Source organism: Streptomyces sp. NPDC059989 (genome assembly GCF_042736975.1).
Lineage (GTDB): Bacteria > Actinomycetota > Actinomycetes > Streptomycetales > Streptomycetaceae > Streptomyces.
On sequence record NZ_JBHWUO010000003.1, the window covers coordinates 1 to 52063 of the forward strand.

The following is a 52063-nucleotide window of genomic DNA, read 5'->3' on the forward strand; positions in this document are numbered from 1 at the left end:
GGGGTACGGGGCGGAGCCCCGAATCCTTGAGCCGCACCTGAGCGGCAGCGCCGGGCACATCCAGCCTCGCCGGCGTTTGAGGCGCGGGGTCTGGGGCGGAGCCCCGGGGCTGTGGGCCGCACCCGCATATCAGGGTGGGCTGGGGTGGGTGAGGGATTGGGCGGCGGTGATTTCCTGGCGGAGGGGGGTGAGGACGCCGGTGTCGGCGGGGGGCGGGGGCGCCGGGGCGTGGGCCGGCGGGTTGGTGGTGCGGACCGCCTCCGCAAGGGCGCGGAGTTGCGCCGTGAGCTCGGCGACCTCCGCCGCCGACGGCGGCTCCGCGCCGTGGTTGACGCGGACCCGCGCCGCCGTGGTCGCGTCCACGATCCGCTCGACGGCGACCACCAGCGGCCACCACGCCGCCGCCCGCGCCCCCGTCGGCGGCGGCTCGGTCAGCGCCCGCTGGAACTCGCTGCGTACGCCCGACAGGTCCCGGTAGATCCGCCGCCGCGCGGCCAGGCGGGCCGTGCGGGCCGCCCGCAGCCCCGCCTCCGTCGGCGGGTGGGTGCCGAACGCCCGCTCCACGTACCGCGCGGCATCGTCCACGGTGTTGGCGAGCCGGTCCCCGATCCGCGTGTGCCAGCTCTCGGGCCACAGCAGGTAGCCCGCGACGAGGGTGATGGCGCAGCCGATCAGGCTGTCCAGCAGCCGGGGGCGGATCAGGTCGAAGCCCTGGTGGTTGAGCAGGTCCGAGAGGAGCAGGATCACCGGGGTGATCGCCGCGGTCTGGAAGGCGTACCCCTTGGCGGAGAAGGCGGGGATCAGGGCGGCCAGGACCATCATCACCGGCACGTCCCACCAGCCGCGCGGCACCTCGGCCAGCACGGCGGCCGCGATGACCAGCCCGGCCGCGGTGCCCAGGGCGCGCAGCACGGCCCGGGAGAACACCGAGCCGAAGTCGGGCTTGAGGACGAAGGTGACGGTGAGCGCGACCCAGTAGGACCGCTCGACCTCGATGAGGGAGACGAGGGACTGCGCGAGGCCGATGCACAGGGCGAGCCGCAGGCCGTACCGCCAGGAGGCGCCGGACAGCATCATGTCGCGCACCGCGCGGCGGGCCCGGACCCCCAGGGCGGCGGGCCTGCCGAGGCGGTCGTCGACGTTGTGCAGGTCCGGTTCGGCGAGGTGGACGACGGTCGCCGCGTGCCGCAGGGCCGAGTCGACGGCCCGTTCGGCCGGGGTGTGCGGCGGGGGCAGGTCCAGGACGGGGATGCCGGTGCGACCCTCCTCGACGGCGGCCGCCAGGTCCCGTACGGCCGCCGGGATCTCCGGCGGCAGCGGGCGGCCGCGCAGGTGCGCGGCGGGCGCGGCCTCCACCAGCGGGATCACCACGTTGAGCTGGGCCAGCATCCGCACCAGGGAGGGGCTGCGGCCGTGTACGCGGGCCCGGCGGCCGAGCACCAGGTCGTAGGCGTGGTTCAGGGCCTGGGTGACCTGGTGGCGGCGTTCCTCGTAGGCGGGGCCGCCCGCGGCCTCCAGGGTGTCGGCCAGGGCCCGGTAGGTGGCGGCGACGGCGGCGCGCTCGGGTTGCCGGCCGCGCAGCGGCCAGCCGAGCAGGGTGAGGACGAGGACGAACAGCCCGCCCGCGGTCAGCAGCAGGGGGGCCGTCCACCAGGGGCGGGGCAGCGGGAGGCCGGCGCCGACGACGGCGTTGAGGAGGAGCAGCAGTCCGGACACGGAGGCGACCGTGCCGATGGAGGAGATCATCCCGGAGATCAGGGCGATGAGGGTGAGGGCGCCGACGGCGAGCCAGCCGTGCCCGAAGACCAGGGTGCCCAGCGCGACGCCGACGGCGCCGAAGAGCTGCGGGACGGCGATGTTCAGGACGCGCATCCGGTAGGCGTCGGCGGTGTCGCCGATGACCCCGGAGAGGGCGCCCATGGAGACGAGTGCGCCGTACTCGGGCTCGTCCAGGGCGAATCCGACGGCGAGGGGCGTGGCCAGCGCCACCGCGGCGCGCAGCGCGGCGGCCCAGGGGATCGGCGCGGTGCTCGGCCGCAGTCCCTTGAGCAGCCAGGCGGGCGGGGACAGCGGATGCTGCCCCGTGCGCCCGGACGGTATCTGTTCGGTGCTCATTCCCAGCTTCCGTGCGGCCGCTTGCGAATCGGTTCTTCTGGGCTCTTCTGCGTCGTTCTGCGTGCGTTGGTACCTTCCGAGCTTATGGGGTGCGGCGCAGTCGGCCCATCAGCCATGCGGCGAGTGCGGCGGCGAGTCCGACGGCCAGCACCACCCAGGCGGTCGTGCGCAGGAACGCGGTGAGGGCGTCGTAGACCGCCCCGGCGGCCGACCGGTCGATGTCGGCGGGCAGATCGTCGAGGGCGAGCCTGCGGCACACGTCCACGGCGATCCACAGCAGTCCGGCCCCGACCGCGAGCCCCAGCCCGGTGGCCATGACGGCGCGTCGCCGGTGGACGGCGACCGCGATGGCCGCCGCGGCCAGGACGAGGGTCAGGACGGGGAGCCAGATGCCGGCGACCTGGAGCATGCGGAACCCCTTCCGGAGCGCGGCGAGGTTGTCGTACTCCATGACCTTCACGGAGAGGTGGGTCACCGGGATGCGGTCGGCGAAGGGCACGCCGTCGGCGACGAGTTCCCCCTTGACGCGGTCGATGACGGGGGCGAGGTCGATGGTGAGGGCGTCGCCGTGGCCGGTGGTGAGCGCGTCGAGGAAGGCGGCGTGGGCGGCGTGGTTGGCCGCGTCCCAGGCGGTGCGGTAGGCGGGGGTGCCGGCGAAGGAGCGCAGGGCCTCGCCGAGCAGGGCGTCCACCCCGCCCTGGAAGGGGCCCGCGTCGATCTGGCCGGAGAGGGCGTGGCCGACCTGGGTGACGACGACCTCCTGGACGGCCGGGTTCCGGGCGAGGGGGGACATGGCGGCGGTGTAGCGGTCGGCGTCGCCCAGCTCGCGGTCGGCCCAGTACGCGACGGCGCTCGCGGGCACCAGCAGGGCCACGAGCGCGATGAGTACCGCCGACAGGATGGTGCGCACGTCACCAGGGAATGTCGGGACGGGCCCCCGCGCCAGCAGTGTTGCTGCGGGTGGGTGGCCTGGTGGCCCGGCCGGGTGCCGGGTGGCGTGTTGCCTTGCGGAAAGGATTCTGGACATTTAATATCCAGGTTATGAAGATGAGCGAAGGCGTCGAGTGGGCGCTGCACAGCTGCGTCAACCTGGCCTGGATCGGTCCGGAGCGGGCCGTGTCCGCGGCCCGGCTGGCCGCGTGGCACGAACTGCCCCCGGCCTACCTCAACAAGCAGCTCCAGGCGCTGGCCCGGGAGGGCATCGTCACCTCCACCCCCGGCCCCCGCGGCGGCTTCCGGCTGGCCCGCCCGCTCGCCGACATCTCGCTCATGGACGTGGTCGCCGCCGTCGAGGGGCCGGAGGAGGCCTTCCGGTGCGCGGAGATCCGGCAGCAGGGCCCGGGCGCCGGGCCGAAGACCGCCGGGGGCCCGGAGTGCGCCATCGCGCACGCCATGGGCCGGGCCGAACTGGCCTGGCGCAAGGCCCTCGCGGAACAGAACCTCGACGAGATCCGGCAGCAGGCCGAACGGCAGGCCCCCGAGGCCCCGGAGCGGCTCCGCGCCTGGCTTGCCACCCGGTAGCCCCCGGTGGCCGCCCGGTGGCCACCCACCCCACGTACGGAAACGGAATCAGGGAGCTCGGCATGACGCGCAGCATCATCAACCCGGCAGGACTCCACACCCCGACCGACTACGGCTACAGCCACATCGTCTCCGCCCCCGGCGAGCAGGTCTTCATAGCCGGCCAGTACGGCTCCGACGAGAGCGGACATGTCGTCTCCGGGGACTTCGCCGCGCAGGTCGAGCAGGCCTTCGCCAACCTCCGCACCGCCCTCGCGGCCGTCGGCCTCGGCCCCTCCGACGTCGTCCGCATCGGCACCTACATCGTCGGCCACGACCAGCAGAAGCTGGAGGTGCTCCTCAAGCAGCTGCACGCCACCTGGGGCACCGAGCTGCCCGCGCAGACCCTGATCGGCGTGGCCGCCCTGGCGCTGCCCGACATGCTCTTCGAGATCGACGCGGTCGCCGTGCGCGGGTGATCCACTTGCCGCCCGGCGGCGGCGGGTGTGCCCTGGAGGATGGGAGAGAGGAGCCCGTCATGGCACATGCGGCACCCACCGCCCCCGGGCGGCAGATGACGGCCACGACCCACCCGAGCAAGAACGCCGTCGCCAGGCGGCTGCTCGCCGGACTCGTCTACGGAGTCTGGGCCGCCTTCATCCAGCGTCAGATGGGCCCGGTCGACGCGGGCAACGTCTTCTACGGGATCCTGTGCGGTGCGATCTTCGCCGGCGGCCTGTTCGCCCTCGCCCAGGTCGGCCCGCGCCTGCCGCGGGAGCTGCACGCCGCGTCGTACGGCGTCTTCCTGGGCATCGCGACCGGGTACCTGCACAGCCTCACCAACTGCTCCGTGCTCCGAGCCACCATGACCGGTCTCTTCGTCGGCATCGGGGTCGGCATGGCGGCCTTCTACCGCTACTACAACCGCGAACCCTGAGCGGACCCCGGATCGCGGGCCCGAAGCGCCCGAAGGGCCTGACGGACCGGGCCCGGCCGTACTGTCGGCCGGGCCCGGTCCGCGGACTGCTCCGGAGCGCTCCGGCTACGCGGCCGAGTCCGCGGGTGCGGGGGCCGCGGTCTGCTGTGGTTCGCGCTCGGGCTCGGCGGCCTCGGCCGGATCGGCCTGGCGGACCGGCGGCGTGAAGCGGGCGACCTCGGCGCGGAGCATGGCGTTCAGGGCGGCGTACGGGTCGATGGGCATGGCGGAACCTCACGGTGCTCAAGGGGGTGTGGGGGTCTGTGCTGCTCGGCCTTCTCAGCAGCGCAGGACCACACTCCGCACCGCCCGCAGGGGCAGCGCAGGTTCGGCCGCCTCCGACGGGCGTGCGCACTTCGCCGGTTCCGCCTGTTTCACGTGAAACACCGGAAGCGGTGTCCGCCGTACGCCGGGCACCCCGCGCAGGACCGCCCGTACGGCGGCCCGTACCTCGGGATCGGCGGGGCCCGGGTCGTTCTGGCCCTCGGTGGGCTCGGCGGGCGCGGTGGAGGCCGGTCGGGACTCGGCGGCCATCGCGGCCGCCGGACCGGCACCGAACACGCACAGCAGCACGACACAGGCCACCGTCAGGGCCCTGGTCAGTACCGTTCGTGCGTGCTGCCTCCCGCTCATGCGAGGGGTGTGCCCCGACACGCCCGGGGACTCCCGGACTGATCACGAGAAGCCCCCGACCGGGGGACGAAGACACCCCCCAAGGCTGACGGTCAGCGCCCGCGCCGCTGTCCCGTCAGCCGGGCGAGCACGGCGGTCTCGCCACCGATCAGCCGCAGTTGGGCCCGGCCGGCCCGGTCCTCGCGGCCGCCGGCCTCGCCGGGTGAGATCCGTACGACGGTGAACACGGCGGTACGCCGGTCCGCGCGCGGGACCTCGATGGTCCGGCCCCGCTGGAGCCCGGTCAGGCGCAGCCCGGACCCGCTGATCACGGCGGTGCCCGCCGCCCCCGGCGTCGGGCTGTCGGCGTCCCAGGAGACCTCCTCGTGCCCGTCGGCCCCCAGCGGTACGTCGATGCCCAGGCTCGGGATGCGCAACCGCAGCGGCGGCGCGGCCCGGAGCGGCTGCGCGACCCCCCGCAGCGGGCCGGCGGCCGTCCTCGGCGAGCGGGCGCCCTGGCCCGGCCGGTGCTCGCCGGACTCCTCCAGCTGCCGCACGAGACGGCGGTGGTCGGACAGTCCCAGGGCCCGGGAGGGCAGCGCGTCGTCCGTGGTCGCGGCCACCGGCTTGGCACCCTCGGTGCGCAGCAACGCACCGGTGCCGATGGCCAGCAGAACGGCCGTCAGCACGGCGGCCACCTTTCCCCAGCCACCGCTGGGCGCTTCCCCCGAGGCGCGAGGCATGGAATTCCCTCCTGTCCGGCTCGTGCGGCCGGGTCATGTGAGCAGTGGACACCTCCTCTGCCCGTCCGCACTCCGTGAAACACGCACGGCTGACGGAGCGTCACTGGCGTGTCGTGCCGCGATCCGGACGTCTTCGCAGCTGGCAGCGGTTCGGCCGGTGCGGACCGGGGACGGGGGAGCCTACGCCCGAACGGGTGAGACGCGGAGGGCCTTCTTCGGGCGTGTCGGGCGTATCGGGCCGGCGGTGCACATGCGGAGGTGGTCACACCCGCGGACGCACCGTCACACCGCGATCAGCGTCGCCGCCGTCGCGCCCATCAGGGCGGCGGCGAGGTGGACGGCCGGATGCCCGTAGTCGCCGAACCAGAGGTGCCGCGCCAGGCCGCCCAATGCGGCGAAGGCCGCGATCACGCCGATCTGACCGAACAGCGTGACCGCGGTGAAGGGGGCCAGGAGCAGCAGGACCGAGCTCAGCCAGAACGGGGCCGCGCCCGTCCAGCCGCGCCACTCCCGTATCGCCGTCGGCATGTACCACCGGCCCCCTCTTCATCAACTGGTCGGCTGCACAGCCTCCTTGGGTGCGGCGGCCGGCACAAGGGCGCGTTCGGCTAGATAACCGAAGGCGAGGCCGAAAGTCGTCCACAGCGCGGCCTGGATGGCCAGGGACGCGAGGCGGAACTGCCAGATGAGCGCGGCCGGGAAGTCCTCCGGCACCTCGTTGATGCCGGGCAGTACCGCGTACGAGATCCCGACGGCCAGGACGAAGGCCGCACCGGCGGCGATCGACGCGTTCCAGTTGCCGAGCTTCGGGGCCAGACGGCGGCCCAGGATCAGCGTGATCGCCGCGAGCAGCGCGCTCAGGGCGATCATCAGGAGGTAGAGGGCGGTCCGTCGGGCGGCGGTCTCGGGGTCTCCGACGGCCGGCGGGTTGGCGGGGTACTTGAGGAACGGGACCAGGGTGACGGTGACGAACAGACCGCCGGTGACCAGGGCCGCCGTGGCCCGCGGGCCGAAGCGGCCGATGCGGCCCAGGGCGTAGCAGAAGACGAGCGCGGCGATTCCGCCGAGCGCGACCCCGTACAGCAGGACGCCGGTGCCGAGGCCGGCCGTGGCCTGGAGGGCCCGGCTGACGGGGGCCGCCTCGCCGTGGTCGTGGACGCCGGCCGCGTGCTGGCCGGCCTCCTCGATGGCGATCGCCGCGTCCACCTTGGACTCACCGAGGAGGTACGCGACGAGGAAGGCGGCCACGCCGGCCAGCAGGCCGGCGAGCATGCCTCTGACGAGCAGGGCGCGGGGGGAGGGATTGTTCACGGTTCGGTTCCCTTGCGGAGGCAGATGCGAGATCAGTGGCAGGGGAAGCCGAGCAGGTGGCGGCCGTCGTGCAGCCACTCGTGGATGGTCTCGCCCTCGAAGACCGCGGTGGCACCCTGTTCGATGCCGATGAAGTACAGCAGGACGAGCGTGAGGACGGCGACGAAGGCCGCCCAGGGGGCGAGCGCGGAGAGCGAAATCGGTGCGACGGCGGGAGCCGAAGCGGGCACGGCGGAGTGGGCCATGGCAGGAACCTCCAGAGGGAACACGCGTCCCGGTCAGTGGTGCTCGCGACGACGGTGGCGGGTCTGACTCGCCTCCCCCTTCCGGGAGGTCTCACAGTGGCGCGACCGTGCCGGATTCTCACCGGTTCTTCCGTCGTACCGTCGTCATGTAGTTATGTCGTCCGAGACCGTACCGCGCTTACGCTCCCCTTATGAAGACCCTCTTGGTACGAGTCCGACTCGTGAGACTCCCGCAGGACGCAGAGGCGCACGCCCGTCGCTTCGGCCACGGTGAGCCCTGCCCGGGATTCGAGGGCTTCCGCGGGCTGGACGCGGGGGAGTGGGCGGGCCGGACCCTGGACGAGGTCGCCGGGGCGGACCCGGCCGCCGTGCACGCGTGGCTGACGGACCCCCGCTACGCGCCGCCGGGCGGCGAGTCGGTGGAGGCGCTGATCGCCCGCGTCGGGGCGGAACTGGACGGGCTGGACGCGGCCACCCACCGGGCCGAGGTCGAGCAGGCCGTCGTACGGGCGGCCGTGGTGCACGCGCTGGAGCTGCCCGCGGCGGCCTTCTGGAGGCTGGACGTCCGGCCGGAGTCGGTCACCACGCTCACCGGGCGCTCGGGCCGCTGGAACCTCCTCGTGGGGCAGCCGGAGTAGGCGGCACGCCAGGGACGGAAGAACGGCCCGGACCCCGCGACGCGGTCCGGGCCGAGCTGAACAGCGGCAGGCGTTACGCGACGATCCAGTCGGAGGTCGCGATCACCGGCTGCACGCCGTCACGGTGGATGGTGCCCTCGATCAGGCCGTACATGCGGTCCGCCGCGAAGTACACCTCGTTGTCGTTCTTGAGGCCGAAGGGCTCCAGGTCGACGAGGAAGTGGTGCTTGTTGGGGAGGTTGAGGCGTACCTCGTTGACCTTGGGGCAGTTGTCGAGCACCCGCTCGGCCATCTGGTTCAGGGTCTGCTGCAGCGAGTACGAGTAGGTCTCCGCGAAGGCTTCCAGCATGTTCTTGCGGACCTTCTTGTACGCCTGGTCCCAGTCGTACGAGGAGTCGTCGGCGGCCAGCGCCGAGTGCGCCCAGCGCGCGGTGACCTTGGTCGCCAGGATGCGGTCGTACGCCTCCTGGAGGGTCGTGTACTTGTCCTTGATGTAGCCGTGGAACTCGGAGTTCGTCGAGTTCATCACCGTCAGGTCCTTCAGACCCGAGATGACCTGCAGGCCGGTCGTCTCGCTGTAGGTGATCTGCGCGGTGCGCACCTCCTGGCCCTTGCGGACGAAGGAGTGCTGCTCCTTGCGCGTCGGGACCGGGATGCGGTCCCACACGTACTCCTCGATGCGGATCTGCGCTTCGCGGATCGGCTGCTGCGAGGAGACGAAGTGCTTGGCGAGCAGGATGCCGAAGGCCTCGGGGGAGTCGATGCCGTGCTCCTTGCCGAAGGCGTACACCGTGTTCTTGGTGGTGTCGGTCGGCAGGCAGTTGGCGTTGTCTCCGGTGAGGTGGACGTCGCGGAACTCACCGCGGAGCGCGACCGAGACGTTGAGGTCGCGGATCTCGTGCCAGGAACCGTCGTTGCCCTTGCGGGTGACCTTGACGATGCGGTTCTCGGCCTTGCCGTACTGGTTCTGCGCCAGGACGTGCTTGCTCATGGCTGTCTTCCTTCGGGTACACGGAGTCCGGCTGACTGGATCCCGTACGCCCGGCGTCCAGCGGTCGGCCCGCTCCCCGCCGTTCGGTCACTGAGGACCGCCCCGGGCCTGACGTGCATCCCGGTCCGTAGGTGCTCTGTGTCGGATTTCAGCACGTTCACGTGCTGTTCGTAATGGCGCGGAACATCCAAGACAGGCACCCACGGATTGGGCAACCGCACATCTCCCCAGGTCAGACCATGTGCGCATCGGCGACCGAGAGGGCCTCGTCGAGGATCTCCAGCCCCTTGGCGACGTCGTCGGCCGCGATGTTGCAGGGCGGCGCGATGTGGATGCGGTTCCCGGCGAGGAGCGGCCAGAGCCCGCCCTTCTTCAGGGCGGCGCCGAAGGCGGCCATCGGCGCGTTGTCCGCCCCGGCCGCGTTGTACGGGACCAGCGGCTCGCGGGTCGCGCGGTCCCGTACGAGTTCCAGGGCCCAGAAGGTGCCCAGACCCCGGACCTCCCCGACCGAGGGGTGCCGCTCGGCGAGTGCGCGCAGCCCGGGGCCGAGCAGCTCGGCGCCGGTGCGGGCGGACTGCTCGACGATGCCCTCCTCCTCCATGACGTTGATCGTGGCGACGGCGGCCGCGCAGGCCAGCACGTGCCCGGAGTACGTCAGACCGCCCGGGTAGGGCCGGCGGGCGAAGGTCTCGGCGATGGCGGCCGAGATGGCGACCCCGCCGAGCGGGACGTATCCGCTGGTCACGCCCTTGGCGAAGCAGAGCAGGTCGGGGGTGACGTCCCAGTGCTCGGAGGCGAACCACTTACCGGTGCGCCCGAAGCCGACCATGATCTCGTCGAGGATGAGGACGATGCCGAAGCGGTCGCAGAGCGCGCGCACGCCGGCGAGGTAGCCGTCCGGGTGCACGAGCACGCCCGGGGCGCCGCCGACGGTCTCCAGGATGATCGCGGCGATGGACTGCGGGCCCTCGAAGACGATCGTGTCTTCCAGGTGCCGCAGCGCGCGCTCGCACTCCTCGGCCTCGGTCGTCGCGTAGAAGGGCGAGCGGTAGGCGAAGGGCCCCCAGAAGTGCACGACGCCGGCGGTCGCCGTGTCGTTGCCGAAGCGGCGGGCGTCGCCGGTCAGGTTGATCGCGGTGGAGGTGGCGCCGTGGTACGAGCGGTACGCGGACAGCACCTTGGGGCGGCCGGTGTGCAGCCGGGCCATCCGTACGGCGTTCTCGACGGCCTCGGCCCCGGCGTTGGTGAAGAAGATCTTGTCCAGGTCGCCGGGGGTGCGCTCGGCGATCAGCCGGGCCGCCTCCGAGCGCACGTCGACGGCGAAGCCGGGCGCGACCGTGCACAGCTTGGCGGCCTGCTCCTGGATGGCCGCGGTGACCTTGGGGTGCTGGTAGCCGATGTTGGTGTAGACGAGGGCGCTGGAGAAGTCGAGGTAGCGGTTGCCCTCGTAGTCCCAGAAGTACGAGCCCTCGGCCCCGGCCACGGCGAGCGGGTCGATGAGCTCCTGCGCCGACCAGGAGTGGAAGACGTGCTTCCGGTCGGCATCTTTCACAGTGGCGAGGGCGTCGGACTCTGCATTCATGAAACGAGGGTAGTAGTCCAGCATGTGGATCAGGGGGCGCCTTCGGGGCACGTCCCGCATGCCGGACTCAGACGATGTGGCGGCCGCCGTCGACGGTCAGCACGTCACCCGTGGTGTATGCGGCGTTGACCAGGTAAAGGGTGGCTTCGGCGACGTCCTCGGGGGTGCCGACGCGGCGCAGCGGGGTGTTCTCGGTGATCCAGTCGCGGGAGCTCTCCCAGACCTGCTCGGCGTCCTCGTACCAGGGGGTGTCGATGAGTCCGGGTGCCACCGCGTTGACGCGGACGGCGGGGCCGAGCTGGGAGGCGAGCAGGCGGGTCATGTGGTTGACCGCGGCCTTGCTGACGGCGTAGGGGATGGAGCTGCCCAGGGCGCGGGTGGCGGACACCGAGGAGATGTTGACGATCGAGGCATCGCCGGACTTCCGCAGGTGGGGCGTGGCGGCGGTGATCATCTGCCAGGCGCCGACGACGTTGACGTCGAAGATCTCGCGCCAGGCGTCGGCGTCCGCGGCCTCCAGGTCGTCCAGCGGGATGAACCGGGTGACGCCCGCGTTGTTGACCAGGATGTCCAGCCGGCCGTGGGTGTCGACGGCGCTCTGCACGATCCGCCGCGCGTCCGCCGCGTCGGCGACGTCGCCCCGGACGTACGCCGCGCCCGGCAGCTCGGCGGCCAGTGCCTTGCCGGCGCTCTCGCTGCGGGCCGAGTTGATCACGACGCGGATGCCCTCGGCGCTCAGTCTGCGGGCGATGGCCGCACCGATTCCGGAAGAGGAACCGGTGATCAGGGCGACGCGGCTCTCGGCCATTGCTTTCCTCCTGGGGTCCGGGGAATGCGGGGAGTGCGGGGGAGTCTGGGCGGATTGGATCTTAACTTGTCGCATGGCGGAATTTGGTTTCCGAGATGTGAAATTTCAGGAAGGGTCGAGGAACGGGTGGCGCCCTAGGATGGGCCTCTTCGGCGGTAGAAGGCGGGAGGCCCTGTGACCGAGCAGACGCGGCGGCTGGTCCTCGGAGGTGCCACGGCGGGGGTCGTGAGCCGGTGCCGGGACTTCACCCGTCTCGCGCTCGCGGACTGGCAGTGGGCGGGACGGGCCGGGTGGCCGGAGGCCGTGGACGACGTGCTGCTGCTGGTCTCCGAGGTGGTGACCAACGCCTGCCTGCACGCGGGCGGCCCCCGCGAACTGGTCCTGCGGCACACCCCCGAGCGGCTGCGCGTCGAGGTCAGCGACTACAGTCCCGAGCCCCCGCGACGACGGCTGCCCGGCGACCGCGCGCTGCCGGGAGGGCACGGGCTGATCGTGCTGGAACGGCTCGCGCGGAGCTGGGGGTCGACGCCTTCCGGGGACGGCCGGCCCGGCAAAACGGTCTGGCTGGAGGTACCGGCCCGGGGCCCGCAGCCGCCTGCGGACCGGCGGCCGCCGGGTTCGTAGGGGCCGTAGGGGCCGTAGGGGCCGCCCCGTCCGTTCCTGCAGACCCCTCCGCCCCGTCGTCGGTGAGCAGCCCGGTGCGCAGCCGCGTCAGGGTCCGGGCCAGCAGCCGGGACACGTGCATCTGGGACAGGCCCAGCCGGTCGCCGATCTCGGTCTGCGTCAGCTCCTGCCCGAACCGCAGCGAGAGCAGCGTGCGCTCCCGCTCGCTGAGCCCGGCCAGCATCGGCTTGAGCGACTCCAGGCACTCGATGCGGTCGTACGCCTCTTCCTCCTCGCCGAGCGAGGGCCGCTCGGCATAGGCGTCCCGCTCGCCGGCGTCCTCCTGCGGCGGTGCGTCCAGGGAGCGCGCTGAGTACGCGGACGCCGCCTTCCGGCCCTCCGACAGCTCCTCGGGAGTGACCTCGAGACGGCAGGAGAGCTCGGCGTCCGTGGGCTCGCGGCCCAGTTCCTGCTCCAGGACGTCGTGCGCCTTCGCCGTGTCGATCCGCAGCTCCTGGAGCCGCCGCGGGACCTTGACGGCCCAGCTGGTGTCCCGGAAGAAGCGCTTGATCTCGCCGGTGATCGTCGGGATCGCGAACGAGGTGAATTCCACCCCGCGCTCCGGATCGAAGCGGTTGATGGCCTTGATCAGGCCGATCGTGCCGACCTGGACGATGTCCTCCATCGGCTCGCTGCGGCCGCGGAACCGGCGGGCGGCGTACTTCACGAGGCTGAGGTTGAGCTCGACGAGGGTGTTGCGGACGTACGAGTACTCCGCACTGCCCTCCTCCACTTCGGCCAGCCTCCGGAACAGGGACACGGACAGGGCCCTGGCTTCGTGGGTTGCGACGTCGGTGAGGTCTGTACGGTGCATGGCCTGCGCTCCTCCGACGGTGTGACCCCGGGCAGCGGGGGCGCTGACCCGGGCGTGCGTCGTAGCGCCGTCCAAGGGGATATACCCGGGCGAACCACCCCGTACCCCCACCCCAGGTCAGACCGCGGCCTCGCGCTGTCACGGCTGCTACTTCGGGTCGCTGTTGAACTTCGAGGCCGACCAGAAGTAGCCGAGCACCGCCAGCCCCAGGCACCAGGCGACCGCGAGCCAGCCGTTGTGGCCGATCTCGCTGCCGAGCAGCAGCCCGCGCAGGGTCTCGATGGCCGGGGTGAAGGGCTGGTACTCGGCGATCGGCTGGAACCAGCCCGGCATCGCGTCGACCGGGACGAAGGCGCTGGAGAGGAGCGGCAGCAGGATCATCGGCATCGCGTTGTTGCTGGCGGCCTCGGCGTTCGGGCTGATCAGCCCCATGCCGACGGCGATCCAGGTGAGCGCCAGGGCGAAGAGCACGAGCAGGCCGAACGCGGCCAGCCACTCCAGGGGCGTGGCGTCCGTGGACCGGAAGCCGATGGCCACGGCGACGGCACCGACGAGGACCACGCTGGCGACGCACTGCAGCACGCTGCCGATGACGTGCCCGATGAGCACCGACCCGCGGTGGATCGCCATGGTGCGGAAGCGGGCGATGATGCCCTCGGTCATGTCGGTGGAGACGGACACCGCGGTGCCGATCGTGGTGCTGCCGATGGTCATCAGCAGGAGGCCCGGCACGAGGTAGGCGATGTACGCGGAGCGGTCGCCGCCGCCGATGCCCGCGCTCATCACGTCTCCGAAGATGTAGACGAAGAGCAGCAGCAGCATGATCGGCGTGAGCAGCAGGTTCAGGGTGAGGGACGGGTAGCGCCGGGCGTGCAGCAGGTTGCGGCGCAGCATCGTGGACGAGTCGCGCAGGGCGAGGGAGAGGGAACTCATCGGAGGGACTCCTTGGTCTGGCTGGGCACGCCGGGCTGGCCGGGCTGCGGGTCGGTGCCGGTCAGGGCGAAGAACACGTCGTCGAGGTCGGGGGTGTGCACGGTCAGCTCGTCGGCCTCGATGCCGGCGGAGTCCAGCCGGTCGAGGATGGAGCGCAGCTCGCGCTGGCTGCCGTCGCTGAGGATCTGCAGTGCCAGCGCCTCGTCGTCCCGGGTGACCTCGCGCAGTGCGGAGGCGGCGCTCTGGTAGGCGGCCGGGTCGGAGAAGCGGAGCCGGACGTGCCCGCCGGGGATCAGCCGCTTGAGTTCTTCGGCGGTGCCCTGGGCGGCGATCTTGCCATCGTTGAGTACGGCGATGCGGTCGGCGAGCTGGTCGGCCTCTTCGAGGTATTGGGTGGTGAGGAAGACGGTGACGCCGTCGGAGACCAGCTCGCGGATGATCTGCCACATGTTGTGGCGGGAGCGCGGGTCCAGGCCGGTGGTGGGCTCGTCGAGGAAGATGATCCGCGGGTTGCCCACCAGGGTCATCGCGATGTCCAGGCGGCGCTTCATGCCGCCGGAGTAGGTGGAGGCGGGCTTCTTCGCGGCGTCGACCAGGTCGAACCGTTCCAGCAGCTCGGCTGCGACCCGCCGCCCCTCGGGCTTGGACAGGTGGTGCAGGTCGGCCATCAGGAGCATGTTCTCCTCGCCGGTGATCAGGCCGTCCACGGCGGAGAACTGCCCGGTGACGCCGATCGCGGCGCGGACCGCCTGCGGGTCGGTGGCGAGGTCGTGGCCGCCGACGCGGATCGCGCCGGAGGCGGGGTCGGGGGAGACGAGGGTGGAGAGGATCTTGACGGCGGTGGTCTTGCCGGCGCCGTTCGGGCCGAGCAGGGAGAAGACCGTTCCTTCGGGGACGGTCAGGTCGACGCCGTCGAGGACGGTCTTGTCGCCGTAGGACTTGCGCAGCCCGTTCGCCGCGATGGCCAGGTTGGTCACGAGGGGTTCTCCTTCGGGGTCTGCGGGTCAGAGGCTGCGGGCGGTGACGTTGCCGTAGGCGGTGGTGGCGTGGATGTTCAGGCCGGCGCCGGCACCGTCGGTGTTGGTGAGCGCGTTGAGGATCCGGCCGTAGGCGGTGCCGGCGTCCAGGGAGGCGGAGACGCCGCGGGCGGCGCCGACCGCGATCTCGCCGTACTCGGTGCGCAGCGTGACCGTGCCGCCCATCGCCTCGGTGACGTTCAGGTCGCCCTTCTGGGTGCTGATCTCCGCCGAGCCGCCCAGGCGGCCGACCGCAACGTCGCCGGCCTGGAGGGTGAGGCGGGCACCCGCCGTCTCGTCGAGCTTGACCGTGCCCTGCGCGGCCTCGAAGGTGACATCGCCGAGGCGCCCGACACCCCGAAGCTCGGCGCTCGCGGCCTTCGCCTCGACGCGGGAGCCGGCCGGCAGCTGGACCGTCACCTCCACGAAGCCGGAGTTGCCCAGGATCCGGTTCTTGGCCGGAGCGGCCGCGATCCGCAGCACCCCGTCGGCGTACTCGACCGTGGTCTGCTCGGCCGCCTTCACGTCACTGCCGCTCGAAGCGTTCGCGGGCCGGACCTCGACCGTGGTGTCGGCCCGGTCGGCGGCGATGAACCGGATGAGTCCGGCGGGGATGTCCAGGACGGCGGAGATCGGGGCGATGGTGTCGAACTTCTGCATGGTCTTTTCCTTCGGCTCACTGTTTCTGATGAGAGAAACGCTACGTTGCATTCGAAGATCTGACAACGGAATCGTTGCGGTAGATCATCATCAATGCAGGTCAGAGCTAGGAAATCATTGCAGTGGTCCTCCAGGTTAATGCAACGGAGGCCATTCGTCCGTTGCAATGCAATGAAAGTGAACGCTATAGGGGAGGGCCTGACACCCCGCTGTCAGCGATCTGTCAGCGGTCTCTCCAGGGGCTGTCAGCGCCCGCGGTCAAGGTGACGTCGTCACAAGGGAGCGACCACGAAACGAGCGATCACCATGACCGAAGTCCCGAACCACCCCACGAGGCCCGCGGCCATCGAGGTCACCGGACTCCGCAAGTCCTACGGGGCCAAGACCGTCCTCGACGGCATCGACCTGCACGTCCCGGCGGGCACGATCTTCTCGCTGCTCGGCCCGAACGGCGCCGGCAAGACCACCACCGTGCAGATCCTGTCCACCCTCATCGGAGCGGACGCGGGCCGGGTGCGGGTCGCCGGGCACGACCTGGCCGCCGCGCCCGACTCCGTACGGTCGGCCATCGGCGTCGGTCGGCCTCTTCCAGGTACCGGGTGGTCAGGAAGACGGTGACCCCGTCGGCGACGAGCTCGCGGATGATCTGCCACATCGCGCGGCGGCTGCGCGGGTCCAGACCGGTGGTCGGCTCGTCGAGGAAGATGACCTGCGGGCCGCCCATCAGGGTCATCGCCAGGTCGAGGCGGCGCAGCATGCCGCCGGAGAAGGTCATGGCCACCTTGCGGGCCACGTCGGCCAGGTCGAAGCCTCCAGCAGCTCGCCGGACCGGCGCCGGCCGGCCGCCTTGGGCAGGTGGCGCAGGTCCGCCATCAGGAGGAGGTTCTCCTCGGCGGTGAGCAGCTTGTCCACCGCAGAGAACTGGCCCTGCCGTAGGCGGTGAGGGCCTCGGCGGGCCGCCCGGCGGCGACGAGCGCCCGCATCAGCGCCCCGACGAGCCTTTCCCGCAAGGGGTGTTCGGCGACGAGGGAGGTCAGCTCGCCGGTCAGCTCCCGGCCGCGCCCCACCCGCAGATCGGCCTCGATCCGGTCTTCGAGGACGGCCATCCGCAGCTCGGACAGCCGGGTCACGGGCGCCCGGAAGAAGTCGGAGGCCGCCACGTCGAGCAGCGCCGGTCCGCGCCACAGCGCCAGGGCCCGGCGCAGTACGCGCGCGGCGTCGCCGGGGTCGGCGGCCAGCACTCCGCGCCCGGCCGAGGCCAGCCGCTCGAACCGGACCACGTCCACGTCGTCCGGTTCGACGACGAGCCGGTACCCGGCGGGATGCGATGCGGCCGCCCGGGGGCTATCGGTCGGAGTAGCTGAAGTCCCCTACGGTCCAGGCGCTGACGTCGTTGATCGCGATCCGGTACATCCCGCCGGTCTCGGGGATGCCCAGGGTGCCCTGGAGGATGCGCGCCACGTGGAAGTGCAGGTGCGAGGGGGCCCCGCCTTCCGGTCCGGGGGCGCGGAAGACCTCCGCGAACGGAGCCAGCTGGTCGGAGTCCTGCAGCACCTCGGCCACGCGCTGACGCCAGACGCTCTCGGGGGCGAGGCGGCCGGTGATGACGGCGCCGTGGACCACGACCGTGAGGGACATCTGATTGGTTTGCTCCGACTCGACCATGGCAGCGAGATCGATGAGCAGGTCATCAGGGATCGACATGGGTCGGGACTCTAGCAAGCGCGTCAGGACCCGGAGGGGCTGCCGAGGAGTGCCGAGGCCGCCTCCACCGGGCTGAGGACGGGCGCGGGGGCGGGCACGGTGAGGTCGCGGCAGGTGAAGCCCAGGCGGGCCAGCGCCCGGGTGACCTCGGCGGCCGTGAAGTCGCGGCGGTCCTGCCGGGTGATGACCTCCCCGACCTGCTTGACGGGGTACGTGCGGCGGCTGATGATCACGGACGCTCCCGTGACGGCCTCGGGCTTGACGCCCTTCATCTTCTCCTCGACCTCGAGCTTCGTGAGGTCGAAGGGGTAGCGGGCGATGACGAAGCGCATGATGCCTCACAGACGGGGGAGGGGTTCGAGGACCAGGAGATCAAGGGGCTGCGTGCCAAGAGGCTACGGGCTGCCGGCCAACGGCGGGCGCCCCGTGCGGGGCGCCCGGCGGTCGGTCAGGCGGCCATGCCCATGGAACGGCGCCGCTCCTGGGCCGGACGGCTGCGCCGGCCGCGCGAGGAGGCGGGGCTGCGCCGGGGCCGGTCCGACTTCGGCGCGGTGATGACGACCGGGATGCCGGAGGGGGTCTGGGCGCCGGTGATCCGGCTCAGCGCCTCCTCGCCCGAGCGGACCTGGGTGGTCTGCGGGACGATGCCCGCGGCGGCCATCAGGCGCACCATGTCGCGGCGCTGGTTCGGGGTGACCAGGGTGACGACGCTGCCGGACTCGCCCGCGCGGGCGGTGCGGCCGCCGCGGTGCAGGTAGTCCTTGGGGTCGGTGGGCGGGTCGACGTTCACGACGAGGTCGAGGTTGTCGACGTGGATCCCGCGCGCCGCGACGTTGGTCGCCACGAGCACGGTGACGTGCCCGGTCTTGAACTGCGTCAGGGTCCGCGTGCGCTGCGGCTGCGACTTCCCGCCGTGCAGCGCCGCGGCCCGTACGCCGCTGTTCAGCAGGTGGGTGGTGAGCTGGTCCACGGCGTGCTTGGTGTCCAGGAACATGATCACCCGGCCCTCGCGGGCGGCGATCTCGGTGGTGGCCGCGTGCTTGTCGGTGCCGTGCACGTGGAGCACGTGGTGCTCCATCGTGGTGACCGCGCCGGCCGAGGGGTCGACGGAGTGCACGACCGGGTCGCTCAGGTAGCGGCGCACGAGCCGGTCGACGTTGCGGTCGAGGGTGGCGGAGAAGAGCATCCGCTGGCCCTCGGGGCGCACCTGGTCGAGCAGGGCGGTGACCTGCGGCATGAAGCCCATGTCCGCCATCTGGTCGGCTTCGTCCAGGACGGTGATGGCGACCTGGTTCAGCCGGCAGTCGCCGCGATCGATGAGGTCCTTGAGCCGTCCGGGCGTCGCGACGACGACCTCGGCGCCGCCGCGCAGCGCGCCGGCCTGCTTGCCGATGGGCATTCCGCCCACGACGGTGGCCGTACGGAGCTTCAGGGCGCGGGCGTAGGGGGTGAGGGCGTCCGTGACCTGCTGGGCCAGCTCGCGGGTGGGTACGAGGACCAGGGCCAGCGGCTGCTTGGGCTCGGCGCGCTGTCCGGCCGTACGGGCCAGCAGGGCGAGGCCGAAGGCGAGGGTCTTGCCGGAGCCGGTGCGCCCGCGGCCGAGCACGTCACGGCCCGCGAGGGAGTTCGGCAGGGTCGCGCCCTGGATCGGGAACGGCACGGTCACGCCCTCGGTGCCGAGCGCGCTCAGCAGCTGCACGGGCATGTCGAGGTCGGCGAAGGACTCGACGGCCGGGAGCGCGGGGGTGACGGTCACGGGAAGGGCGAATTCCCGCTGCGCGACGGGGCGCCGGCTGCCGCCGCCGCCATAGCCGGAACGGCCGGGGGCGGAGCCGCCGGACGTACGGGGCGAGGAGTAGCGGTCGCGGTCGTTGGTACGGGACGTGGAGCGGGTCGTGCGAGTAGTGCGGTTCATGCAGAACCTTCCTCGATGCGGCGCGTATCGAGGAATTCCCGGCATGGGGGATTCGCGAGAACGAGCCGAAGAAAAGACGAGGCAGTGCCGTGCCGGAAAGAAAGGGCCGGACTGCTGTGGAGAGGGTGCCGCGCTGCGCGCCGGAGAGCCGGGGAGACGGCGGTCATCCGCGGGCCGTCGGCAGCGACGGGGCGCGGGCAGGGGAAAAACAGCGAGCTGGGGCCCGCACCCCAAGGTGCGGGCCCCAGCTGCGTGTACGCGTCAGCGATTAGGCGGGAACGATGTTCTCGGCCTGCGGGCCCTTCTGGCCCTGCGTGACGTCGAAGGTAACCTTCTGGCCTTCCTGAAGCTCACGGAAGCCAGAGGAGGCGATGTTCGAGTAGTGGGCGAAGACGTCAGCGCCGCCGCCCTCCTGCTCGATGAAGCCGAAGCCCTTTTCCGCGTTGAACCACTTCACGGTGCCAGATGCCATATGAATTCTCCTTTGGGGCAGTGCCCGGATGCGCACTGTGCGAGTCCGGAGTCGCCGCGATGATTGCCCCGACCGGAAAATGCATCCGGTTTAAATAAAAAGAGCGCCCATCGAAAATCCGATGAGAGCACTTGTAAGTTTTTGGGAACCACAACTGCAACTAACACCACCGTAGCACAGGGGGAGCCGGCAGGCGGGGGAATTTTCCCCGTCTTCCGTAATTCTGCAGCGGCAGTAACAGATATTCGCGCGCGGAAGTCGTATAAACGGTGGCCGCCGCTTCGGGCCGCTCTTCAGGAATTTTCCCGCCCGCGGCGCATCTCCTCGTTCAGCCTGAGGGCTTCTTCGAGCTGGTCCTCGAGTGCGATGATCCGGCAGGCCGCCTCCACGGGCGTGCCGCCGTCGACGAGCTCCCGGGCCCGTGCCGCGATGCGCAGCTGGTAGCGGGAGTAGCGGCGGTGGCCGCCTGACGAGCGGAGCGGGGTGATGAGGCGTGCCTCTCCGATGGCGCGCAGGAAGGCGGGCGTGGTGCCGAGCATTTCTGCGGCCCGGCCCATCGTGTAGGCGGGGTAGTCGTCGTCGTCGAGGCTGTCGGCGAGCGGGGACTTCTCAGAGGTCACGCCTGAGACGCTAACCCTCATGCGAGACCATGTCTACTCTGACCAGGACAGATTTCCTTCAGGATAAGCCGTCGAAGTTCTGCACTGCCCGCGGGAAATTTTCGATCCGGCCCGGGGAAAGCGGTCGCTCACCGGTTGTGGGCCGTCGGTGGTAAAGGCGCCGGCGCCCGTGTGCGCCTGTCCCGGAAACGGCCGCGCCGCGCTGAATAGTCGCCCTTGCCACGACGTGCGCGACGTGCGTACGGACGTGCCGGCAGCGGCATCGAGGGGAACGGCCCATGGGCAGCACAGGATTTCCGCATCGCAGGGCCCTGCTCTCCGGCGGCCTGGGCGCCGCGGTGGTGGCGCTCGCCGGCTGTTCGGCGAGCACCGCCCCGAAGTCGCCGAACCGCGCGCCCGAACCGCGCCCGGCCACCCCGAAGGCGGCCTTCGCACGGCTGATGGAGGGGAACGAGCGCTGGGTGAGCGGGAAGCTCGAACACCCCGACCGGGATCCCGACCGGCGCAAGCTGGTGGCCGAGGCGCAGGACCCGTACGGGGTGGTCCTCTCGTGCATCGACTCCCGGGTGGCCCCGGAGCTCCTCTTCGACACCGGACTCGGCGACCTCTACGTGCTGCGCACGGGCGGCCAGGCGGTCGGCCCGGTCGTCGTCGGTTCCGTGGAGTACGGGCCGGTGACGGGCGGCACCCCGCTGATCCTCGTCCTCGGCCACCAGCGCTGCGGGGCCATCGAGGCGGCGTACGACGCGGCGCGCGCCGGCAAGGCGCTGCCGGGCAACCTGGAGGCGATCGGCAAGGCGCTGCGGCCGGCGTACGAGCAGACGGTCAAGGCCCCCGGTGCCGACCCGGTCGACACGATGATCCGCAACCAGGTCAAGCTGACCGCGGACGACCTGCGGGCGAACGCGGACCTCGCCCCGCTGGTGAAGAAGGGCGGGCTCGGGGTGGTCGGCGCCTACTACTCGCTCGACACCGGCGAGGTGGAGGTCCTGAGCGGGGCGCCGGTGTGACCTGGCTCACGGGAATGTCCGGCCGGTCCCCGCACTCTTCCTCCCCGAGACGTCCTCAAGGAGGAAGCGGGGGGAAGCGATGGGAATCCCGTGGGCCGGTTCGGCCGGTTCGGCCGGTTCGGCCGGGTCGCCCGGTTCGGTCGGGGGCCTGGGCCGCGCGGAAGCGGATCCGCCGGATCCGGCGGCGCCTGCGGACCTCGTGCGCGCCGCCCAGCGCGGCGACCGGATGGCCGCATCCGAGCTCCTCGACCTCCTCACCCCGTACGTGGGGCGGCTGTGCGGTCCGATCGCGCTCCAGGACGGGCCGGACGCCACCCAGGAGGCGCTGATCGCCGTCTTCCGCCGCATCGGCCAACTGCGGGAGCCCGCCGCGCTGTTCGGCTGGGTGCGGGTGATCGCCGTACGGGAGGCCGTGCGGGTCGCCCGTACGGCCTCCAGGACCGTCCCGGATCCGCTCGACGAGGTGCCGGCGCGGGACGATCCCCAACTCGCCGCGGACGTACGGGACGTGCTGGCGCGGCTCTCCCCGGCGCACCGGGCCGTGCTGGTCCTGCGCGACCTCGAAGGGCTCGACGAGCACGCCGTCAGCGCCCTGCTCGGCGTGCCCGAACCCACCGTACGGACCCGGCTCTTCCGGGCCCGCCGCAACTTCCGGAAGGTGTGGGAACGTTGAGCGACTCCTGGCCGATCGCCGAACTCGACGCAGTACGCAGGCTGCGGGTGATCGCCCGCACCACCCCGGGTGCGAGCTTCGCGGACCATCTGCTCGACGCACCCTTCGACCGGGTCTGGGCGCTCGCCTCCGACCTGGAGAGCCAGATGCCGAGACTGATCACCGACATCAGCGCCTTCACCGTGACCTCGGCCGCCGGCGAACGCCTCGAAGCCCGGGCCCGCAGCCCGCTGGGGATGCGGGCGCGCTTCGACATCGTGCTGCGGCCCGGCTGGTGCCTCATGCAGAGCCGGTTCGTACTCGGCGGCATGGCCGCCGTACCGGAGGGCGACGGCACCCGCTTCGCCTTCTTCGGCGCCCTGCGCGTCCCGGGGCTCCGGCTGGTCGACCGGGCCCTGCACCCGCTGGTGGACCCGCTCGGCGCCAAGGCGCTCAAGCGGTTCACCGACCAGCTGGAGTGACGGGGCCGCGGGCCGCCCGGATCAGGCGGCGGCCGGGCGGTAGGTGCACACGTGGACGCCCGTGCCGCTGACGACGGTCGAGACGAGTTCGAGCGTGCGCAGCCCGCCGTCCTCGGGGAAGATCCTCTTCCCGCCGCCGAGGAGCACCGGCATGATCATCAGCCGGAGCTCGTCGACCAGGCCCTCGGTCAGGAGCGTGCGCACGAGGGTGGGGCTGCCCATGACGGCCAGGTCGCCGCCCTCGGTCGCGCGCAGCTCCTTGATCCGGGCGACGGCCTTGTCGCCGGGGAGGAGCGTGGTGTTGTTCCAGGCCAGGTCGGCCTCGCCGAGCGTCCCGGAGACGACGTACTTCGGGATGGCGTTCATCTGATCGGCGAACGGGTCGCCGGCCCGCTCCGGCCAGGCCGCGGCCATCGTCTGCCACGTACGGCGCCCGAACAGCAGCGCCTCGGTGGTGGCCATGGCCTCGCCGATGGCGCCGCCCATCACCTCCGGGTCGAAGAACGGGTGCGACCAACCGCCGTGCGCGAAGCCGCCGTCGGTGTCCTCCTGGGGACCGCCCGGGGCCTGCACGACGCCGTCGAGGCTGATGAACTCACTGATGACGATGCGCATGGGACCGGCTCCTCTTTTTCGCCCACTCGGTGTGTACGCCCATGTAGACCGCCGCGCCGGTCAGAACTCATCGCTCCGGACCGGAACTTCTCGTGTGAGCCGGGTCACACCGGCGAGGGGCTCGGTCGAACGCCCGTCAGGACTGCTCGCGGAGGACGTCGGCGACCTGCGGAGGGCGGTACGACGGGCCCTTGAGCACCTTCCCGTCCTCGCGGTACGAAGGGCGGCCGTCCGGGCCGAGCTTGGACATGTTGGCGCGGTGGACCTCGGCCAGGACCGCGTCGAGGTCGATCCCGTGCACGGCGGCGGTCCCGTACGCGATGTAGACCACGTCGGCCAGCTCGTGCGCGATGTCCGCCAGGCGGCCGGACTCCGTCGCCTCGGCGAGCTCGGCCACCTCCTCCTCCAGGAGGACCTGGCGGTGCCGGGCCAGTTCCGGCGCGACGTTGGCCGGGGCGGATCCGACGCCGAGGCCGAAGGCGCGGTGGAACGCGCGGACCAGGTCCTGGGACGTGGGGGCGGGAGCGGGGGCGGGGGTGCTGTCGGTCATGCGGCTTCGTCTTCCTTCGTGCGGTCCGTGCGGTCCGTGCGGTCCTCGGGGTCGGTGCGGTCACTGCGGCCCGAGCCGTCCCGGCGGAGGGCGAGGACCGCGTTGTGGCCGCCGAAGCCGAAGGAGTTGCTCAGGACGACGTCGCCGGCGGCCGGCAGGGGGCGCGGCACGAACGTGACCACGTCCAGGTCGCAGGCGTCGTCGCGATCGTCGCATCCGATGGTGGGCGGGATGCGCCCGTGGTCGAGGGTGAGGGCGGCGACCACGGCCGCCACCGCGCCCGCGGCTCCCTGGAGATGGCCCAGGTTGCCCTTCACCGCCGTCACGGGGACCACGGGCGCGTGCGCGCCGCGCTCGTCCAGGAGCCGGCGCAGGGCGGTGGCCTCGGCGAGGTCCCCGTCCACGGTGGCGGTGGCGTGCGCGTTGATGTGAACGACGTCGCGCGGTGCGGCTCCGGCGTCGGCGAGCGCGCGGCGCAGGGCGAGGACGATGCCGTCGCCCGAGGGGTCGGGTGCGACGAGGTGGTGGGCGTCCGCGGACAGGCCCCAGCCGGCCGCCTCGCAGTAGATGCGGGCGCCGCGGGCCAGGGCGTGCTCCTCCGCCTCCAGGACGAGCAGCCCGGCGCCCTCCCCGTGGACGAAGCCGTCGCGGTCCTTGGCGAAGGGGCGGGAGGCCCGCTCGGGCTCGTCGTTGCGGGTGGACAGGGCGCGCATGGCGGCGAAGGCGGCCATCACCGACGGGGTGACGGCGGCTTCCGTTCCGCCGGCCAGGACCATGTCGAGGTGCCCGTACCGGATGCGGTCGATGGCCTGCCCGATGGCTTCGGTACCCGAGGCGCAGGCGCTGACGACGGTGCGCGCCTCGCCGGTGATCCGCAGGTCGAGGGATACCTGGGCGGCCGGCTGGGACGGCACGGTCATCGGGGCGGTGAGCGGGGAGACGCCCCGCGGCCCCTTGTCGCGCAGCCGTCGGTCACCGTCGACCAGGACGGGGGCGCCGCCGATGATGGTGCCGATGGACACGCCGACCCGGCTCGGGTCGATGCCGCTCTCGACCGTGCCGGACGCGGCGAAACCCGCGTCGCGCCATGCCTCGCGTGCGGCGATCACCGCGAACTGGGAGGCGCGGCTCATCCGCCGCGCCTGGGGCCTGGGGAGCAGTTCGGCGGGGTCCTGCGGCACGGTTCCGGCGATGCGCACGGGCTGGCCGGCGTACTCCTCGCCCTCCAGGCGCCGTACGCCGCTGCGTCCTTCGAGGAGTCCGTGCCACAGCTCCGGAACACCGGCACCGAGGGGTGTGATCGCACCCAGACCGGTAATAACGACCCGACGCTTTGTTGCTTGGGTCACTTCGACTGGCCGGCCGTGGTGTGGGGTCGGCTGGTGCATAGGGATCTGCTTTCCTGTTCCAGGCTCTCAACCGCCAGTGGGTGATAGGCAGTTGGTTGCATGAAAGCGGCCGCTCGGGTGTTCGCGCAAGGCCCTGAGACGCGCGTCACGCTGTACACTTCTACTCCACACCAGGAGTCGATAACGCACCATCCGGGGGAGATTTAACGATGGGGACAGGTGGCGTTAACAATCACGCTCTCGCGCCCGACTCCACCCTCCAGGCGATGGAGTTGCCGCAGCTCCTCCGTGTCTGGCGATTTGACGCGGGCATAAAGCTGCGACGAGAAAAGGCAATTCCGCAAAAGGAAGTCGCCGAACTCATGGGCGTGAGCGAGCGCTGGTATCGCAGCCTGGAATCGGGGGATTCCGTATCGCTCTCCAGTGACATATTGGGCAGGCTTTCCGAGGCGTTGGTGCTGGGTCCCGACGAGCGCATGGTCCTGTACAGCCGCGCGCTCGACGGCGCCGGCGTTGCCCTCGCGGACGACGAGGGTGCGGCCGAGGACCAGCTCGCGCTGCTCCGGCTGGTCACGGGGCAGACCCAGTTCCCCGCCTATCTCACGGACGGCAGCTGGAACATCCTGGGCTACAACACCCTGATGGCCACCTGGTTTCCGTGGGTGCGCGAACCGGGTGCCAATCTCATGCACTGGGCGCTGACCGGGCAAGAGGCCCGCGAACAGATGCTGGACTGGCGCCGGCACGCGGAGGTCTATCTGGCGATGCTCCGGTTCGCCCTGGCCACGGGCTCGGAGAAGGCGTCGTTCGACCGTCTGCTCCAGCGGATCCTGCGGGATCCCGTGTGCCGTGAGCTCTGGGCGCAGGGGCCGAAGGTCATCGCCTTCCGCCAGGGTCACCGGTACCGGCTGAGCCTTCCGCACGTCTCACCCGAACAGATCACCGTCACCTCGCAGGTGCTCCTCCCCGCCTACCAGCACGGAATGCGCTGCGTCATGCTGCTGCCGCAGACCCCCGTACTGCCCCCGCAGCTCCGCATCCCGGCGCAACAGGACGCCAGTTCTGCGGAATAACGATCACTCTACACACTCCCGTGCGACCGTGAGCGGCAAACTTTTGCCGCTACGCGTTCTCTACGGAAGGCGACCGGCAATCATTTGCCGGTCGTTTTTGGTTTGTCCGATTCGACGTTTTCCCAATGCTGACGAACCGGACAACTCCGTACAGCGGCAAACTTCTGCCGCTTGACGGCCAGTTGTGTCGATGGACATCCTCCAAGCCAACGACACACATGAAGGTCTAAAAGAATGGCACTGCAATTCGCGAGAACGGCGAACCGTACCGTTCTCGCCCGCCGGCACCAGAATCGCCTCGACCAGGCTTTCGTAGAAGCCGACTACCGCAGCCGCTTCCGTACCTGGGAACGCGTCGCCACCGTCCGAAACAGCCCGATGCGGGTCCTGGAAGGCGATGGCGAACTCTTTTTCAGCCCGGAACTCGTCCCCGCCCTCTCACACCCGATCCTGGAGCAGGCCGAGCCCCGCATCCGTGAGACCGTCCTGGTCCACCGCCTCTACGAGTACCTCAAGTTCACGATCGACCTGGAGCAGAGCGCGGTCATCCCGGTCACCGGGCACATCAGCCGCGGCATGTCCGGACTGGACCTGCCCGAGCACATGCTGCTGGACGCCTTCAAGATCGTGACCGACGAGGCCTGGCACGCGCAGTTCACGTACGAGATCCTGCGCGAGGTCCGCGACCGTACGCGGATCGCCCCGGCCCTCCCGGACACACCGACCTTCACCTCCGAGCTCGCGCGCATCCACGAGGAGCTGCCGAGCCAGATCCGCGGCCTGGACGAGCTGCTGTTCGCCATCGTCAGCGAGACGCTCATCTCCTCGATCCTCGACGAACTGCCCCAGGACAAGCGGCTTCCCGAGGGCGTCCGCGAGATGGTGGCCGACCACGCCGTCGACGAGGCCAAGCACCACTCCTACTTCTCGACGCTGCTCCGGTTCCTGTGGCCCGCGATGACGAAGAAGGAGCGCGAGCTGGCGGGCCCGTACATCCCGCGGCTGATCTTCGCCTTCCTGGAGCCGGACTACGCGAGCGCGGCCCTGGGGCTGAGCGCGGCCGGTCTGGCAGGCCACGAGGTGGAACAGATCATGAGCGACTGCTACACGCGCGACAAGGTGGTGGACGACGTGCGCCGCGGCGCCGGGCCCACCCTCCAGTACTTCGTCGAGGCCGGGGCCCTGGAGCACACCGCCACGCTCGAGGCCTTCCAGGAATCGGGGTTGATGGCATGAGGACCGAGACCGTTCGCCCCGCGACCGTCCGGGCCGCGCGCGCCCTGACGCCGAGCGTCACCCAGTACTGGCTCACCGGCGCGCCCGGCGGCGAGCCGCTGCCGGCCGCCGTGCCCGGCCAGCACCTCACCCTGCGCGTGGGACCGCGCTACAAGACCTACACGATCCTGGCGTCCGGCGAAGAGGGCTACGAGCTGGCCGTCCGCAACCGCGACCGGGGCGGCCGGCGCGACCACCTCTCGCCCCGGCTGCACGTCGGAGCACCCGTCAGGGTCTCGGCTCCCGGCGGGAACTTCACCGCCGAGGACGCCACCGCCTTCACCCACTTCGTGGCCGGCGGCGTGGGCGTCAACCCGATCCTCGCGGTCCTGTCCGGCGGCCGGCTGCGTGACTGGCGGCTCGTGTACGTGGACCGGGGCGCCGAGGAGTTCCCCTTCCTCGAACGCGTCCGGGAGCTGGCGCGGGAGCAGAACGGCAGTGTCGTCACCTTCGACACCGGCGCCCAGGGCCGCCCGGACTGGGACGGCGTCGTCGCCGGCATCCCCGTCGGCAGCACCGTCGGCGTGTGCGGGCCGGCCGGGATGGTCGCGGCGGTGCGCGACGCCGTCGAGCGCGCTCCGGGCCCAAGGCAGCTGATCACCGACGGCTCGTCGGCGGGAACCGCGGGCGACATGCCCGCCTCCGTCGAAGTGGAATGCGTCAAGACCGGCATCACCTTCGAGGCCGCCCAGCACCAGCCGCTGCTCGACGCGCTCAACCGGAACGGCGTGGGCGTCCCGTCCTCGTGCCGCCAGGGCATCTGCGGGACCTGCGAGGTCGAGGTCCACACCGGCCGGATCGACCACCGCGACGAGGTGCTCACCGACCAGGAGAAGGCCGAATCCAGCTACATGCTCCCGTGCGTGAGCAAGTCGATCGGCAAGCGGCTCGTGCTCAACGTCTGACGTCGGCGACCGTCCCCCACGACCACGACCACGACCAGACCGGAAAGACCCCTGTGAACCAGCTCATCGCCGACTACGCCGACCGGATCGGACTCCGCGCCCCCCTGGAGCCGACCCTCGACTGTCTTCGGCACATCCACCATGCCCACCTGTACAACGTCCCGTTCGAGAACTTCAGCATGCACGGCAACGCCGAGCGGGGCCTCAGCGAGGAGGTGCTCCACGAGACGATCGTGGACCGCCGCCGCGGCGGCATCTGCTTCGAGACGGGGCGGATGATGCAGTGGCTGCTCGACGAGTGCGGATTCGACTACGAGCTCCGGCTGGGCGGCAGCGTCAGCCCCAAGGGCCCGGCGACCCACCAGATCTTCGTCGTGACGCTCGACGGCGAGCGCTGGCTCTTCGACATCGGCTACGGGGCCCGGGGCCCCAGAGGACCGATCCGGCTGGCGGACGGCGAGCAGCTGATCCACCCCGCCCTCTCCACCCGGGTCGGCCTCGACCCGGCCCCCGGCGCCCTGGTCTGGACGGTGTCGATCCACGAGCACGCCGTCGGCGCCGCCGAGTGGCAGGACATCTACCGCTTCGTCGACGCCCCGGTCGAGGCGGCCGATGTGGACATGGCGCACTTCTACACGACGGCGTCGCCCAACAGCCTGCTGAACCGGCACAAGGTGGCGAGCATCCCCACCCCCGACGGCCGGATCAGCGTCCGGGACGGCAACCTCATCGTCGTCGCGGCCGGCACCAGCACCACCACCCCCGTCGACGACGGCGCACAGCTCCAAGAACTGCTCGGGCTCCATTTCGGCCTCAGCGTTCCCCTCCAGGACCTCGGGCTCGAAAGGTAATTCCATGCACTATCTGACCGTACCGGGGTATACCGGTTCCGGCCCGGACCACTGGCAGACGCACCTGGAGAACACCTACGCGGGGTTCTCCCGCGTCATCCAGGACGACTGGGAGACCGTCGACCGCGACCGCTGGGTCGCCAGGCTCGACGAGACCGTGCGCGGCATCGACGGTGAGGTCTTCCTCATCGGCCACAGCTGCGGAGCGGTGACCGTCGCGCAGTGGGCGGCGACGCACCGGGACAGCCGGGTCGTCGGGGCCCTCCTGGTCGCCCCCGCCGATGTCGACGCGGCCGACACGCTGCCGGCCATCAGCCCGCAGGCGCCGCTGCCCACCGTCGGGCTGCCGTTGAAGACGCACCTCGTGCTCTCCGACAACGACCCCTACCTGTCGCTCGAACGGGGTCTGGCGCTCGCGGAGACCTGGGGAAGCACCGTCGAGATCGTCCCCGGCGGCGGGCACCTGGCCACCGCGGACGGCTACGGCCCGTGGAGCCACGGCGCGGCGCTGATCGAGCGCCACTCAGGACACGTACTTGAACCGACCCAGGGACGTGCTCCCCTTGTTTAGCAAACTGTCTTCGGTCCCGCGGCCCATCTACTTCTACCTGGCCGCGTCCTTCTTCATGGGGCTCGCCAACACCATCTTCGACGTGGTGTTCAACTTCTACCTCGCCGAGCGCGGCATCAGCGAGGGCGACGCGGGCGTGATCTACGCCATCGCCACCGGAGCCATGGCGGTCGCGGTCATCCCGCTCCTCTTCCTCGGCCGGTTCATGTCGCAGCGGACGCTGCTCATCGGGGCCTCGGTGCTCTACACCGTGCCGTTCGCCGGTCTGCCGTTCGTGGCCTCGGTCGCCTCGGCCTCCGTCGTCCTGAGCCTGATCCTCGCCGGCATGCTCGGCCTGCTCTCCGTGGGCAACGCGATTGCAGGCTCGCAGGTCCCGCAGGCCTCCCGCACCCGCCTGTTCAGCGCGTTCTTCATCTCCTACCTGGGCGCCGGCGTCATCGGCTCGGCCCTGGTGTCCGCGGTCAGCGGCATGCTGGACACGAGCGACCTGGAGAAGTACCGCTTCTTCCTGCTGCTGTCCTTCCTGGCGGCCTGCGTGATGCTCGTCCTGCGCCTCCCGTCGGCGGGGACCGTCGCCAAGAAGGCCGCGGCGGCCGCGCAGGAGGAGAGCCAGGCGCCGCTGGAGAAGCGCAACTTCGTCGCGCTCTTCCTGGCAGCCGGCTTCCTCGGCGCGTCCATCGCGCTGTTCTTCCGGTTCGCCAACGTCCTCTTCGCGCAGATCTACGACATCCCGGTGAGCGACATCTCGCTCATCCTGGGCACCGACAAGATCGTCAGCATCTTCGGCGCCATCTTCGCGCCCGTCCTGGTCAAGCGGTTCAAGCTGCGCCCGAGCGCCGCCTTCTTCGGGGTCCTGGCCGTTCTCGGCCTGCTGCTCCAGTCGCTGGCCGTGCCGCTGGCCGTCTTCATCGTGCTGTACCTGCTGCGCCTGCTGTTCAACTACTGCCTGATGCCGCTCCTGGACACCGTCGCCATGTCGGGCTTCGCGCCGGCGCGCCAGATGGTCTCGATCGGCATGCGGCAGTCCTCGTTCTACCTGGGCGGAGCGGTCGCGGCCGCCGTCTACGGTGACCTGCTCGACGGCGGTCGGTGGCAGACGGCCCTGTGGGTCTCGGCGGCCTGCGCCCTCGTCGGGTCGCTCGCGATGACCATGGTCCGGAGCGACGAGCCCGCGCCCCGCGAGGAGAGCGAAGAGAAGGTGCTGGAGAATGCCTGACGCCGATCGCGGATTCCTCGTGGTGGTGGACCCTTACTCCAGCGGTTCGGCCCTCGCCCGCCGCGCGAAGGAGCTGTACGGCCTGGACTCCGTCGCCGTACTGACCTCGGAGACGCTCCCGGCCGCGCTCGTCGCGTCGTACCCGGCCGAGGACTTCGTCGCGGAGCTGCGCTACTCGGACGTCCTCACGACGGCCCGGGCGGTCGAGGCCCTGTGCGGCGGCCGGCCGGACCACCTCATCTGCGGGTCCGAGCCGGGCGTGGAGGCGTACGACCTGCTGGCCGTCCACTGGGGGATGCGCCCGAACACGGGCTCGTCCGAGGCCCGGCGCGACAAGTTCCTGATGCAGGGCCGGCTGCGCGACGCGGGCGTCCCGTACATCCCGCACCACCTGGCGAAGGACACCGAGTCCGCGGTGGCGTGGTGTGCCGGGAGCGGGCCGGCCGAGTACGTCGTCAAGCCGGTGAAGTCCTTCGCCACCGACGGCGTGTTCTTCTGCTCGTCCCCGGACGAGGTGCGGGCCGCCTGCGAGAAGCTGTTCGGCCGGGACGACCTCGCCGGTGAGCTCATCACCGAGGTCTTGGTCCAGGAGCGGCTCGTGGGGCCGGAGTTCGTCGTCGACTCGGTGTCCCTGGACGGCTCGGCCTTCGTCGTCAACATGTTCCGCTACACGAAGGAGACGGTCGACGGGAACCCCGTCTACCGCGCGATGTCGTCGGTGGACGTCGGCGACCACCCCGAGATCGTGGCCTACGTCGAGCAGGTGCTCGCGGCGCTGGGCATCGAGAACGGCCCCGCCCACAGCGAGCTCATCCTCACCGAGGACGGCCCGGTCCTCATCGAGACGGGCGCCCGCATGCACGGCGGCCTGGGCCCGAGGCTGGTCGAGGAGTCCTCCTCGCACTCCGTGATCGACCTGACCCTCGCCTCGCGCGTGGCGCCCGAGGAGTTCGAGCGCCGGACCCGGGTGCGGCCCACCCTGCGGCGGGGCGTCGTCGAATGCTTCCTGTCCGCCCCGGTGGGGGGAGTGGTCGCGGCGAACCGGGTCCGGGAGTCCTGCGGGGAGCTCGACAGCTACCTCTTCGACACCTGTGGGCAGGCGCCGGGGGACCGCATCGAGAAGACGGTCGACCTGATCACCTCGTACGGCCGCGTGGTCCTCGCCCACGAGGACCCCGAGACGCTGGAGCGGGACCTGGAGCACGTCCTCGGCCTGGACCGCCGCGGCGCCCTCATCGAGGTCGTCCCCGGCACCTGATCACCGTAGGGACACCGCGAGCGGGCCCGGGTCACCGACCCGGGCCCGCTTCGGCCTGGAGGGCGCCCGGGTCGCGCTTCGCCCAGAGCACGAGGCCGATGTAGACGAGGTCGAACACGCAGCACAGGATCCCGAGGCCCAGGATGAACGGCGCGTCGTCGAGCACGCCGATCAGGATCGTGGGGGCCAGCGTGCCGAGCCATTTCGCGACGGCGATCGTGGGGCTCTGCCCGCGCAGGCCGCGCCGCGCGACGAGCATCGCGATGAACAGGCCCGACATCAGCAGGTTCTGCAGGAAGGCCGAGTAGCGGGCGGAGTTCTCGCCGAACTCGGCCATGAAGAGGAACTGCACGGCGTACGAGGCCGCGAAGAGCAGGACGCCCCAGGCGGCGAACATCGTCCGGGTCACGAAGCGCGGGAACTCGGCGCGGCCGAAGGCGAAGAACGTGTACACGATCGCGATGTCGGCCAGGGCCCAGACGAGGTTGACCACCCCCTGCAGCGACACCCCGGCCGACAGGCTGTCCACCGCGTAGATCGACTCCCAGGCGAAGTTGAGGCCCAGCGCGGCCATCGGCATCGCGTACGTCTTCTGGCGGAACCCGATCCGGATCGCCTCGACGTAGACGACCGTCCAGGCGAGCCCGCTGAGGGCGGTGAGGAAGGGGTCCATGTGCTTCTCCTGTGGTGAGGACTGCGGGTCGGTCGTCGTGCGAGAGATCGCCAGCCGATCCTGCGCCGCCGGGATCCGGAACGGAAGTCGCCCGCCCCGGTCAATCCCCGGACGCGGCCCCGCCCTTGAGCGTCACCTGCCAGTCCGCGCCGGACCGCACATGGATGAGGGCCGGCCCGTTCAGCCGCCCCTCGCCGTCGCAGGTGCCCTTCCCGGCGACCAGGCGCTGCCCCGGATCGAAGCCGTCCGTCAGCTCTTCCAGCCAGAACGTCCCGCCGTTGCGCTGGCCGACCCGGATCGTGGCCGGTCCGCCCAGGTAGCGGAAGACGTACGGGCCCCTGGAGCTCAGCTTCGACTCCAGCACCGGCACGTGGTCGTCGATCACCTGCAGCCACATGCGCCACGTCCCGCGCGCCTCGACCCTGACCCGGACCGTCCCGGCGCCGTTCGGGGGGAGCGGGACGACCGTCCGCCGCGCACTGCTGCCGCGCCTGAGCAGGTGCCGCTTCCCCGGGTGGTCGAGGAGCTCGGCGGCGCCGCCGTCGTCCAGCCGGACCACCAGGAGCACCGGCCGCCCCGCGTCCGGCCGCGCCAGCTCGACCTCCCCGCTTCCGGACCCCTCCGCGCGCCGGCCCGCCGGCGTGCCCGGGGGCCATGTCCGGTACGGCCGCCAGTGCGCGCCCTTGCCCGGCAAGGGGGCCGCGCCCTGCGCGGGGCGCGGGTCGGCGCGACGGGCCACCGCCGCCGGAGTCCGGCCGGTGGCGAGGGGCGCGTGCCCTTCCCGGAGCCGTACCGCGTCCGCCGCGCACACGTCGACGGGACGCGGCGCTCCCTCGGGCGGCGTCCAGCGGACCTCGGTGGTCGACGGGCCGTGACGCGGGTCGAAGAAGCACAGCGGGCGGCGCGCCGGCAGCGGCCGTCCCGCGGCCCGCGCCTCCGCGCAGGCGAGGGCGTGCCGGCCCTCCTCCAGGGCGCGCATCACGTCCTCGGCGTCCTCGCGGTCGCGATCGCCGACGAAGTCGCGCTTCGCCCGCTCGTAGGCGTCCAGGGCGCGCTCGTAGTCGGCGAACACCAGCGCGTCGGAGTCCTGCCCGGTCGGGACGAGGGCGTGGCGCGCGAGCTCTTCGCCGAACGCCGTGATGTCGGCGTCGATCACCGCCAGTTCATCCGCACGATGCCGCCGGAACCATCCGCGCCAACCGCGCCCGCCCACAGCCCACCCCGTTCGCCCACGCCCCCGCGGGCTCCATCGGCCCGCGCTGCCGAGATCGTAGACGGACCGTGACGGTGCGGATGCGAGATGTGCAGAGGTCTGCATATTTTGGCGTCTGTAACCGAAGATCCGGTACGCCCGGATTGTCTCCTTGAGGAAGGTCTCCCATGAAGCGTTTCCCGGTGATCGGTGTGCTCTGCGTCAGCGCGGTCTTCGGTCTCGCCGCGTGCTCCGACGACAGTTCGCCCTCGGAGGAGGCCACCAAGGCCGCCGCCGACCTCTGCACCGATCTGGGCTCCCTCAAGGCCGACAACGCCAAGCTGAAGGCCTTGAACCCCGCCACCGCGACCAAGGACCAGGTCAAGGACGCCTACGACGCGGTCCAGAAGGACTGGGACGGGGTCAAGGAGAACCTGAGCAAGCTGAAGGACGCGGAGCGGGCCGCGGTGCAGGCGGCCGCCGAGGACCTCAAGAAGGGCTACGAGGACCTCCCCGGCGACACGACAGGCAAGGACGCGCTCACCAAGCTGCAGCCGCAGATCCAGAAGCTGGACGAGACCTCGACGGCCGCTTCCGCCGGGCTGCAGTGCTGACAGGCCGTGCGGGGGACCCCGTCCGGTTCCCCGGGCGGGGTCCTCACCGGTGATCGGCCGTCGCTAGTGCTCGGCGGGTTCCGTGGGCGGCGCCTGTCCCACGGGCAGCAGCTCGGTGACGATGAAGGCCACCACGGCCGCCAGGATCACCACCGGCATCATCGCGGCGCTGCCGAGCAGCAGGATCACCAGCACCACGCTGCTCACCGGCAGCCGCAGCGTGCCGGCGGTGGCCGCCGCCATGCCCGCCGCCATCGCGGGCACGATGCCCAGGCCAGGCAGCGGCGCGAGCAGGACGCCCGCCACGGCGCCGAGGAAGAGCGCGGGGAACACCGGGCCGCCGCGCAGGCTGCCGAGGCACAGCGCGTAGGCGGCGCCCTTGAACAGCAGGACGGCGAGCAGCGCACCGACCCCCCAGGCGTGCGGGTCGGCGGCCAGCGCGGCCAGCGTCGCCTGTCCGGACAAGGCGACCTCGTCGGGCGTGCGGCCGGTGACCAGCGCGTAGAGGGCGGCGCAGACCGCGGCGCCCAGGGCGCACAGGAGGGTCCGTACGAACGGCCGGGCCGTGACGTACGAGGCGACCGCCCGGGCCGCGGCCAGTACGGGGTGCAGCGCGACGGCGAGGGCCACGGCGATGGCCACCGACCAGAGGACATCGGCCGCGTCCAGGCGGGGGAAGGGGACGGACAGCTTCAGCGACAGGTCCCCCGTCGCCAGTCCGGTCCAGCGTCCGAGGCCCGTGAACACGAGGGAGCCGACCCCGCTGGACAGCAGGGCGGGCAGCATGACCGCGAACAGCTGCGGCCCGCCCACGCCCGCCACCTCGATCAGCAGCACCGCGGCGACCAGCGGATTGCCGAAGATGGCGGAGATGGCCGCCGCGGCTCCGGCCGCGCCCACGAGCGCGGTGCTCTGCGGGGTCGCCGGTGCCTGCGCCAGGTCCCGGAACAGCAGGGCCAGTCCGCCGCCCAGGGCGATCAGCGGGGCCTCCGGGCCCAGCACCGCGCCGAACGGCAGACCGGCCACCGCCGCGAGCAGGACCCCGGGCAGCGCGGCCGGGGAGGCGCCACCCGTGTGCAGGCCGGACGCGGGGACGTGACCGCCGGCGCCGCGCAGGTGCGCGACGACCAGGCCGACCACGGTTCCGGCGACCAGCAGCAGGGGAAGCGGCCACCACCAGGGCGGGGCGTCCCAGCCCCACGCGTGCGGGAGGTCCGCCCACAGGGCGTGCTCCAGTTCGTGCAGCGCGACGAGGAACCAGAAGGCGGCGAGGGACACCGGGATGCCGATGAGGGCGCAGAAGCCGAGCAGCTTGAGGTATCCCGCGCTGCGGAGCGTGTGCCGCAGGACGTCCGCCTCCTGCGGCTGCGTCCCGCTGACGGGCGGTTCCTTCATGGCGTGCCTCCGGGCTCGTCCGGCGGGCCGGCGTCCTCCGGGGCGAGGGACCCCGGCCCCCGCCTGCGTATGCCGATCCTGACCGCGCCGAAGAGGACCTTGGCGATCACGCCCACCACGATCAGGTCGGCGACCATCTGCACGGTGGTCAGCACCCGGGCGGCCTCGCTGGTGGGCGCGACGTCCCCGAATCCCACGGTCGCGAAGACCGTGACCGCGAAGTAGACGGCATCCGTCCGGCTCAGCGGCTCGGTGAACGAGGCCGGCACCTCCTGGGAGAGCAGGACGTACGTCGCGGAGAACATCAGCAGGAACAGCGGTACGGCGGTGGCCATCGCCTCGATGGCGCGCAGCCGCGGATACGGCGCACGGGTGATGGCGGTGACCTGCCAGGCGATCAGCAAGCCGAAGAGCGCGAGGCCGAGCAGGAGCGTCACGACGGTGAGCGCGCTGAACCCGCCGTCCAGGGGCGCCACGTAGAACAGCGCGGTGAGCAGGGCGGCAGAGGTCAACGAGCGCAGTACGCAGCCCACCAGGACGCGTCGGCGCTGCCGGGCCGCGGCGCGTTCCACGGCTTCCATGGCTTCACTCCTCGCACGCGACGGGGCGATTCCCGCGCATCCAGGGGCGGGCGGAGCTCCACAGCCATTGCAGCATCCGGCGCGGCGGCCCGCATCTCCGCTTTCGGTGCGTGAATGCGTGGAAGGCCGCGCCGTTCCTCCGTTCCGCTCCGCTCCGCATGCGAACCACCGGTGCCGCCGGTATGAAGGAATGACCGCGTGTGTGAACGGAGTCGAGCATGGATGACTATCCGCTTCTCAACCTCTTCTGGACGATGCTGTGGCTGTTCCTGTGGGTCATGTGGTTCTTCCTGCTCTTCAAGGTCGTCACGGACATCTTCCGTGACCACAGCCTCAGCGGCTGGGGTAAGGCGGGATGGCTCGTATTCGTCCTGGTGCTGCCCTACCTGGGCGTTCTCGTCTACCTCATCGCCCGTGGACGCAGCATGGGCGAACGGGACGCGAAGCAGGTCAAGGAGAGCGAGGAGGCCTTCCGCGCGTACGTCCAGAAGGCGGCCGCATCCGGGGGCAGTAGCGCTTCGGTGGACGAGTTGAGCAAACTCTCCGCGCTCAAGGACAAAGGCGATATCACGCAGGAGGAATTCGACCGGGCCAAAGCCAAGCTGCTGGTCTGAGACTTCCCTAACCGCCCTCGCGGGACGCCCAGATGAGCGGGAAGGCGCCGCTCCCCGTCCGCTCGACCCATTCGAGCCGCTCCCGCAGGACCGCACACCGGTCCTCGGGGGCCCGTTCCTGGAGCCGGCCGAGCAGGTCCCGCATCCTGCGCAGTGCCATCGGGGAGCCCGCGGCGGCGAAGACGAGCTCGTCGACGGCGGTCCTGACGTACTGCTCCCAGTCGGGGACGGGGACCGTCACCCGCAACCGGCCTTCCTCGTCCGGGAAGTTGCCGATGTCCAGCTCCCGGTCGGCGAGGCGGGCCAGCAGGTCCTCCAGGCGGTCCAGGCTCTCCACCGCCGTCGCCGGATCGTTGACGGCGGGCGAGAGGGCGCGCAGTGCGATGTCGACGAGGAGCCTGAACGGCAGCTCGGGATCCTGGTCGAAGGTGCGCTCGACCCCGGTGACCACGGCCTCGCGCAGCACCCGTTCGGGCAGTTCACCGCCCGTCACCCCGGCCAGCTCCATCCCCCGCGACACGGACCGGCCGGGGGCGGCGCGGAAGGCGATCGAGCAGTCGTGCTCCTTCGCGACCCGGACCAGCGCGGGCACGTCGAACTGCTGCAGCACGGTCGCCGGCCCGGACCAGCGAACGGCGGTGGTACGGGCGTTGCCGGCGCCCGAGGCCGCGGGGTGCGCCCGTACGACCCGGCCCGGATCGTACGGGCGCACGTACAGGGCATCGAACAGCCGGTGCGCACGGGTCGCGATCGCGGTCAGCGAGTGTCCGAGCTGGATCGAGCTGAACGCCCTCATCTGCAGCGTCCTCATCAGGGCGAGGGCGATCAGCGTGAGCACCATGGCCGCGACGGCGACGAAGGCCGAGACCTGCCGGTGGGCGCCGGTGCGCAGCCCCGCGACGATGCAGAAGACGAAGACCCCGACGGTGAAGGCGAAGGCGCGCCAGACGATCGGGTCGTCGCGGAAGAGGCCGAGGCGCGGGGTGAAGGTGCTGGCGGAGAACTGCACGACCAGGAACAGCATCGAGTAGATGATGCTCACCAGGCTGACGACGCCGAACCCGATGGTGAACAGCAGGGTCGACACGCGTCCGGCGTCCACCTGCGGTCCCGCCGCGAGCAGGGGGAACAGCAGTCCCAGCACCAGCCCGGCGACGGCGCAGAGGAGCTGGGACAGGTCCCGGCGCATCGCGCGCGTCGGCCGGTGGAACATTCAGCCTCCCTCACGTCCCGGTACCGGTCCCGAGGGACGCGGCCTCCGGGAGTGATGCAATCACGGGAGTGACGGGACCGGGCGGCGAAATGCCGGATATGGGCCTTTTCGTCATCGATGGTGGAAGGGTGGTGACCGATGCACCGGGAACCGCCCTGCCCCTGAGGAGTCCACCGTGCCCGTGCCCGCGCCCGAACCGGAGGCCAGGCGGCGCAGGCTCGCCGTGCCCCGCTGGATGCGCAGGCACACCCCGCTGCTGACACGGCTCCTCGAACAGCTCGCGGCCGTCAGGGTCCTGGACTGCGCGACCAGGCTGGCCGCCCAGGCCTTCCTCGGTGTGCTGCCGGCCGTCTTCGTCTTCGCCGCGCTCGCACCCGACTGGCTCCAGGAGCAGTTGGTCGCGTCCATCCGTACGACGCTGGGGCTCCATGACACCGCGCTGGACCAGGTGCGGGCGGTGTACTCCGCCACCGACGACACGGTCATCGCGAGCACCAGCGGGGTGGGACTCGTGGTGACGCTGCTGTCGGCCACCGCCTGCAGCCGCGCCCTGCAGAAGACGTGCGAGCGCTCCTGGCACCTTCCCAAGGCCAAGGCCCGGGTCGCCGCGTGGCGGTGGCTGGCCTGGCTCGTCGTCTGGCTGGTAGCGGTGTTGTTCCAGGGGCCGGTGCAGAACGCCTTCGGCGCCGGCCGGGTCGCCGGTTTCGCCGTCGCGGTGGTCAGCGGCACGCTGCTGTGGTGGTGGACGCAGCACTTGCTGCTCGGATCCCGGATCCCGTGGCTGCCGCTGCTGCCCGGTGCCGTGCTGGCCGGGGTCGGGGAGCAGCTGCTGTCCGTGGGGTCGAGGATCTACATGCCGCACGCCGTCGCGCGCAGCATGGAGCAGTTCGGCAGTCTCGGCTCGGTCTTCGTCCTGCTGTCCTGGCTCATCATGTTCTTCATCGTCGTCACCCTCGCCATCGCCGTCGGCTACGTGGTGGCGCACGAGTCGCTCCCGGCGCGCCTGCTGGGTACGCCGGCCGTCGAGCCTTCGGCGCCGTGACGTCGGGCGGCTAACGCTGCCCGGGCTGTCCGGCTTGCCCTGCCTGCCCTGGCTGCCCGGCCTGGTCGGAGGTGCGGCCAGTGGCCGCCAGCAGGGCGAGGACGGCGAGTACCGCGAGCAGGATGAGGACCAGCAGCAGGACCGCGAGCACCGTCGGGTGGTTCCACAGCGCGAACACGAGCGCGAGGACCAACAGCACGCCGATGGTGAGCGGGCGCCGGTGGTCCTCCACCCAGGTGCCGACCCGCCCGGTGCGCACTCCGTGGGCCGCTCCCCAGCCCGCTGCGGAGTCGGCCGCGCTCTCCGCCCTGCCGCGCAGGCCACGTGGCAGCCGGCCCGCACCGGACAGATAGGCGCCGATGGCCACGACGACCCCGAGGACCAGCGCGGTCCGGAGGCTGACCCGCAGGAACCGCACCAGCGTGTCGAAGACCGCCGCGGCCGCCGCCGGGGACTGGACCTGCGTCGGAAGGTGGTCGAGGTAGGCGCGGCGTACGAGGACCAGGGCGATCGCGACGATCAGACAGGCGGCGGCCGCGCACAGCATGGTGGTCACCAGGGCCCGCCGGCGGCGCCTGGCGAGCAGCACCCCGGCCGCCCCGAGGACGACGGTGAACACCGGCAACCAGTTGCCGAGGACGTCGAGGAGGTGGACCGCCCTCCTGATCTTCTCCAGTTCGTCGGACTGGAAGAGCACCATCTGCTTGTCGACCTCGGGGATCTTCTCGGCGGGGGACAGGCCGGCCTTCACGAGGTCCTGTTTGACGTTCTCCACGGCGGCGCCGATGTCGAGGGTGACGGTGCCCCCCTCGACCTCGACCGGGCCGCGGCCCTCACCGGTCAGCGCACGCACCACCGCGGAGTGGGCGGCGCGGTTGGCGGTGGTCCACACCTTCTCGAACCTGTCGCTCTCGACGAACCGGGTCGCCACCTTGGAGACGGCCGCGTCGGCGGCCGAATCCAGCTGCGGACCCAGCGCCTTGACGGCCGTTCCGACGCGCGGCGGCAGCCCCTGGGACTCCAGCCACTTCGCCAGGTCCGAGGTGACCTGGGCGCCGTCGACCCGTACGCCCGCCGCGTGCGTGATGCGGTGGACGGCGGCCTCCTCGATCGCCGGGTTCGAGGCGAGCGGGGAGACCGTGGACACGTACCGGCCGGTGTCCAGCACGATGTCGTGGACCCAGACCGTGAGCAGGGAGACCGGCACGAGGATGCACGCGAGCGTGATGAGCACCGCCGAGACCGTGCTCCTCGCGATCCCCCGGGCGCGCGACGCACCGCGCCGGCGTGCCGCGGGCCCGCCGGGCCCTGCGGGCACCTCGGGCTCCTCGTCGAGCGGCTCGGACGGCGGATTCATGGCACTCCCGGTAAGGACTGAGGCCGAAGGCCGCTTCCTGCCATTGGATACGCGTCATGCCGGATGCGCCTGTTCAGTTGGGCTCATCAGGGCTCGGGGATGCGCCAGACGATGCGGACCTGCTGGGGGAGCGAGGGACCGGAGATGTAGATGTGGCGGACGAGGTAGTGGAGGGCCAGCCGAAATGCCTCCGGCTCGATGTCGTCCGCCGACGTCACCGTCGCCCGGCTCAGCCTGGTCACCTGGCGGACGATGCGCGGTTCGGCTTCGAGGGGGCCGAGCTCGGCGAGGATCTCGGGTGCGAGCCCGTCGTCCTCGCGCATGGCCCGGATCGAGCGGTGCAGCAGGTCGGGCTCGGCCTCGATCCGGTCGAGGATGCGGGCGATCACGTAGTCGTGGAGCACGTCCGCCGCGATGTTGGCGTGCTCCACGGGCTCCTCGCCCGTGCAGCTCGGACACCCCTCGCACGCGGCGGGCTCGACGAGGCCTTCAGGCCCTTCGTCGGCCTGCCGGGTGGAGATGAAGCACGCGAGGACCCACATGATCTCGGACCGGCTCAGCTCCAGGTCCTCGGCGGTCGGCAGGTCGAGGTCGTCGTCCCACCGGCCCGGCGGGCCGGGTTCCTCCGGTTCCGGAAGCTCGGAGCGGAGCAGTGACTCCGGGCTGACGAGGGCCGGTTCCCAGCCGTGGGCGCTGAGCAGCAGCGTCGCGAGCGCGTCCCCCGGGCGCTTCCAGAAGATGAGGTCCTCGTCGTAGCCGTTGACGAAGTGCAGGACGTGATCGGCGGGATCGAAGTCGACTCCGGACATCTCGCCGAGGTGGGTGAGGACGGCCTGCCGGCCCCGGTAGCGGCCGACGTAGCGGCGGGCCTGGGCGACGAAGGACACCATGGTCGTGTCGTCCAGGACCGCGCTGGGGCTGACGCCGATGTGGCTCGGCGGATTCAAGGGGCCGGACCTGCGGAGCTGTTGGGTCGCGTTCGCCCAGTGCAGCCTCCGGGTGTCCGCGTCGTACACCACGCAGTAGACGGGGATGTTCCCGTTCGCCCAGGTGTCGCCGTGGTGGTCGACGGGCACCCCGTAGCCGTTGGCGCGGCGCCACCGGTCCCCGCCCTTGACCTGGACCTTGATGACGTCGCTCGTCACGCGCCCGGTGTCGGCGAAGGTGACGTAGAGGTCCTCGCCGAAGTCGTTCTGCCCGGATATCTCTTGAACGATGTGGTCGTGCTCCTCGAGCAGGGCGCGCAGCGCGTTCACGGCGGCCTGTCCCACGCGCCGCCCCTTCGGAATCTGCGGCATGCCACCCTCCCCGGAGGTCTCGCCCGCCCGCGCGGATCCGGGGCGGTGTCGTCCTCCGCCACTCTGCACGACGCCACTGACAACGGGCTCAGCCCAGGGCACGCCCGCGGAGCCGGACCATGGCCCGGCGCGTCAGCCGTGCTCTTCCTCCTCGGCCTCCATGCGCCGGATTCCCGCGTGGGTGAGGGTGACCATCGCGGGGGTGTTGCCCGGCTCCCAGTCGACGGTGATGAGCCCTTCGCCCGCCAGGTAGGTGCAGGCGGCGGCCAGATCCTGTTCCGGCACGTGGAGGTCGCGCCGCAGCTGCGCTCCGGTGATGCCGAGGAGGCGGTTTCCTTCGACGGCTTCGTACAGGACCCGGAGCACCTGCTCGCGGTAGGTCTTGCGTTCGCGCAGTGTGGCCATGACCGCTTCCTCTCGAATGCGGCGGGTGGGCGCGGGGCGCCCACCCGCTGATCCCGGTCAGAAGGAAGACCTCTTCCTCACCGGTCGGCATCCGTGCGGTGGGCTCGACGACTGGTGCCGTCCGGCTGACCGGGAGGTCGCGGCAGCGGGGTCGCTGCTCACCTCCACCCGTTCCCCGGCAGCGGGAGGTTCCGTCGGTCGATCGCGTTGCCGAAGGGGGACATGCAGGCCCCGCCCTCGTCCTCCCAGGTGGCTTCCCGGCGACGGGCGTCGCGGACGCCGCGTCCGATGACGGCTTCGTTGGCCATCAGGACGCCTGCGGTGAGGACGCTGCCCGGGACCGTGGCGGCGGCCATCAGCCGGGCCGCGGCTGCGGGCTCGGTCTCGGGCGGGATGACGAGGAGGTCCCAGCGGCCGACGGTGTAGGAGAGCAGGATCAGCTTGTCGGGGTCCTGTTCGGTGAACCAGCCCACGTGCACCGTGCGCCCGTCCACGTGCACCGTGCGCCCGTCCACGGGGACGGTGTGCGGGATGACCGGCCAGCGGCCGGGGTTCACGCTGACGCGGGTGATGCGCCCCCAGGGCTCGTCCAGAGCGGCGGCGAGAGCCGGGAGCTCGGCTTCGAGGTCACGGGAGTACGGCCACCAGGCACCGTCCAGCTGACCTGCGAGCCTGCTGTTCAGCGTGAGTGACAGGCGCGCCGGGCGTGCTGCTGTGCGAGTGCCTGCGGCTACGCGGTCAAGGGTCGTGTTCATGTCGCGGACCCGTCCCCGGGCCGTTCGACAACGACCCGGCGCAGTGATCGCCGGAAACGACGTCCGCGTGGGAGCGGGTGTGCGAAATACTCCCGGTGTCTCCACCGTACTCCGGTCCGCGGTCCGGGAAGCCCCTTCTGACCAGGTATTTTCCGGCGCCGAAGGGAGACCGGAGCAGCCGGGGTCCCGCCTCACCGCGGGGGCGGGCGGAGTACCGTGAAACGACGGGGGCACCCCCGATCATCAGCCTTCCCGACGCCGCCGCCGGCCGCCGGACGGGGTGCCGCCGCACCGCGAGACAGGCGAACCACCATGGCCGCATCCGACACCCCCGCCCCTCTGAAGCTCCTTCCGGACGCGATCCACGAATCGGTCAAGCCCGGCACCGCCCTGCTCCGGCTGGAGACCACACAGTCGCGCCAAGGGCTTCTCGACGGCGCCTGGTGGCCGCGCTCCAGGAACGTCACGACCGAGCTGCCCGCCCTGATCACGGCACTGACCGCGCACCTCGGGCCCATCACGCGGGTCGGCCTGGACGCCTCCGCCTGGCAGCAGGACATCCCGACCCGTCTGGTCGTCGACGACCGGGTCGTGCACCTCGACTCCGACCCGGTCGGCGACGACACCGTCCTCATCACCCGCGGCCACAACGACCACTTCACGCTGCTGGTGGTTCCCCCGGACACCACCGCCGTTGCCGCCCGAGCAGCGATGGCCCGCGCCGTCCGCGCGGACAACATCACCCAGGCCGCTCAACTCCTCGTCGCGACCGCACCGGACCCCGCAGCCGGCGGCCCCACCGACCCGGCAGCCTGACCTGGAGCCTCGGCGTCCGGCATACCGCCAACGGCCTCGGACTCGCCGGGTGGTGCGGCTGCGCGTCTCAAAGCGACTCGTCGTGCAGGTCCTCTTCGCGCAGCAGGTCGTCCTCGCGGCGGCGCGAGGTCTCCTTCTGGCCCTGCTTCTGCACCCGTTCGCGGGACTGCTTGCCCGGCCGGGGGTGCGCGGGGTCTCCGGGGCGCTGGTGACCCTGTGCCTCGCGGCCCTTGTCCGGCTCCTGACCCTTGTCCTGCGTACCGCCCATGACAGCGACTCCTCTTGATGCGTGGGTAGGGACTCCTCTCGGGTCACGCTCACACGCACGGTGGCGGTCTGCATCACGTCGACTGCGAAGCGAGGCACACGGGTGACGCCCGTCCCCGATGTGGCGGCGCCGGAAGGCGGGCCATCCCGTCATTTGTGCGGCTGTCGTCGTACCGGCCGCCAGTGCTTTCGCCGACACCCCTTCGGGCCGGCGCCCCGCAGGAATCCTCCGGCGCCGTGTGCCGGACATGGGGGATACGTTGCGCGGTGTCCCCGGCGTTCTTGCCGTGCACGGCTCTGACCAGGTACTCAGGGCCGAGCAGGATGAGTAGGCGTACTCAGGTGGCGGTCCTCGGCAGCTTCGAGACTGGGTGCAGGTCGAACGAAGCGGAACGGAACGGGGAACGTCATGGTGCGGCGCTGGTCGAAGCCTGAGATGTGGGTGCCCGGTGCATACCTGGCACTGGTGGTCGCGATGCTGGTCTACGTCGCGGTCGGCAGCCGGACGGGCGACATCGGGTTCTTCGGAGTCTGGCCGATCCTGGCCACGGCGCCTGTCAGCGTCTTGCTGCTGACGTCCTTCGGACCCGCGGCGGACGCCCTGGACTCGGCCCCGCCCATGGATCCCCATCCCCAGTACGGCTCTCATCCGCCCACGAAGCTGCCCACGGACTACCCCTCGGAGTCGGACCCGCTCCCTGCGGACTGGGCACCGGACACGTCCGTCGACTCCAAGCTCGACATCGGGACCGAATTCGGCTTCTACGCCGCGGTCCTGGTCAGCGCCCTGGTCAACGCCGCGGCGATCTGGGCCCTGCTCCGCTACGTGGCGCGGCGGCGCCACGCCAGGAGTGCGCGGGTCTAGCCGTACGGCCAGGCGCCGGCTTCGGCTCGTCGGTTTGGGTCTCGATGGTGAGTTCGATCTTCTTGTAGACGCCACGCCCGACAGCCGGCCGCTCAACGCCGCTCTCCGCAGTCCCGACCGCCTCGACGCGACCTGGTGGCCACTGCACTTCGCTTGTCGGCCCCTCACTCACAGAACCGGTATGACCGGCGGGGGGTCGTTGGGTGTGCCGCGCTGGTTCCCTCGGTCAGGCGGGGGCAGGCTAGGAAGTGCACAGGCCGGGCTGTGATCGCGCGAAGGGACCCGAGGATGATCCAGGCAGCGGACATTCGCGAGTGGCGTACCCACGAGGTGGTCGACTTGGGCGGGCACAGGATCGGCACGCTGGAGGCCGTCTACGTGGACACCAGCACGGACGAGCCGGCCATGGCCACCGTGCTGGTGGGGCTGCCCACCCGGCACCGGCTGGTCTTCGTTCCGCTGGACGGCGCGATCGTCGGGCCGGGGTACGTCAAGGTCGGCTACGACAAGGCGCTGGTGAAGAAGAGCCCTTCGATCGGCACGGACGACGTCCTGCCGGCCGAGGAGGAGGAAGCCGTCTTCCAGCACTACGGCCTCACCTACCGGCCCGGTGCGGGCGGCGAGCGGCAGCTCGCCCGCCGCTGAGCCCTTACTCGCCCAAGGAGGTGTCGGCGTCGTGAAGGTCTTCTTGATCCTGGTCATCGTGGCGATGGTGCTGGGCATCATCGGTGCTGTCGCCGAAGGCATGCTCTATCTGCTGTTCATCGGCATCGTGGTCTTCGTGGCGGCCCTGGTGTACCTGGGCATGCACGGACGTCGCTCGGGACGCCGCCACGTCCGCTGAGAAGGCCGGGCGACTGGTGCCCTGGCACGCGGACACGGTGGTGGGCGGGTCAGTGGGCCGGGCGACGGCGCCGTAGCGCCGATCTCACGGCGAGGTAGAGCACGTCGGCGATGAGGAGCAGTACGCCTGCGGAGACCAGATACAGCAAGCCGTCGACGGTCGCGCCGACGATGATCAGCTCCTGCACCCAGACCAGGTCCGCCCCGTGACGGTGGCTTCCCGGACAGCCCAGTCCTACCGTGGAGAGACAGCGAGCGTACCCATGGAGCGCGCCATGCTCGTCATCCTCGGACTCATCCTCTTGATCGCCGCGCTGGTCGTCGGCGTGACCGGCGTCGTCACCAACGACGGCAGCGCCCACGAGCTGACCGGTGCATTCTCGGTATTCGACTACCACGTCACCGGCTCCACCGGCTCACTCTTCCTCTACGGCATCATCGTCGGGGCCGTGGCCATGCTCGGACTGAGCCTCCTCCTGGCCGGTGCCCGCCGCACCTCTCGCCACGGCCACGACGCCTACCCCAAACGCACGGCGCGCCGCGATACGGCCGTGGTCGGCAACGACCGCGAAGACGTCGTAGACCAGCGCGGCATCTCCCGCCCACAGACGACGACCGCGCGAGAGCCCAACCCGGAGGGCGAGCACCGCAGGGGGCTCAACCCGTTCAAGCACCGATCCGAGCCCCGCTAGGCTCCACGAAGACCGGCGGGAAGATGACGTTGCGTGGCGGGGCGCAGCGGAGCTGCAGGTGCTCGCTGGAGGTGAGGGTGAGGAGCCGTGTGGGCTGCCGCTGGAATCCGCTGATGGTCAACGGTGCCTGCCGCTGCTGGAAGTTCTGCGGGAGGTCGAGCAGCAGGTGCAGTGCGAAGACGTCCATGAACGGCACGCCGACGAGGTCCAGGTGCAAGGGGGCGCCATTGGCTGCCGCGGCGGCGGTGGCCTGGCGCAGGGTCGGGCAGGTGTCCATGTCCAGTTCGCCGGCCACCGTGATGACCGTGCCATGTGGATCGTGGCTCGTGGTGACGCGGATGCCGTCGTTCATGGTTCGCCCCCGTTCAGGGGTCGAGCCCGTCACGGTCGCCCGCCGATGCGGGAAAGAGGGCCGCTGAGCGCGTGGCGTAGGGCCGCGCGCAGCCGAGCGAGACCACCCGTACCGGGCCTTGGCCATTGGTATGGCCGTAGGGGCGGTGTGGGGTCTCCCACCAGACCAGGCTGGTTGTCCCCCTTACAGTCCCAGAAGCCATGGCCGCAGTCCAGACGACGCCCGGCCGTTCTCAGAGCCCGGCCGGGGGGAGGCGAACCGGCTGGGCTCTGCGTGCGTGGGCGACACGCTCGCTACGGTCTGCATCGTTTCCATGACGAAGCGAGGCACACGGGTGACGCCCGTCCCCGATGTGGCGGCGTCGGGAGGCGGGCCATCCGTTCAATGCCGAGGATGGGCGCGACCCCTTCCCGCCCCCTGTCGTCAGGAGCCCGTCTCATGCTGGAGCGCACGCTGCGCAAGGACCGCACCGAGGTCACCTTCATCCTTCCCGCCGACACCCCACCCGGCCCGGTCAGCGTGGTGGGCGACTTCAACGACTGGCAGCCCGGTGCCCACACCCTGCGGCCGCGCAAAGACGGGAAGCGGGCCGTCACGGTCGAGCTGCCGAGCGAGAGCACGCATTCCTTCCGGTACCTGGCCGCCGGGGACTACTGGTTCAACGACGAGAGCGCCGGCGATCAGGACGGCCCCAACAGCCGCCTGCACACCTGATGGACCCAGGGGCGTGACCTTCACACCCCTGGCCGGCTCCCGCGAGCGCTACATGGGCATCGGCCCCCACCAGCCCCACGAGCCCGCCACACAAGCAGCCGCACGCCTCGCACCCGACGCCGAACTGCACGACGGCGGCGACTACGTGGCCTGCTACTTCGGCGCCCGCACCGAACGCTTCCCCCACGACCTGCGCGCCCTCACCAGCCCCGAACTCCTCGCGATCAAGCCCTACCAGTGACCTGAGTCGGAGGTTTGGCGTTAGGTCGGCAGGAGTCGTCCCAGTCCGAAGATTCCGCCATTGTCGGCAGCCGATGCCCGGCGGGCTGTGCTGGAGGGCTGGGTGCGTCGTCGTACAACGGCCCAGGCTCTGGCTACGTTGACCGGAGAGAAGTATGACCATCAAGGACAGCGGGCCGGAACCTCAAAGCTTCGACCTTGAGAAGGCGACGCTCGAGAACACGAACTATCGCGCGGTCGCCTGGTCCGGGAAGTACCTTCAGTTGACCCTCATGTCGATCCCGGTGGGTGAGGACATCGGCTTGGAGGCGCACCCGGAGACCGATCAGTTCCTACGACTCGACGCAGGCCGGGGCCGCGTCCAGATGGGCCGCACGAAGGATCGACTCGACTTCGACCGGGAGGTCGAGGATGGCTGGGCGATCTTCGTGCCCGCCGGCACTTGGCACAACGTCACCAACATCGGTGACGAGACCCTGCAGCTCTACGCCGTATACGCGCCGGTCCACCACGCGTCGGGCAAGATCCATGCGACAGCCGCCGACGCGGAGCGCGACGAGGACTCAGGCAACGACGAGCCGCCAAGCTGGTCGGTCCAGCCTGCCCAGCAGCCATCGGACGAGCACGCCTGACCGGCGAGGGCGCGTCCGCCGTGGCGGAGCCCCCGCGTGCGGCCGTTCAGGTCACCGGGATGATGTCGGGGGCGCCGAGCCGCACCGCGTCGGCGGTCCGGTCGTCCGGCTGCTGCTGGGCCTCGCGCTCGGCGGCCACGCGCTTGAGGTAGTGGTCGACCTCGCGGTCCTGGTGCGCCCGGTCCCATCCCAGGTGGGGCGCCATCAGCTGGGCCACGGTCGGCGCCGCGTCCACCCCGCGGTCCCAGGATTCGATGGAGATCCGGGTGCGCCGGGCGAGGACGTCCTCCAGGTGGCGGGCTCCCTCGTGGGTCACCGCGTACACGGCCTCGACCCTCAGGTAGTCGTCGGAGCTCGGCAGTGCCTCGCCGAGCGCGGGGTCGGCCGCCACCAGGGCGAGCAGTTCGGGCGCCAGGGAGCCGTAGCGGTTCAGGAGGTGCTCGATGCGGGCGACATGGAGCCCGGAGCGCTCGGCGAGCCGGTGCCGCGAGTTCCACAGCGCCGGGTAGCCGTCGGCGCCCAGCAGCGGGACACGGTGCGTGACGCAGTCGGGGACCTTCTCGTCCAGGGCGCGGGCGGCCTCGTCGACCGCGTCCTTGGCCATCACCCGGTAGGTGGTGTACTTGCCGCCCGCCACCACGACGAGTCCGGGTACCGGATGGGCGACCAGGTGCTCTCGGGACAGTTTGCTGGTCTCCGCCGCCTCGCCGGACAGCAGGGGGCGCAGGCCGGCGTAGACGCCCTCGACGTCTTCGGGGACCAGGGGGGTGGTCAGGACGCTGTTGACGTGTTCCAGCAGGTAGGTGACGTCCTTGGAGCTGAGGGCGGGGTGGGCTTTGTCGAGTGTCCAGTCGGTGTCGGTGGTCCCGATGATCCAGTGCCGGCCCCAGGGGATGACGAACAGCACGCTCTTCTCGGTGCGCAGGATCAGTCCGGTGCGGGAGTTGATGCGGTCACGGGGGACGAGCAGGTGGACGCCCTTGGAGGCGCGGACGTGGAACTGGCCGCGGGTGCCGGCCATGGCCTGGGTGTCGTCCGTCCACACCCCGGTCGCGTTGATGACCTGCTTGGCGCGCACCTCCGTCTCGTCGCCGCTCTCCAGGTCCGTGACGACGGCGCCGACCACCCGCTCGCCCTGCCGCAGGAACCGGCTGACGCGGGCCCGGTTGGCGGCCAGTGCCCCGTACGAGGCGGCCGTGCGGGCGAGGAACATGGTGTGCCGGGCGTCGTCGACCTGGGCGTCCCAGTACTGGACGGCGCCCACCAGGGCGTCGGAGCGCAGCGCCGGCGCCTCGCGCAGGGCCCGGCTCCTGCTCAGGTGCCGGTGGTGGGGCAGGCCTCCGGAGGTGCCGGAGGCCCTGGCCATCGCGTCGTACAGCAGCACGCCGCTGCCGACGTACGGGCGCTCCGTGACGCGGTGTTGCAGGGGGTAGAGGAACGGCACCGGACGTACCAGGTGGGGGGCGAGGAACCGGAGCAGGAGGCCCCGTTCCTTGAGTGCTTCGGAGACGAGGCGGAAGTCGAGCATCTCCAGGTAGCGCAGGCCGCCGTGGATGAGTTTGCTGGAGCGGCTGGACGTGCCCGAGGCCCAGTCGCGGGCTTCGACGAGCCCGACGCTCAGGCCCCGGGTGGCGGCGTCCAGGGCGGCGCCGCTGCCGACGACGCCGCCTCCGACGACCAGGACGTCGAGTTCGCCCTGTCCCATGTCGGCGAGGGCCTGTGTGCGGGCCCGCGGTGAGAGTGCGACCGGATCGACCATGGTCTCCTCCTCAGTGCTGCGGGCACTTGCGCGGCCGGACCGCCGGAACCTATTCGACCTTGGCCCAGTCGAGCGTGCGCTCCACCGCCCGCTTCCAGCCGTCGTACCCTTCCGTGCGCCGTTCCTCCGACCACTCGGGGGTCCAGCGCTTGGACTCCTGCCAGTGGGTGCGCAGTTCGTCCGTGTCCCGCCAGAAGCCGGTGGCGAGCCCGGCCGCGTAGGCGGCGCCGAGCGCGGTCGTCTCGGCGACGACGGGACGGCTGACCGGGACGCCGAGGACGTCGGCCTGGGTCTGCATGCAGAGGTCGTTGGCCGTGACTCCGCCGTCGACCTTGAGCACGTCGAGGTGGACGCCGGAGTCCTGCTCCATGGCTTCCACCACGTCGCGGGACTGGTAGCAGATGGCCTCCAGGGTGGCCCGCGCGAGGTGGCCGTTGTCGTGGTAGCGCGCCAGGCCGACGATCGCGCCGCGGGCGTCGGATCGCCAGTACGGGGCGAACAGGCCGGAGAAGGCGGGGACGAAGTAGATTCCTCCGCTGTCCTCGACGGTGCTCGCCAAGCGCTCGCTCTCGGCGGCGTCGCCGATGATCTTCAGCTGGTCGCGCAGCCATTGCACGGCGGAGCCGGTGACCGCGATGGAGCCTTCGAGTGCGTAGATCGCGGGGCTGTCGCCGAACTGGTACGCCACGGTGGTCAGGAGGCCGTGCTGCGAGCGGACCAGTTCCGTCCCGGTGTTGAGCACCAGGAAGTTGCCGGTTCCGTACGTGTTCTTCGCCTCGCCGGGCGCGTAGCAGACCTGCCCGACGGTGGCCGCCTGCTGGTCGCCGAGGACACCGGTGATGGGAATGGCCTCGCGCAGCGGCCGGGAGGTGCGGGTCCGTCCGTACGCCTCCGGGTGGGAGGACGGGTTGATGGTGGGCAGCATGGCCCGGGGTACGCCGAAGAAGCCGAGCAGTTCGTCGTCCCAGTCGAGGGTCTCCAGGTCCATGAGCATGGTGCGGCTGGCGTTGGTGACGTCGGTGGCGTGGATGCCGCCGTCGGGGCCTCCGGTGAGGTTCCACAGCACCCAGCAGTCGGTGTTGCCGAAGAGGGCGTGGCCCTGTTCGGCGGCCTCCCGCACGCCGTCGACGTTCTCCAGGATCCATTGGATCTTGCCGCCGGAGAAGTAGGTGGCCGGTGGCAGCCCCGCCTTGCGGCGGATGACGTCGCCCTGGCCGCCGCGCTCCAGTGCGGCAGCGATGGAGTCGGTACGGGTGTCCTGCCAGACGATGGCGTTGTAGTACGGGCGCCCGGTGCGGGGGTCCCAGACGACGGTGGTCTCCCTCTGGTTGGTGATGCCGACGGCCGCCAGGTCGGAGGCGTCGAGGTTTCCGTGCCGGAGGGCGTTCTGGATCACCGAGTTCGTGCGTTCCCAGATCTCCACCGGGTCGTGTTCGACCCACCCCGAGCGCGGGAGGATCTGGGAGTGCTCCAGCTGGTGCCGCGCCACCTCGCTGCCGGCGTGGTCGAAGATCATGAAACGGGTGCTCGTGGTCCCCTGGTCCACTGCGCCGACGAAGTCAGCCATGAGTGCCGCCTCCTCTTGGGATGCCCGTGGGGGCTGTCGTACGGACGGGACG

General features: G+C 71.2%; 63 protein-coding genes and 3 pseudogenes. 27 read left to right on the forward strand and 39 right to left on the reverse strand.

Annotation, left to right across the window (positions count from 1 at the left end; all coding sequences use genetic code 11):
- Positions 1–129: 129 nt before the first annotated feature.
- Positions 130–2115, reverse strand: coding sequence for an FUSC family protein (locus ACFWBN_RS03240; RefSeq protein WP_385169746.1), 1986 nt, complete (start codon positions 2113–2115; stop codon positions 130–132).
- Between the two features lie 82 nt (positions 2116–2197).
- Positions 2198–3025 (reverse strand): hypothetical protein, encoded by an 828-nt coding sequence (locus ACFWBN_RS03245; protein ID WP_385169748.1) that lies wholly within the window; start codon positions 3023–3025, stop codon positions 2198–2200.
- Positions 3026–3162: 137 nt separating this feature from the next.
- On the opposite strand from ACFWBN_RS03245, the gene ACFWBN_RS03250 reads away from it, so the two are divergent.
- The 3 genes from ACFWBN_RS03250 to ACFWBN_RS03260 all read left to right on the forward strand — a co-directional run bounded on the left by ACFWBN_RS03250 (position 3163) and on the right by ACFWBN_RS03260 (position 4552).
- The gene (locus tag ACFWBN_RS03250) at positions 3163–3636 is read left to right on the forward strand and encodes an RrF2 family transcriptional regulator (RefSeq protein WP_385170518.1); all 474 of its coding nucleotides are present in this window, start codon (positions 3163–3165) and stop codon (positions 3634–3636) included.
- A 62-nt stretch (positions 3637–3698) separates the two neighbouring features.
- Complete coding sequence (locus tag ACFWBN_RS03255) at positions 3699–4094, forward strand: RidA family protein (RefSeq protein WP_385169751.1); 396 nt, start codon at positions 3699–3701, stop codon at positions 4092–4094.
- Positions 4095–4153: 59 nt separating this feature from the next.
- Positions 4154–4552 (forward strand): hypothetical protein, encoded by a 399-nt coding sequence (locus tag ACFWBN_RS03260; protein ID WP_385169754.1) that lies wholly within the window; start codon positions 4154–4156, stop codon positions 4550–4552.
- Between the two features lie 105 nt (positions 4553–4657).
- On the opposite strand, the gene ACFWBN_RS03265 is transcribed toward ACFWBN_RS03260, so the two are convergent.
- From ACFWBN_RS03265 to ACFWBN_RS03290, 6 genes are all read right to left on the reverse strand, one after another.
- Positions 4658–4816: a hypothetical protein gene (locus ACFWBN_RS03265; RefSeq protein WP_385169757.1), complete on the reverse strand. Its 159-nt coding sequence runs from the start codon at positions 4814–4816 to the stop codon at positions 4658–4660.
- A gap of 54 nt (positions 4817–4870) precedes the next feature.
- On the reverse strand, positions 4871–5224 hold the full coding sequence (locus ACFWBN_RS03270) for a hypothetical protein (protein WP_385169760.1): 354 nt from the start codon (positions 5222–5224) through the stop codon (positions 4871–4873).
- 92 nt (positions 5225–5316) lie between these two features.
- Positions 5317–5892: a hypothetical protein gene (locus ACFWBN_RS03275; protein WP_385169763.1), complete on the reverse strand. Its 576-nt coding sequence runs from the start codon at positions 5890–5892 to the stop codon at positions 5317–5319.
- A gap of 336 nt (positions 5893–6228) precedes the next feature.
- Positions 6229–6474: a hypothetical protein gene (locus ACFWBN_RS03280; protein WP_385169766.1), complete on the reverse strand. Its 246-nt coding sequence runs from the start codon at positions 6472–6474 to the stop codon at positions 6229–6231.
- Positions 6475–6495: 21 nt separating this feature from the next.
- Complete coding sequence (locus ACFWBN_RS03285; protein WP_385169770.1) at positions 6496–7257, reverse strand: CbtA family protein; 762 nt, start codon at positions 7255–7257, stop codon at positions 6496–6498.
- Between the two features lie 32 nt (positions 7258–7289).
- The gene (locus ACFWBN_RS03290; protein WP_385169773.1) at positions 7290–7502 is read right to left on the reverse strand and encodes a CbtB-domain containing protein; all 213 of its coding nucleotides are present in this window, start codon (positions 7500–7502) and stop codon (positions 7290–7292) included.
- A gap of 221 nt (positions 7503–7723) precedes the next feature.
- Here ACFWBN_RS03290 and ACFWBN_RS03295 point away from each other — a divergent pair, with 221 nt between their 5' ends.
- Positions 7724–8140, forward strand: a complete 417-nt coding sequence (locus ACFWBN_RS03295; RefSeq protein ID WP_385169776.1) for a histidine phosphatase family protein — start codon at positions 7724–7726, stop codon at positions 8138–8140.
- 73 nt (positions 8141–8213) lie between these two features.
- Here the strand turns inward: ACFWBN_RS03295 and pucL are convergent, their stop codons facing one another.
- From pucL to ACFWBN_RS03310, 3 genes are all read right to left on the reverse strand, one after another.
- Positions 8214–9131, reverse strand: a complete 918-nt coding sequence (gene pucL, locus ACFWBN_RS03300) for a factor-independent urate hydroxylase (RefSeq protein ID WP_385169779.1) — start codon at positions 9129–9131, stop codon at positions 8214–8216.
- A 232-nt stretch (positions 9132–9363) separates the two neighbouring features.
- The gene (locus ACFWBN_RS03305; RefSeq protein ID WP_385169782.1) at positions 9364–10713 is read right to left on the reverse strand and encodes an aspartate aminotransferase family protein; all 1350 of its coding nucleotides are present in this window, start codon (positions 10711–10713) and stop codon (positions 9364–9366) included.
- 67 nt (positions 10714–10780) lie between these two features.
- Entirely contained in the window at positions 10781–11521 is a 741-nt protein-coding gene (locus tag ACFWBN_RS03310) for an SDR family NAD(P)-dependent oxidoreductase (protein ID WP_385169785.1), read from the reverse strand.
- Positions 11522–11833: 312 nt separating this feature from the next.
- Between ACFWBN_RS03310 and ACFWBN_RS03315 the strand changes: the two genes are divergently transcribed.
- Entirely contained in the window at positions 11834–12145 is a 312-nt protein-coding gene (locus ACFWBN_RS03315) for an ATP-binding protein (protein ID WP_385170521.1), read from the forward strand.
- A gap of 52 nt (positions 12146–12197) precedes the next feature.
- Here ACFWBN_RS03315 and ACFWBN_RS03320 read toward each other — a convergent pair.
- The 4 genes and pseudogenes from ACFWBN_RS03320 to ACFWBN_RS03335 form a co-directional block, all read right to left on the reverse strand.
- Positions 12198–13073, reverse strand: a pseudogene (locus tag ACFWBN_RS03320) (SigB/SigF/SigG family RNA polymerase sigma factor); the annotation flags it as partial.
- A gap of 72 nt (positions 13074–13145) precedes the next feature.
- Positions 13146–13931 carry an ABC transporter permease gene (locus tag ACFWBN_RS03325; RefSeq protein WP_385169787.1) on the reverse strand — a complete coding sequence of 262 codons (786 nt, stop codon included), beginning with the start codon at positions 13929–13931 and terminating at the stop codon, positions 13146–13148.
- Entirely contained in the window at positions 13928–14908 is a 981-nt protein-coding gene (locus ACFWBN_RS03330) for an ATP-binding cassette domain-containing protein (RefSeq protein ID WP_385169790.1), read from the reverse strand. The genes ACFWBN_RS03325 and ACFWBN_RS03330 overlap by 4 nt, the downstream gene beginning before the upstream one ends.
- A 27-nt stretch (positions 14909–14935) precedes the next feature.
- A complete protein-coding gene (locus tag ACFWBN_RS03335) occupies positions 14936–15607 on the reverse strand; it encodes a DUF4097 family beta strand repeat-containing protein (protein WP_385169793.1) in 672 nt (223 codons plus the stop codon).
- A gap of 306 nt (positions 15608–15913) precedes the next feature.
- Between ACFWBN_RS03335 and ACFWBN_RS03340 the strand changes: the two are divergent.
- Positions 15914–16183 (forward strand): annotated as a pseudogene (locus ACFWBN_RS03340) (ATP-binding cassette domain-containing protein); the annotation flags it as partial.
- Position 16184: 1 nt separating this feature from the next.
- Here the strand turns inward: ACFWBN_RS03340 and ACFWBN_RS03345 are convergent.
- From ACFWBN_RS03345 to ACFWBN_RS03375, 7 genes and pseudogenes are all read right to left on the reverse strand, one after another.
- Positions 16185–16534: pseudogene (locus ACFWBN_RS03345) on the reverse strand (ATP-binding cassette domain-containing protein); the annotation flags it as partial.
- A complete protein-coding gene (locus ACFWBN_RS03350; protein WP_385169796.1) occupies positions 16480–16893 on the reverse strand; it encodes an AfsR/SARP family transcriptional regulator in 414 nt (137 codons plus the stop codon). The gene ACFWBN_RS03350 and the pseudogene ACFWBN_RS03345, both read right to left, overlap by 55 nt.
- A 58-nt stretch (positions 16894–16951) precedes the next feature.
- Positions 16952–17311, reverse strand: a complete 360-nt coding sequence (locus ACFWBN_RS03355) for a hypothetical protein (protein WP_385169799.1) — start codon at positions 17309–17311, stop codon at positions 16952–16954.
- 23 nt (positions 17312–17334) lie between these two features.
- Positions 17335–17643 carry an SCO5918 family protein gene (locus tag ACFWBN_RS03360; RefSeq protein WP_385169801.1) on the reverse strand — a complete coding sequence of 103 codons (309 nt, stop codon included), beginning with the start codon at positions 17641–17643 and terminating at the stop codon, positions 17335–17337.
- A gap of 116 nt (positions 17644–17759) precedes the next feature.
- Complete coding sequence (locus ACFWBN_RS03365) at positions 17760–19226, reverse strand: DEAD/DEAH box helicase (protein WP_385169803.1); 1467 nt, start codon at positions 19224–19226, stop codon at positions 17760–17762.
- A 268-nt stretch (positions 19227–19494) separates the two neighbouring features.
- Complete coding sequence (locus ACFWBN_RS03370) at positions 19495–19698, reverse strand: cold-shock protein (protein ID WP_030011983.1); 204 nt, start codon at positions 19696–19698, stop codon at positions 19495–19497.
- A gap of 293 nt (positions 19699–19991) precedes the next feature.
- Complete coding sequence (locus ACFWBN_RS03375) at positions 19992–20255, reverse strand: MerR family transcriptional regulator (RefSeq protein ID WP_385170524.1); 264 nt, start codon at positions 20253–20255, stop codon at positions 19992–19994.
- A gap of 341 nt (positions 20256–20596) precedes the next feature.
- On the opposite strand from ACFWBN_RS03375, the gene ACFWBN_RS03380 reads away from it, so the two are divergent.
- The 3 genes from ACFWBN_RS03380 (at position 20597) to ACFWBN_RS03390 (ending at position 22462) form a co-directional block, all read left to right on the forward strand.
- On the forward strand, positions 20597–21328 hold the full coding sequence (locus tag ACFWBN_RS03380; protein WP_385169806.1) for a carbonic anhydrase: 732 nt from the start codon (positions 20597–20599) through the stop codon (positions 21326–21328).
- Positions 21329–21407: 79 nt separating this feature from the next.
- A complete protein-coding gene (locus tag ACFWBN_RS03385) occupies positions 21408–22001 on the forward strand; it encodes an RNA polymerase sigma factor (RefSeq protein WP_385169809.1) in 594 nt (197 codons plus the stop codon).
- Positions 21998–22462: a hypothetical protein gene (locus tag ACFWBN_RS03390; protein WP_385169812.1), complete on the forward strand. Its 465-nt coding sequence runs from the start codon at positions 21998–22000 to the stop codon at positions 22460–22462. Before ACFWBN_RS03385 ends, ACFWBN_RS03390 begins: the two co-directional genes overlap by 4 nt.
- A 21-nt stretch (positions 22463–22483) precedes the next feature.
- Here the strand turns inward: ACFWBN_RS03390 and ACFWBN_RS03395 are convergent, their stop codons facing one another.
- The 3 genes from ACFWBN_RS03395 to ACFWBN_RS03405 all read right to left on the reverse strand — a co-directional run bounded on the left by ACFWBN_RS03395 (position 22484) and on the right by ACFWBN_RS03405 (position 24976).
- Positions 22484–23077, reverse strand: coding sequence for a dihydrofolate reductase family protein (locus ACFWBN_RS03395; RefSeq protein WP_385169815.1), 594 nt, complete (start codon positions 23075–23077; stop codon positions 22484–22486).
- Between the two features lie 136 nt (positions 23078–23213).
- Entirely contained in the window at positions 23214–23627 is a 414-nt protein-coding gene (locus ACFWBN_RS03400; protein ID WP_385169818.1) for a MazG nucleotide pyrophosphohydrolase domain-containing protein, read from the reverse strand.
- The gene (locus ACFWBN_RS03405; protein WP_385169821.1) at positions 23624–24976 is read right to left on the reverse strand and encodes a beta-ketoacyl-[acyl-carrier-protein] synthase family protein; all 1353 of its coding nucleotides are present in this window, start codon (positions 24974–24976) and stop codon (positions 23624–23626) included. Before ACFWBN_RS03405 ends, ACFWBN_RS03400 begins: the two co-directional genes overlap by 4 nt.
- A 266-nt stretch (positions 24977–25242) precedes the next feature.
- Here ACFWBN_RS03405 and ACFWBN_RS03410 point away from each other — a divergent pair, with 266 nt between their 5' ends.
- The 7 genes from ACFWBN_RS03410 to ACFWBN_RS03440 all read left to right on the forward strand — a co-directional run bounded on the left by ACFWBN_RS03410 (position 25243) and on the right by ACFWBN_RS03440 (position 32125).
- Positions 25243–26049, forward strand: coding sequence for a helix-turn-helix domain-containing protein (locus tag ACFWBN_RS03410; protein WP_385169825.1), 807 nt, complete (start codon positions 25243–25245; stop codon positions 26047–26049).
- A 234-nt stretch (positions 26050–26283) separates the two neighbouring features.
- A complete protein-coding gene (locus ACFWBN_RS03415; RefSeq protein ID WP_385169828.1) occupies positions 26284–27285 on the forward strand; it encodes a diiron oxygenase in 1002 nt (333 codons plus the stop codon).
- A complete protein-coding gene (locus ACFWBN_RS03420; RefSeq protein ID WP_385169831.1) occupies positions 27282–28229 on the forward strand; it encodes a 2Fe-2S iron-sulfur cluster-binding protein in 948 nt (315 codons plus the stop codon). Before ACFWBN_RS03415 ends, ACFWBN_RS03420 begins: the two co-directional genes overlap by 4 nt.
- A 53-nt stretch (positions 28230–28282) precedes the next feature.
- Positions 28283–29080 (forward strand): arylamine N-acetyltransferase, encoded by a 798-nt coding sequence (locus ACFWBN_RS03425; RefSeq protein WP_385169834.1) that lies wholly within the window; start codon positions 28283–28285, stop codon positions 29078–29080.
- A 4-nt stretch (positions 29081–29084) separates the two neighbouring features.
- A complete protein-coding gene (locus ACFWBN_RS03430) occupies positions 29085–29651 on the forward strand; it encodes an RBBP9/YdeN family alpha/beta hydrolase (RefSeq protein ID WP_385169837.1) in 567 nt (188 codons plus the stop codon).
- A complete protein-coding gene (locus tag ACFWBN_RS03435) occupies positions 29617–30867 on the forward strand; it encodes an MFS transporter (RefSeq protein ID WP_385169840.1) in 1251 nt (416 codons plus the stop codon). The genes ACFWBN_RS03430 and ACFWBN_RS03435 overlap by 35 nt, the downstream gene beginning before the upstream one ends.
- On the forward strand, positions 30860–32125 hold the full coding sequence (locus tag ACFWBN_RS03440) for an ATP-grasp domain-containing protein (RefSeq protein ID WP_385169842.1): 1266 nt from the start codon (positions 30860–30862) through the stop codon (positions 32123–32125). Before ACFWBN_RS03435 ends, ACFWBN_RS03440 begins: the two co-directional genes overlap by 8 nt.
- Before the next feature lie 31 nt (positions 32126–32156).
- On the opposite strand, the gene ACFWBN_RS03445 is transcribed toward ACFWBN_RS03440, so the two are convergent.
- Entirely contained in the window at positions 32157–32798 is a 642-nt protein-coding gene (locus ACFWBN_RS03445; RefSeq protein ID WP_385169844.1) for a hypothetical protein, read from the reverse strand.
- A gap of 100 nt (positions 32799–32898) precedes the next feature.
- Positions 32899–33954, reverse strand: a complete 1056-nt coding sequence (locus ACFWBN_RS03450; RefSeq protein WP_385169847.1) for a hypothetical protein — start codon at positions 33952–33954, stop codon at positions 32899–32901.
- Positions 33955–34178: 224 nt separating this feature from the next.
- Between ACFWBN_RS03450 and ACFWBN_RS03455 the strand changes: the two genes are divergently transcribed.
- Positions 34179–34604 carry a hypothetical protein gene (locus ACFWBN_RS03455; protein ID WP_385169849.1) on the forward strand — a complete coding sequence of 142 codons (426 nt, stop codon included), beginning with the start codon at positions 34179–34181 and terminating at the stop codon, positions 34602–34604.
- Positions 34605–34667: 63 nt separating this feature from the next.
- On the opposite strand, the gene ACFWBN_RS03460 is transcribed toward ACFWBN_RS03455, so the two are convergent.
- Both ACFWBN_RS03460 and ACFWBN_RS03465 read right to left on the reverse strand, forming a co-directional pair.
- Positions 34668–35999: a chloride channel protein gene (locus tag ACFWBN_RS03460; protein ID WP_385169852.1), complete on the reverse strand. Its 1332-nt coding sequence runs from the start codon at positions 35997–35999 to the stop codon at positions 34668–34670.
- Positions 35996–36580 (reverse strand): potassium channel family protein, encoded by a 585-nt coding sequence (locus tag ACFWBN_RS03465; protein WP_385169855.1) that lies wholly within the window; start codon positions 36578–36580, stop codon positions 35996–35998. Before ACFWBN_RS03465 ends, ACFWBN_RS03460 begins: the two co-directional genes overlap by 4 nt.
- Positions 36581–36798: 218 nt before the next feature.
- On the opposite strand from ACFWBN_RS03465, the gene ACFWBN_RS03470 reads away from it, so the two are divergent.
- The gene (locus ACFWBN_RS03470; RefSeq protein ID WP_385169858.1) at positions 36799–37194 is read left to right on the forward strand and encodes an SHOCT domain-containing protein; all 396 of its coding nucleotides are present in this window, start codon (positions 36799–36801) and stop codon (positions 37192–37194) included.
- 7 nt (positions 37195–37201) lie between these two features.
- Here the strand turns inward: ACFWBN_RS03470 and ACFWBN_RS03475 are convergent, their stop codons facing one another.
- Positions 37202–38407 (reverse strand): DUF2254 domain-containing protein, encoded by a 1206-nt coding sequence (locus tag ACFWBN_RS03475; protein ID WP_385169861.1) that lies wholly within the window; start codon positions 38405–38407, stop codon positions 37202–37204.
- A 175-nt stretch (positions 38408–38582) separates the two neighbouring features.
- Here ACFWBN_RS03475 and ACFWBN_RS03480 point away from each other — a divergent pair, with 175 nt between their 5' ends.
- Complete coding sequence (locus ACFWBN_RS03480; RefSeq protein ID WP_385169863.1) at positions 38583–39449, forward strand: YhjD/YihY/BrkB family envelope integrity protein; 867 nt, start codon at positions 38583–38585, stop codon at positions 39447–39449.
- A 10-nt stretch (positions 39450–39459) separates the two neighbouring features.
- Here the strand turns inward: ACFWBN_RS03480 and ACFWBN_RS03485 are convergent, their stop codons facing one another.
- The 4 genes from ACFWBN_RS03485 to ACFWBN_RS03500 all read right to left on the reverse strand — a co-directional run bounded on the left by ACFWBN_RS03485 (position 39460) and on the right by ACFWBN_RS03500 (position 43264).
- The gene (locus tag ACFWBN_RS03485; protein ID WP_385169866.1) at positions 39460–40806 is read right to left on the reverse strand and encodes a hypothetical protein; all 1347 of its coding nucleotides are present in this window, start codon (positions 40804–40806) and stop codon (positions 39460–39462) included.
- An 86-nt stretch (positions 40807–40892) separates the two neighbouring features.
- Complete coding sequence (locus tag ACFWBN_RS03490; RefSeq protein WP_385169869.1) at positions 40893–42104, reverse strand: DUF4365 domain-containing protein; 1212 nt, start codon at positions 42102–42104, stop codon at positions 40893–40895.
- Between the two features lie 132 nt (positions 42105–42236).
- Positions 42237–42509 (reverse strand): hypothetical protein, encoded by a 273-nt coding sequence (locus ACFWBN_RS03495; protein WP_385169871.1) that lies wholly within the window; start codon positions 42507–42509, stop codon positions 42237–42239.
- A 158-nt stretch (positions 42510–42667) separates the two neighbouring features.
- Positions 42668–43264 (reverse strand): DUF5994 family protein, encoded by a 597-nt coding sequence (locus ACFWBN_RS03500; RefSeq protein WP_385169874.1) that lies wholly within the window; start codon positions 43262–43264, stop codon positions 42668–42670.
- 312 nt (positions 43265–43576) lie between these two features.
- Between ACFWBN_RS03500 and ACFWBN_RS03505 the strand changes: the two genes are divergently transcribed.
- On the forward strand, positions 43577–44080 hold the full coding sequence (locus tag ACFWBN_RS03505) for a DUF5994 family protein (RefSeq protein ID WP_385169876.1): 504 nt from the start codon (positions 43577–43579) through the stop codon (positions 44078–44080).
- Positions 44081–44147: 67 nt separating this feature from the next.
- Here ACFWBN_RS03505 and ACFWBN_RS03510 read toward each other — a convergent pair whose 3' ends face one another.
- Positions 44148–44348: a hypothetical protein gene (locus tag ACFWBN_RS03510; protein ID WP_385169879.1), complete on the reverse strand. Its 201-nt coding sequence runs from the start codon at positions 44346–44348 to the stop codon at positions 44148–44150.
- Positions 44349–44789: 441 nt separating this feature from the next.
- Between ACFWBN_RS03510 and ACFWBN_RS03515 the strand changes: the two genes are divergently transcribed.
- From ACFWBN_RS03515 to ACFWBN_RS03525, 3 genes are all read left to right on the forward strand, one after another.
- Positions 44790–45212: an SCO4225 family membrane protein gene (locus ACFWBN_RS03515; RefSeq protein ID WP_385169881.1), complete on the forward strand. Its 423-nt coding sequence runs from the start codon at positions 44790–44792 to the stop codon at positions 45210–45212.
- Positions 45213–45500: 288 nt separating this feature from the next.
- Complete coding sequence (locus tag ACFWBN_RS03520) at positions 45501–45857, forward strand: PRC-barrel domain-containing protein (protein ID WP_385169884.1); 357 nt, start codon at positions 45501–45503, stop codon at positions 45855–45857.
- Between the two features lie 31 nt (positions 45858–45888).
- On the forward strand, positions 45889–46056 hold the full coding sequence (locus ACFWBN_RS03525) for a hypothetical protein (RefSeq protein WP_385169886.1): 168 nt from the start codon (positions 45889–45891) through the stop codon (positions 46054–46056).
- A gap of 49 nt (positions 46057–46105) precedes the next feature.
- Here ACFWBN_RS03525 and ACFWBN_RS03530 read toward each other — a convergent pair whose 3' ends face one another.
- Positions 46106–46243 (reverse strand): hypothetical protein, encoded by a 138-nt coding sequence (locus ACFWBN_RS03530; protein ID WP_385169889.1) that lies wholly within the window; start codon positions 46241–46243, stop codon positions 46106–46108.
- An 87-nt stretch (positions 46244–46330) separates the two neighbouring features.
- On the opposite strand from ACFWBN_RS03530, the gene ACFWBN_RS03535 reads away from it, so the two are divergent.
- Positions 46331–46747: a hypothetical protein gene (locus ACFWBN_RS03535; protein ID WP_385169892.1), complete on the forward strand. Its 417-nt coding sequence runs from the start codon at positions 46331–46333 to the stop codon at positions 46745–46747.
- Here ACFWBN_RS03535 and ACFWBN_RS03540 read toward each other — a convergent pair.
- Positions 46722–47099 (reverse strand): STAS domain-containing protein, encoded by a 378-nt coding sequence (locus tag ACFWBN_RS03540; RefSeq protein ID WP_385169895.1) that lies wholly within the window; start codon positions 47097–47099, stop codon positions 46722–46724. The two genes, ACFWBN_RS03535 and ACFWBN_RS03540, sit on opposite strands and share 26 nt — an antisense overlap.
- A gap of 438 nt (positions 47100–47537) precedes the next feature.
- Here ACFWBN_RS03540 and ACFWBN_RS03545 point away from each other — a divergent pair, with 438 nt between their 5' ends.
- The 3 genes from ACFWBN_RS03545 to ACFWBN_RS03555 all read left to right on the forward strand — a co-directional run bounded on the left by ACFWBN_RS03545 (position 47538) and on the right by ACFWBN_RS03555 (position 48685).
- The gene (locus ACFWBN_RS03545; RefSeq protein WP_385169897.1) at positions 47538–47813 is read left to right on the forward strand and encodes an isoamylase early set domain-containing protein; all 276 of its coding nucleotides are present in this window, start codon (positions 47538–47540) and stop codon (positions 47811–47813) included.
- A gap of 13 nt (positions 47814–47826) precedes the next feature.
- On the forward strand, positions 47827–48054 hold the full coding sequence (locus ACFWBN_RS03550; protein ID WP_385169899.1) for a hypothetical protein: 228 nt from the start codon (positions 47827–47829) through the stop codon (positions 48052–48054).
- A 154-nt stretch (positions 48055–48208) separates the two neighbouring features.
- Positions 48209–48685, forward strand: coding sequence for a cupin domain-containing protein (locus ACFWBN_RS03555; RefSeq protein WP_385169902.1), 477 nt, complete (start codon positions 48209–48211; stop codon positions 48683–48685).
- A 46-nt stretch (positions 48686–48731) separates the two neighbouring features.
- On the opposite strand, the gene ACFWBN_RS03560 is transcribed toward ACFWBN_RS03555, so the two are convergent.
- Together ACFWBN_RS03560 and glpK are read right to left on the reverse strand one after the other, a co-directional pair.
- Entirely contained in the window at positions 48732–50444 is a 1713-nt protein-coding gene (locus ACFWBN_RS03560) for a glycerol-3-phosphate dehydrogenase/oxidase (protein ID WP_385169905.1), read from the reverse strand.
- A gap of 49 nt (positions 50445–50493) precedes the next feature.
- Complete coding sequence (gene glpK, locus ACFWBN_RS03565) at positions 50494–52011, reverse strand: glycerol kinase GlpK (protein WP_385169909.1); 1518 nt, start codon at positions 52009–52011, stop codon at positions 50494–50496.
- Positions 52012–52063: the final 52 nt, after the last annotated feature.

Coding starts and splice junctions, on each gene's coding strand:
- ACFWBN_RS03445 (WP_385169844.1), bottom strand. CDS start 32,798: ATGGACCCCTTCCTCACCGCCCTCAGCGGGCTCGCCTGGACGGTCGTC.
- ACFWBN_RS03255 (WP_385169751.1), top strand. CDS start 3,699: ATGACGCGCAGCATCATCAACCCGGCAGGACTCCACACCCCGACCGAC.
- ACFWBN_RS03375 (WP_385170524.1), bottom strand. CDS start 20,255: ATGGGCCGGGCCGCAGAAATGCTCGGCACCACGCCCGCCTTCCTGCGC.
- ACFWBN_RS03370 (WP_030011983.1), bottom strand. CDS start 19,698: ATGGCATCTGGCACCGTGAAGTGGTTCAACGCGGAAAAGGGCTTCGGC.
- ACFWBN_RS03310 (WP_385169785.1), bottom strand. CDS start 11,521: ATGGCCGAGAGCCGCGTCGCCCTGATCACCGGTTCCTCTTCCGGAATC.
- ACFWBN_RS03420 (WP_385169831.1), top strand. CDS start 27,282: ATGAGGACCGAGACCGTTCGCCCCGCGACCGTCCGGGCCGCGCGCGCC.
- ACFWBN_RS03250 (WP_385170518.1), top strand. CDS start 3,163: ATGAGCGAAGGCGTCGAGTGGGCGCTGCACAGCTGCGTCAACCTGGCC.
- ACFWBN_RS03510 (WP_385169879.1), bottom strand. CDS start 44,348: ATGGGCGGTACGCAGGACAAGGGTCAGGAGCCGGACAAGGGCCGCGAG.
- ACFWBN_RS03240 (WP_385169746.1), bottom strand. CDS start 2,115: ATGAGCACCGAACAGATACCGTCCGGGCGCACGGGGCAGCATCCGCTG.
- glpK (WP_385169909.1), bottom strand. CDS start 52,011: ATGGCTGACTTCGTCGGCGCAGTGGACCAGGGGACCACGAGCACCCGT.
- ACFWBN_RS03485 (WP_385169866.1), bottom strand. CDS start 40,806: ATGAATCCGCCGTCCGAGCCGCTCGACGAGGAGCCCGAGGTGCCCGCA.
- pucL (WP_385169779.1), bottom strand. CDS start 9,131: ATGAGCAAGCACGTCCTGGCGCAGAACCAGTACGGCAAGGCCGAGAAC.
- ACFWBN_RS03325 (WP_385169787.1), bottom strand. CDS start 13,931: ATGAGTTCCCTCTCCCTCGCCCTGCGCGACTCGTCCACGATGCTGCGC.
- ACFWBN_RS03265 (WP_385169757.1), bottom strand. CDS start 4,816: ATGCCCATCGACCCGTACGCCGCCCTGAACGCCATGCTCCGCGCCGAG.
- ACFWBN_RS03520 (WP_385169884.1), top strand. CDS start 45,501: ATGATCCAGGCAGCGGACATTCGCGAGTGGCGTACCCACGAGGTGGTC.
- ACFWBN_RS03545 (WP_385169897.1), top strand. CDS start 47,538: ATGCTGGAGCGCACGCTGCGCAAGGACCGCACCGAGGTCACCTTCATC.
- ACFWBN_RS03440 (WP_385169842.1), top strand. CDS start 30,860: ATGCCTGACGCCGATCGCGGATTCCTCGTGGTGGTGGACCCTTACTCC.
- ACFWBN_RS03270 (WP_385169760.1), bottom strand. CDS start 5,224: ATGAGCGGGAGGCAGCACGCACGAACGGTACTGACCAGGGCCCTGACG.
- ACFWBN_RS03505 (WP_385169876.1), top strand. CDS start 43,577: ATGGCCGCATCCGACACCCCCGCCCCTCTGAAGCTCCTTCCGGACGCG.
- ACFWBN_RS03365 (WP_385169803.1), bottom strand. CDS start 19,226: ATGAACCGCACTACTCGCACGACCCGCTCCACGTCCCGTACCAACGAC.
- ACFWBN_RS03540 (WP_385169895.1), bottom strand. CDS start 47,099: ATGAACGACGGCATCCGCGTCACCACGAGCCACGATCCACATGGCACG.
- ACFWBN_RS03305 (WP_385169782.1), bottom strand. CDS start 10,713: ATGAATGCAGAGTCCGACGCCCTCGCCACTGTGAAAGATGCCGACCGG.
- ACFWBN_RS03535 (WP_385169892.1), top strand. CDS start 46,331: ATGCTCGTCATCCTCGGACTCATCCTCTTGATCGCCGCGCTGGTCGTC.
- ACFWBN_RS03395 (WP_385169815.1), bottom strand. CDS start 23,077: ATGCGCATCGTCATCAGTGAGTTCATCAGCCTCGACGGCGTCGTGCAG.
- ACFWBN_RS03415 (WP_385169828.1), top strand. CDS start 26,284: ATGGCACTGCAATTCGCGAGAACGGCGAACCGTACCGTTCTCGCCCGC.
- ACFWBN_RS03560 (WP_385169905.1), bottom strand. CDS start 50,444: ATGGTCGATCCGGTCGCACTCTCACCGCGGGCCCGCACACAGGCCCTC.
- ACFWBN_RS03490 (WP_385169869.1), bottom strand. CDS start 42,104: ATGCCGCAGATTCCGAAGGGGCGGCGCGTGGGACAGGCCGCCGTGAAC.
- ACFWBN_RS03430 (WP_385169837.1), top strand. CDS start 29,085: ATGCACTATCTGACCGTACCGGGGTATACCGGTTCCGGCCCGGACCAC.
- ACFWBN_RS03470 (WP_385169858.1), top strand. CDS start 36,799: ATGGATGACTATCCGCTTCTCAACCTCTTCTGGACGATGCTGTGGCTG.
- ACFWBN_RS03355 (WP_385169799.1), bottom strand. CDS start 17,311: ATGTCGATCCCTGATGACCTGCTCATCGATCTCGCTGCCATGGTCGAG.
- ACFWBN_RS03260 (WP_385169754.1), top strand. CDS start 4,154: ATGGCACATGCGGCACCCACCGCCCCCGGGCGGCAGATGACGGCCACG.
- ACFWBN_RS03380 (WP_385169806.1), top strand. CDS start 20,597: ATGGGCAGCACAGGATTTCCGCATCGCAGGGCCCTGCTCTCCGGCGGC.
- ACFWBN_RS03500 (WP_385169874.1), bottom strand. CDS start 43,264: ATGAACACGACCCTTGACCGCGTAGCCGCAGGCACTCGCACAGCAGCA.
- ACFWBN_RS03290 (WP_385169773.1), bottom strand. CDS start 7,502: ATGGCCCACTCCGCCGTGCCCGCTTCGGCTCCCGCCGTCGCACCGATT.
- ACFWBN_RS03455 (WP_385169849.1), top strand. CDS start 34,179: ATGAAGCGTTTCCCGGTGATCGGTGTGCTCTGCGTCAGCGCGGTCTTC.
- ACFWBN_RS03385 (WP_385169809.1), top strand. CDS start 21,408: ATGGGAATCCCGTGGGCCGGTTCGGCCGGTTCGGCCGGTTCGGCCGGG.
- ACFWBN_RS03465 (WP_385169855.1), bottom strand. CDS start 36,580: ATGGAAGCCGTGGAACGCGCCGCGGCCCGGCAGCGCCGACGCGTCCTG.
- ACFWBN_RS03410 (WP_385169825.1), top strand. CDS start 25,243: ATGGAGTTGCCGCAGCTCCTCCGTGTCTGGCGATTTGACGCGGGCATA.
- ACFWBN_RS03400 (WP_385169818.1), bottom strand. CDS start 23,627: ATGACCGACAGCACCCCCGCCCCCGCTCCCGCCCCCACGTCCCAGGAC.
- ACFWBN_RS03475 (WP_385169861.1), bottom strand. CDS start 38,407: ATGTTCCACCGGCCGACGCGCGCGATGCGCCGGGACCTGTCCCAGCTC.
- ACFWBN_RS03280 (WP_385169766.1), bottom strand. CDS start 6,474: ATGCCGACGGCGATACGGGAGTGGCGCGGCTGGACGGGCGCGGCCCCG.
- ACFWBN_RS03555 (WP_385169902.1), top strand. CDS start 48,209: ATGACCATCAAGGACAGCGGGCCGGAACCTCAAAGCTTCGACCTTGAG.
- ACFWBN_RS03360 (WP_385169801.1), bottom strand. CDS start 17,643: ATGCGCTTCGTCATCGCCCGCTACCCCTTCGACCTCACGAAGCTCGAG.
- ACFWBN_RS03495 (WP_385169871.1), bottom strand. CDS start 42,509: ATGGCCACACTGCGCGAACGCAAGACCTACCGCGAGCAGGTGCTCCGG.
- ACFWBN_RS03460 (WP_385169852.1), bottom strand. CDS start 35,999: ATGAAGGAACCGCCCGTCAGCGGGACGCAGCCGCAGGAGGCGGACGTC.
- ACFWBN_RS03335 (WP_385169793.1), bottom strand. CDS start 15,607: ATGCAGAAGTTCGACACCATCGCCCCGATCTCCGCCGTCCTGGACATC.